The sequence below is a fragment of the Pelagibacterium montanilacus genome (genome assembly GCF_003992665.1).
Classification (GTDB): Bacteria; Pseudomonadota; Alphaproteobacteria; order Rhizobiales; family Devosiaceae; genus Pelagibacterium; species Pelagibacterium montanilacus.
The window spans coordinates 7501-63865 of the sequence record NZ_RZMX01000015.1 but is presented as its reverse complement, the minus strand read 5'-3'; the positions used below and the strand labels follow the sequence as shown (position 1 = coordinate 63865).

At 64.8% G+C, this 56365-nt stretch carries 52 protein-coding genes and 1 tRNA gene (1 of these 53 cut by a window edge); 29 read left to right on the top strand and 24 right to left on the bottom strand.

Features of this window, described 5'->3' with window-relative positions:
- Window positions 1-75 carry the 3' end of a cyclic nucleotide-binding domain-containing protein gene (locus EO136_RS06975; RefSeq protein ID WP_127143748.1) on the top strand. It extends 384 nt beyond the left edge of the window, so 75 of the gene's 459 nt are visible here — the last part of the coding sequence; its start codon lies off the left edge, out of view; it ends in the stop codon at window positions 73-75.
- A 31-nt stretch (window positions 76-106) separates the two neighbouring features.
- On the opposite strand, the gene xth is transcribed toward EO136_RS06975, so the two are convergent.
- From xth to EO136_RS06950, 5 genes are all read right to left on the bottom strand, one after another.
- Window positions 107-907 carry an exodeoxyribonuclease III gene (xth, locus tag EO136_RS06970; protein WP_127143747.1) on the bottom strand — a complete coding sequence of 267 codons (801 nt, stop codon included), beginning with the start codon at window positions 905-907 and terminating at the stop codon, window positions 107-109.
- 121 nt (window positions 908-1028) lie between these two features.
- On the bottom strand, window positions 1029-1649 hold the full coding sequence (locus EO136_RS06965) for a LolA family protein (RefSeq protein WP_127143746.1): 621 nt from the start codon (window positions 1647-1649) through the stop codon (window positions 1029-1031).
- Between the two features lie 155 nt (window positions 1650-1804).
- Window positions 1805-4357 (bottom strand): DNA translocase FtsK, encoded by a 2553-nt coding sequence (locus EO136_RS06960; RefSeq protein ID WP_127143745.1) that lies wholly within the window; start codon window positions 4355-4357, stop codon window positions 1805-1807.
- Between the two features lie 263 nt (window positions 4358-4620).
- Entirely contained in the window at window positions 4621-5997 is a 1377-nt protein-coding gene (locus EO136_RS06955; protein WP_127143744.1) for an ammonium transporter family protein, read from the bottom strand.
- A gap of 27 nt (window positions 5998-6024) precedes the next feature.
- The gene (locus tag EO136_RS06950) at window positions 6025-6363 is read right to left on the bottom strand and encodes a P-II family nitrogen regulator (protein ID WP_127143743.1); all 339 of its coding nucleotides are present in this window, start codon (window positions 6361-6363) and stop codon (window positions 6025-6027) included.
- 301 nt (window positions 6364-6664) lie between these two features.
- On the opposite strand from EO136_RS06950, the gene EO136_RS06945 reads away from it, so the two are divergent.
- Complete coding sequence (locus tag EO136_RS06945) at window positions 6665-7885, top strand: FAD-dependent monooxygenase (protein ID WP_127143742.1); 1221 nt, start codon at window positions 6665-6667, stop codon at window positions 7883-7885.
- Window positions 7886-7952: 67 nt separating this feature from the next.
- On the opposite strand, the gene EO136_RS06940 is transcribed toward EO136_RS06945, so the two are convergent.
- From EO136_RS06940 to EO136_RS06930, 3 genes are all read right to left on the bottom strand, one after another.
- Window positions 7953-8171: a Trm112 family protein gene (locus EO136_RS06940; RefSeq protein ID WP_127143741.1), complete on the bottom strand. Its 219-nt coding sequence runs from the start codon at window positions 8169-8171 to the stop codon at window positions 7953-7955.
- A complete protein-coding gene (locus EO136_RS06935) occupies window positions 8168-8827 on the bottom strand; it encodes an LON peptidase substrate-binding domain-containing protein (RefSeq protein WP_127143740.1) in 660 nt (219 codons plus the stop codon). The genes EO136_RS06940 and EO136_RS06935 overlap by 4 nt, the downstream gene beginning before the upstream one ends.
- A gap of 168 nt (window positions 8828-8995) precedes the next feature.
- Window positions 8996-9952, bottom strand: coding sequence for a thioredoxin family protein (locus tag EO136_RS06930; protein ID WP_127143739.1), 957 nt, complete (start codon window positions 9950-9952; stop codon window positions 8996-8998).
- 224 nt (window positions 9953-10176) lie between these two features.
- Here EO136_RS06930 and EO136_RS06925 point away from each other — a divergent pair.
- Together EO136_RS06925 and EO136_RS06920 are read left to right on the top strand one after the other, a co-directional pair.
- Window positions 10177-10251: transfer RNA gene (locus EO136_RS06925), tRNA-Gly, on the top strand.
- A 164-nt stretch (window positions 10252-10415) separates the two neighbouring features.
- Window positions 10416-11156, top strand: a complete 741-nt coding sequence (locus EO136_RS06920) for a sulfite exporter TauE/SafE family protein (RefSeq protein ID WP_127143738.1) — start codon at window positions 10416-10418, stop codon at window positions 11154-11156.
- A 163-nt stretch (window positions 11157-11319) separates the two neighbouring features.
- Here EO136_RS06920 and acnA read toward each other — a convergent pair whose 3' ends face one another.
- Window positions 11320-14088 (bottom strand): aconitate hydratase AcnA, encoded by a 2769-nt coding sequence (acnA, locus tag EO136_RS06915; RefSeq protein ID WP_127143737.1) that lies wholly within the window; start codon window positions 14086-14088, stop codon window positions 11320-11322.
- A 182-nt stretch (window positions 14089-14270) separates the two neighbouring features.
- Between acnA and ccmA the strand changes: the two genes are divergently transcribed.
- The 6 genes from ccmA (at window position 14271) to EO136_RS06885 (ending at window position 17713) form a co-directional block, all read left to right on the top strand.
- Entirely contained in the window at window positions 14271-14921 is a 651-nt protein-coding gene (ccmA, locus tag EO136_RS06910) for a heme ABC exporter ATP-binding protein CcmA (RefSeq protein ID WP_127143736.1), read from the top strand.
- Window positions 14918-15580 (top strand): heme exporter protein CcmB, encoded by a 663-nt coding sequence (gene ccmB, locus EO136_RS06905; RefSeq protein ID WP_127143735.1) that lies wholly within the window; start codon window positions 14918-14920, stop codon window positions 15578-15580. Before ccmA ends, ccmB begins: the two co-directional genes overlap by 4 nt.
- A gap of 7 nt (window positions 15581-15587) precedes the next feature.
- Window positions 15588-16361 (top strand): heme ABC transporter permease, encoded by a 774-nt coding sequence (locus EO136_RS06900; protein ID WP_127143734.1) that lies wholly within the window; start codon window positions 15588-15590, stop codon window positions 16359-16361.
- On the top strand, window positions 16358-16522 hold the full coding sequence (gene ccmD / locus EO136_RS06895) for a heme exporter protein CcmD (protein ID WP_127143733.1): 165 nt from the start codon (window positions 16358-16360) through the stop codon (window positions 16520-16522). Before EO136_RS06900 ends, ccmD begins: the two co-directional genes overlap by 4 nt.
- Entirely contained in the window at window positions 16519-17070 is a 552-nt protein-coding gene (locus EO136_RS06890) for a DsbE family thiol:disulfide interchange protein (RefSeq protein WP_127143732.1), read from the top strand. Before ccmD ends, EO136_RS06890 begins: the two co-directional genes overlap by 4 nt.
- A 121-nt stretch (window positions 17071-17191) precedes the next feature.
- The gene (locus EO136_RS06885; protein WP_127143731.1) at window positions 17192-17713 is read left to right on the top strand and encodes a GFA family protein; all 522 of its coding nucleotides are present in this window, start codon (window positions 17192-17194) and stop codon (window positions 17711-17713) included.
- On the opposite strand, the gene EO136_RS06880 is transcribed toward EO136_RS06885, so the two are convergent.
- Genes EO136_RS06880 through dapF form a run of 4 tightly spaced genes read right to left on the bottom strand, consistent with a single transcriptional unit; the run spans window position 17698 to window position 21892 of the window.
- On the bottom strand, window positions 17698-18396 hold the full coding sequence (locus tag EO136_RS06880) for a septation protein A (RefSeq protein WP_127143730.1): 699 nt from the start codon (window positions 18394-18396) through the stop codon (window positions 17698-17700). The genes EO136_RS06885 and EO136_RS06880 overlap by 16 nt on opposite strands.
- 6 nt (window positions 18397-18402) lie before the next feature.
- The gene (gene ftsY / locus EO136_RS06875) at window positions 18403-19770 is read right to left on the bottom strand and encodes a signal recognition particle-docking protein FtsY (RefSeq protein WP_127143729.1); all 1368 of its coding nucleotides are present in this window, start codon (window positions 19768-19770) and stop codon (window positions 18403-18405) included.
- Window positions 19767-21032: a tRNA (N(6)-L-threonylcarbamoyladenosine(37)-C(2))-methylthiotransferase MtaB gene (gene mtaB / locus EO136_RS06870; RefSeq protein ID WP_127143728.1), complete on the bottom strand. Its 1266-nt coding sequence runs from the start codon at window positions 21030-21032 to the stop codon at window positions 19767-19769. The genes ftsY and mtaB overlap by 4 nt, the downstream gene beginning before the upstream one ends.
- Complete coding sequence (dapF, locus tag EO136_RS06865) at window positions 21029-21892, bottom strand: diaminopimelate epimerase (protein WP_206513284.1); 864 nt, start codon at window positions 21890-21892, stop codon at window positions 21029-21031. Before dapF ends, mtaB begins: the two co-directional genes overlap by 4 nt.
- A 278-nt stretch (window positions 21893-22170) precedes the next feature.
- Between dapF and ffh the strand changes: the two genes are divergently transcribed.
- The 8 genes from ffh (at window position 22171) to EO136_RS06825 (ending at window position 29158) form a co-directional block, all read left to right on the top strand.
- Window positions 22171-23763 (top strand): signal recognition particle protein, encoded by a 1593-nt coding sequence (ffh, locus tag EO136_RS06860; RefSeq protein WP_127143727.1) that lies wholly within the window; start codon window positions 22171-22173, stop codon window positions 23761-23763.
- A 37-nt stretch (window positions 23764-23800) separates the two neighbouring features.
- The gene (rpsP, locus tag EO136_RS06855) at window positions 23801-24202 is read left to right on the top strand and encodes a 30S ribosomal protein S16 (protein WP_127143726.1); all 402 of its coding nucleotides are present in this window, start codon (window positions 23801-23803) and stop codon (window positions 24200-24202) included.
- Window positions 24203-24208: 6 nt separating this feature from the next.
- A complete protein-coding gene (gene rimM, locus EO136_RS06850; protein ID WP_127143725.1) occupies window positions 24209-24763 on the top strand; it encodes a ribosome maturation factor RimM in 555 nt (184 codons plus the stop codon).
- Window positions 24764-24766: 3 nt separating this feature from the next.
- Window positions 24767-25477 carry a tRNA (guanosine(37)-N1)-methyltransferase TrmD gene (gene trmD, locus EO136_RS06845; RefSeq protein WP_127143724.1) on the top strand — a complete coding sequence of 237 codons (711 nt, stop codon included), beginning with the start codon at window positions 24767-24769 and terminating at the stop codon, window positions 25475-25477.
- 128 nt (window positions 25478-25605) lie between these two features.
- Window positions 25606-26163 (top strand): 50S ribosomal protein L19, encoded by a 558-nt coding sequence (gene rplS / locus EO136_RS06840; RefSeq protein WP_127143723.1) that lies wholly within the window; start codon window positions 25606-25608, stop codon window positions 26161-26163.
- 129 nt (window positions 26164-26292) lie between these two features.
- Complete coding sequence (locus EO136_RS06835; protein ID WP_127143722.1) at window positions 26293-27735, top strand: protein adenylyltransferase SelO family protein; 1443 nt, start codon at window positions 26293-26295, stop codon at window positions 27733-27735.
- Between the two features lie 44 nt (window positions 27736-27779).
- Window positions 27780-28514, top strand: a complete 735-nt coding sequence (locus EO136_RS06830) for a DUF1223 domain-containing protein (RefSeq protein ID WP_164730474.1) — start codon at window positions 27780-27782, stop codon at window positions 28512-28514.
- 266 nt (window positions 28515-28780) lie between these two features.
- Complete coding sequence (locus EO136_RS06825) at window positions 28781-29158, top strand: DUF2794 domain-containing protein (protein WP_246018283.1); 378 nt, start codon at window positions 28781-28783, stop codon at window positions 29156-29158.
- A gap of 162 nt (window positions 29159-29320) precedes the next feature.
- Here the strand turns inward: EO136_RS06825 and EO136_RS06820 are convergent, their stop codons facing one another.
- On the bottom strand, window positions 29321-30046 hold the full coding sequence (locus EO136_RS06820; protein WP_127143719.1) for a Bax inhibitor-1/YccA family protein: 726 nt from the start codon (window positions 30044-30046) through the stop codon (window positions 29321-29323).
- A gap of 220 nt (window positions 30047-30266) precedes the next feature.
- Here EO136_RS06820 and thpR point away from each other — a divergent pair, with 220 nt between their 5' ends.
- From thpR to rlmN, 4 genes are all read left to right on the top strand, one after another.
- Window positions 30267-30809 carry an RNA 2',3'-cyclic phosphodiesterase gene (gene thpR / locus EO136_RS06815; protein ID WP_127143718.1) on the top strand — a complete coding sequence of 181 codons (543 nt, stop codon included), beginning with the start codon at window positions 30267-30269 and terminating at the stop codon, window positions 30807-30809.
- 205 nt (window positions 30810-31014) lie between these two features.
- Entirely contained in the window at window positions 31015-31548 is a 534-nt protein-coding gene (locus EO136_RS06810) for an invasion associated locus B family protein (RefSeq protein WP_127143717.1), read from the top strand.
- Between the two features lie 83 nt (window positions 31549-31631).
- Window positions 31632-32153 (top strand): invasion associated locus B family protein, encoded by a 522-nt coding sequence (locus tag EO136_RS06805; RefSeq protein ID WP_127143716.1) that lies wholly within the window; start codon window positions 31632-31634, stop codon window positions 32151-32153.
- A 159-nt stretch (window positions 32154-32312) separates the two neighbouring features.
- Window positions 32313-33512 carry a dual-specificity RNA methyltransferase RlmN gene (rlmN, locus tag EO136_RS06800; protein WP_127143715.1) on the top strand — a complete coding sequence of 400 codons (1200 nt, stop codon included), beginning with the start codon at window positions 32313-32315 and terminating at the stop codon, window positions 33510-33512.
- A 33-nt stretch (window positions 33513-33545) separates the two neighbouring features.
- Here rlmN and EO136_RS06795 read toward each other — a convergent pair whose 3' ends face one another.
- The 3 genes from EO136_RS06795 to EO136_RS06785 all read right to left on the bottom strand — a co-directional run bounded on the left by EO136_RS06795 (window position 33546) and on the right by EO136_RS06785 (window position 35319).
- Entirely contained in the window at window positions 33546-33734 is a 189-nt protein-coding gene (locus tag EO136_RS06795) for a YqaE/Pmp3 family membrane protein (RefSeq protein WP_127143714.1), read from the bottom strand.
- A 75-nt stretch (window positions 33735-33809) separates the two neighbouring features.
- Window positions 33810-34661: a 23S rRNA (adenine(2030)-N(6))-methyltransferase RlmJ gene (locus EO136_RS06790; RefSeq protein WP_127143713.1), complete on the bottom strand. Its 852-nt coding sequence runs from the start codon at window positions 34659-34661 to the stop codon at window positions 33810-33812.
- Window positions 34662-34668: 7 nt separating this feature from the next.
- Entirely contained in the window at window positions 34669-35319 is a 651-nt protein-coding gene (locus tag EO136_RS06785) for a LysE family translocator (protein WP_127143712.1), read from the bottom strand.
- 173 nt (window positions 35320-35492) lie between these two features.
- Between EO136_RS06785 and EO136_RS06780 the strand changes: the two genes are divergently transcribed.
- The 6 genes from EO136_RS06780 (at window position 35493) to EO136_RS06755 (ending at window position 43703) form a co-directional block, all read left to right on the top strand.
- On the top strand, window positions 35493-36716 hold the full coding sequence (locus EO136_RS06780) for an argininosuccinate synthase (protein WP_127143711.1): 1224 nt from the start codon (window positions 35493-35495) through the stop codon (window positions 36714-36716).
- A gap of 89 nt (window positions 36717-36805) precedes the next feature.
- On the top strand, window positions 36806-38932 hold the full coding sequence (locus EO136_RS06775) for a putative bifunctional diguanylate cyclase/phosphodiesterase (protein WP_246018284.1): 2127 nt from the start codon (window positions 36806-36808) through the stop codon (window positions 38930-38932).
- Window positions 38933-39112: 180 nt separating this feature from the next.
- Entirely contained in the window at window positions 39113-40939 is a 1827-nt protein-coding gene (gene typA, locus EO136_RS06770) for a translational GTPase TypA (RefSeq protein WP_127143709.1), read from the top strand.
- An 82-nt stretch (window positions 40940-41021) separates the two neighbouring features.
- Window positions 41022-41327: an ATP-dependent Clp protease adaptor ClpS gene (locus tag EO136_RS06765; protein WP_127143708.1), complete on the top strand. Its 306-nt coding sequence runs from the start codon at window positions 41022-41024 to the stop codon at window positions 41325-41327.
- Window positions 41328-41427: 100 nt separating this feature from the next.
- Entirely contained in the window at window positions 41428-42882 is a 1455-nt protein-coding gene (locus EO136_RS06760; RefSeq protein ID WP_127143707.1) for a hypothetical protein, read from the top strand.
- Entirely contained in the window at window positions 42879-43703 is an 825-nt protein-coding gene (locus EO136_RS06755; RefSeq protein WP_127143706.1) for a COG3904 family protein, read from the top strand. The genes EO136_RS06760 and EO136_RS06755 overlap by 4 nt, the downstream gene beginning before the upstream one ends.
- On the opposite strand, the gene EO136_RS06750 is transcribed toward EO136_RS06755, so the two are convergent.
- Window positions 43704-44861, bottom strand: coding sequence for a GGDEF domain-containing protein (locus tag EO136_RS06750; protein ID WP_127143705.1), 1158 nt, complete (start codon window positions 44859-44861; stop codon window positions 43704-43706). It abuts the gene before it with no gap.
- 237 nt (window positions 44862-45098) lie between these two features.
- Here EO136_RS06750 and EO136_RS06745 point away from each other — a divergent pair, with 237 nt between their 5' ends.
- Window positions 45099-45446 carry a hypothetical protein gene (locus EO136_RS06745; RefSeq protein WP_127143704.1) on the top strand — a complete coding sequence of 116 codons (348 nt, stop codon included), beginning with the start codon at window positions 45099-45101 and terminating at the stop codon, window positions 45444-45446.
- Between the two features lie 27 nt (window positions 45447-45473).
- On the opposite strand, the gene EO136_RS06740 is transcribed toward EO136_RS06745, so the two are convergent.
- The 6 genes from EO136_RS06740 to EO136_RS06715 all read right to left on the bottom strand — a co-directional run bounded on the left by EO136_RS06740 (window position 45474) and on the right by EO136_RS06715 (window position 56023).
- A complete protein-coding gene (locus EO136_RS06740; protein ID WP_127143703.1) occupies window positions 45474-45866 on the bottom strand; it encodes a metallopeptidase family protein in 393 nt (130 codons plus the stop codon).
- 41 nt (window positions 45867-45907) lie between these two features.
- A complete protein-coding gene (gene leuC, locus EO136_RS06735; protein ID WP_127143702.1) occupies window positions 45908-47311 on the bottom strand; it encodes a 3-isopropylmalate dehydratase large subunit in 1404 nt (467 codons plus the stop codon).
- A 106-nt stretch (window positions 47312-47417) separates the two neighbouring features.
- Window positions 47418-47948: an inorganic diphosphatase gene (gene ppa / locus EO136_RS06730; RefSeq protein WP_127143701.1), complete on the bottom strand. Its 531-nt coding sequence runs from the start codon at window positions 47946-47948 to the stop codon at window positions 47418-47420.
- Between the two features lie 117 nt (window positions 47949-48065).
- Window positions 48066-52817 carry an NAD-glutamate dehydrogenase gene (locus EO136_RS06725; RefSeq protein ID WP_127143700.1) on the bottom strand — a complete coding sequence of 1584 codons (4752 nt, stop codon included), beginning with the start codon at window positions 52815-52817 and terminating at the stop codon, window positions 48066-48068.
- A 211-nt stretch (window positions 52818-53028) separates the two neighbouring features.
- A complete protein-coding gene (locus tag EO136_RS06720) occupies window positions 53029-55176 on the bottom strand; it encodes a sodium-translocating pyrophosphatase (protein WP_127143699.1) in 2148 nt (715 codons plus the stop codon).
- 547 nt (window positions 55177-55723) lie between these two features.
- Window positions 55724-56023: a YggT family protein gene (locus EO136_RS06715; protein ID WP_127143698.1), complete on the bottom strand. Its 300-nt coding sequence runs from the start codon at window positions 56021-56023 to the stop codon at window positions 55724-55726.
- Between the last annotated feature and the right edge of the window lie 342 nt (window positions 56024-56365).

Here is a 56365-nt window from a genome sequence, read left to right as displayed (position 1 = left end):
CTGCTCAAAGGGCGGCTGGCGCGCTATATCGAGCCCATCACGCGCCTTTCGCACAAATTTTCCGACAAAAGCTGAGGCGTTCGCCGCGTCGCATCCTGCGGTGCGCTTACGCGAAGGCGATCAACACCGGCACGTGGTCGGAGGGTTTCTCGGACCAGCCACGGGCCGGGCGCAGGATGTGGGCGGCGCGGGCGCTGGACGCGACGTCCTGCGTCGACCAGACATGGTCGAGCCGCCGGCCGCGATCGGAAACATCCCAGTCCTTGGCGCGATAGCTCCACCAGGAATAGATCTTTTCCTCGTGCGGGATGTGCTGGCGCACGAGGTCAACCCAGTTCCGGCGGGCGAGAAGGGCATCAAGCGCCTCGGTCTCGACGGGGGTGTGGGAGACCACCTTGAGGAGCTGCTTGTGGCTCCAGACGTCGTTCTCATGGGGGGCGACGTTGAAATCCCCGCAGATGATCTGGCGGTCGTCAAACGCGACATCGTCGAACCAGTCGGTCATCTCGGCGAGAAAATCGAGCTTGTGGCGGAACTTGGGGTTCCGGGCCGGGTCGGGCTCATCGCCACCGGCGGGAATGTAGAAATTGTGCACCGTCACCGGGCCCAGCCCGAAATCGAGACGCGCCGAAACGTGCCGGCTGTCCGGGATGTTGCAGAACGCGCGCCGGTGGGTTTCCGCGATGGGGGTTTTCGAGAGGATCGCCACCCCGTGATAGCCCTTCTGGCCGTGCACCGCCTGATGGGCGTAACCGGCCTCGGCCAGCGCCTTTGCGGGAAACTGGTCGTTGGTGCACTTGATCTCCTGCAGACACAACACGTCAGGGTCGTGCTGGGCGAGGAAATCGAGGACCAGCGGCAGGCGAAGGCGGACCGAGTTGATGTTCCAGGTGGCAAGTGTCGGCATGGGGCGGTTTCGATCCGGCAAAAGGGGGGCAGGGCATGACGCGTGCCGATGTTATCGCCGCTCGATCACGGGGCGTAAACCCCCGCGGCCCGGCCGCCCCTGGATGGCCCGGTGCCGGCCCTTACTGCTGGACGGTGCGGTAGGTGGGGTCGATGGTGAAATAATGATTGGGGATCTCGACGTTCTTTTCCATGTCGTAAATGGAAAAGGTCGTTTCCACCCCAGAGGGCTCGATCAGGCTCCACTGGGCCAGATCGAGCGTCTGGCGGTCAAAGATCAGCGAGACCTGGACCGTGCCGATGGGGCTGTCGTCGCTCAGCATGACCGATACGTGGCTCTCGCTCAAGACCACATCGGAGAGATCGGTGTTGATCAGGGACACTTCGTCGCCCAGGAACTGGCGCAGGGGCACGTGCTCCTGGGCATAGGCGTATTGAGTGCGCTCGGCGCGGTCGATGACGTAAAAGCCACGGCCCTGGGAGATGATCTCCTCACGACTGGGCGGACCATAGCGGAAGCGCACGCGATTGGGCCGCGAGACCCAGAACGTGCCCTCGATGCGCTGGCCCTGGCCGTCGATCTGGAGGAACCGGCCGGCCATGGTGCGGATGGCGGTGTTGTGGGCCGAAATCTCCTGGAGCAGGAATTCTTCGTCGGGGGTGAGCGTGCGGGCCTGGGCATGCGCGGCCAGGGGGCTGAGCGCGACGCCGGCAGCGGCGATAAGGAACGAGCGGCGGTGCATGACGGGCAACCTCTTGGAGTTGATCCTGGGCTTTGGACTCGGAGTTAAGGGCCAAATGCGGCAGGACGAGGTTTGTTGCCTTGTCGCGTCACGTCAAGTGATCGTGAGCGGGCTGGACCCGATCGTGTCGATCGGGCTCTTGGCTGGCGGGGCGCTCAGTAACCGTCGGCGTTGTCGCCCACGAGCACCTCGCGCTTGCCCGCATGGTTGGCCGGGGAGATGATCCCCTCCTGCTCCATGCGCTCGATCAGGGTCGCGGCCTTGTTGTAACCCACCGACAGCCGGCGCTGGATATAGGAGGTGGAGGCCTTCTTGTCGGTCAGAACGATGTTGACGGCCTTGTCGTAGAGTTCGTCGCCCGACCCGCCATAGGCGCCGTCGTCGGAAAAGCCGCCGCCCTGATCCTCTTCTTCGGACGTGATCGATTCGAGATATTCGGGCGAGCCCTGGCTCTTGAGATGGGCGACGATATCCTCGACCTCGCCGTCGGCGACAAAGGCGCCGTGCAGGCGTTTGATGCGGCCGCCGCCGGCCATGTAGAGCATGTCGCCATTGCCCAGCAGCTGCTCGGCGCCCTGTTCGCCCAGAATGGTGCGGCTGTCGATCTTGGAGGTGACCTGGAAGGACACGCGGGTGGGGAAGTTGGCCTTGATGGTGCCCGTGATCACGTCCACCGAGGGGCGCTGGGTGGCCATGATGATGTGGATGCCGGCGGCGCGGGCCATCTGGGCCAGCCGCTGGATGGTGCCCTCGATGTCCTTGCCCGCCACCATCATCAGATCGGCCATTTCGTCGACGATGACCACGATATAGGGGAGCGGTTCGAGATCGAACTCCTCGGATTCAAAGATCGCCTCGCCGGTCTCCCGGTCGAACCCTGTCTGGACGGTGCGGGTGATGACCTCGCCCTTGCCGGCGGCTTCGGCGACGCGCTGGTTGAAGCCGTCGATGTTGCGCACGCCGATCTTGCTCATCTTCTTGTAGCGGTCTTCCATTTCCCGCACGGCCCATTTGAGCGCCACCACGGCCTTGGCCGGGTCGGTGACCACGGGAGTGAGCAGGTGCGGAATGCCGTCATAGACCGAGAGTTCGAGCATCTTGGGGTCGATCATGATCAGCCGGCACTGCTCGGGGCTCATCTTGTAGAGCAGCGAGAGGATCATGGTGTTGATGCCGACGGACTTGCCCGAACCGGTGGTGCCGGCGATCAGAAGGTGCGGCATGCGGGCCAGATCGACGATGATGGGTTCCCCGCCGATGGTCTTGCCCAGGCAAATGGGCAGCTTGGCCTTGGCCTTGTCGTAGTCCGAACAATCGAGAAGCTCGCGCAGGAACACGGTCTCCCGGGTCTTGTTGGGCAATTCGATGCCGATGGCGTTGCGCCCCGGGACCACCGCGACGCGGGCGGCGATCGCGCTCATGGAGCGGGCGATGTCGTCGGCCAGCGAGATGACGCGCGAGGACTTGATGCCGGGGGCCGGCTCGAGCTCGTAGAGCGTGACCACCGGGCCCGGACGCACATTGATGATGTCGCCCTTGACCCCGAAATCCTCGAGCACGCCTTCGAGCCGCTTGGCATTGGCTTCGAGCGCGTCCGGGTGATGTTCGGGGCTGACCTGATTGCCCGAGGGCGCGGCCAGGAGATCGAGCGGGGGCAACTCGAAATCCCCCGCGGGCAGGAACGAGGTCTGGGCCTCGCGCTGGGGGCGGCTCGAGGGTGCGGGACGCGGGGAAGGAGCGACGACGCGCGGGCTGGTGCGCTGGCGGGCCACAGGCTCGTCGCGGGGCGCGATGTCGGCTCCATCGTCCTCGTCATAGTCGAAATAGTCATCCTCGGCCTCGCGGTCCGGCTCGACCGGTCCGTCGAGCCAGGGCTCGGTGGGGCCCGAGGCCGCATAGGGCGAGGCGCGGTCGAGCTGGGGCTCGCTGCGCGGCGGGGTCCATTCCTGCTGTTTCCTGCGCGCGGCGCGAAGGCCGGCCAGCCGGCGCCCGGCGGCGAGAACCGAATAGCCCAGATGGGCAAAATATCCGGCGATCACGGTCGCCATGCCGTCACGGTCGTCGGTGTCGGTGTCTTCGCTCTCGTCACGCTCGGGGGCAGGCGCCTTTCGCGCCTTGGAGGGGGTCTTGCGGGCGGTCGGGGCAGGGCGCTCGGGACGGGCGCTGACGACCAGGCAGAGCGCGGTCGGCAGGGCCAGCGCCGCGCCATAGGCGAGCGCGGTCCATCCCTGGGCCGGACTGCCCATGAGCGTGGTGTAGAGCCCCTGGAAGCCCGCGCCGACAAAGCCGCCAAGGCCAAGGGGGAGCGGCCAGCTTTCGGGCACGGGGAGAAGGGCGAAGATCCCGCAGGCAAAAAGCGCGGAGACCAGCCAGCAGACAAGGCGCAGAACAGGCCGGGACGGCACGCGGCGGCGAATCATCGCATAGGCCCAGACCAGCGGGGGCGCGGACATAACCAGCGCGCCCAGCCCCATGACCTGAAAGGCGATATCGGCCATCACGGCGCCGGGAAAGCCCAACCAGTTCTCCACCGGCTTGTCGGTGGCATAGGACAGGCTCGGATCGTCCACCGACCATGAGGCGAGCGAAGCGAGCATGATCGCAAACAGCGCGAGCACGACGAGCCCCACGGCCCTGAGGGGAATGGTGATGGCGAGGACCGGGCCGCCGGTTCGTGTCTGGTCGAAATGCGCGGGATTAAGGGACATGGCGCAGGAAGTGCCTCGTTACGCAGTACCGTTCGGGCAGGAGGCTACACGGGCATGGTTAACCTGCCTTTAAGGCGGGAGGCACAGAACGAAAAAGGGGCCCCAAGGGGCCCCGCGCAGCGCCGGAGAGGGTATGCAGCCCACACCATTTGCGAGTGGGAAAGCCTTCTTGATGTGGGGTCAGGAAGGGATGCGGGCTGCATGCCGCCAGCGGCGGAAACGCCGGGGGAAGTCGCCCTCCCCCGGCAGGATCGTTTGTCCGATCAGAACTCGGGATAGGCTTCCACGCCGATCTCGGCCTTGTCGAGCCCGAGGGCTTCGTCATCCTCGGATGGCCGCAGGCCCATGGTGGCCTTCAGGATCGCCCAGACGATGAAGCTGGCCACGAAGACGAACACGCCAACGACCACGATCGAGAGCAGTTGTGCGCCCAGATTCGCGTCCGGATTGGTGAAGATCACCGCGATGGTGCCCCAGATACCGGCGAACAGGTGGACCGGAATGGCGCCGACGACATCGTCGATCTTGAGCTTGTCGAGGAGCGGTACGGTGACCACAACGATCACGCCACCCACGGCGCCGATGATGGCCGCGGTGCCCAGGCCCGGGGTAAGCGGCTCGGCGGTGACGGCCACGAGACCAGCCAGCGCGCCGTTGAGCACGAAGGTCAGGTCGGTCTTTTTGTAGATCATCGTCGTCAGGATCATCGCAGCCAGTGCGCCGCCGGCGGCGCCGGCATTGGTGTTGGCCATGATCCGGCCCACATCGGCTACGTCACCCACCGAGCCCATGGCGAGCTGGGATGCGCCGTTAAAGCCGAACCAGCCCATCCAGAGGATGAACGTGCCCAGTGTGGCGAGGGCCATGTTCGAGCCGGGCATGGGGTTGACCGTGCCATCGGGGTTGAACTTGCCGGCGCGGGCGCCAAGAAGGATCGCGCCAGCCAGAGCCGCCCAGCCACCGACCGAGTGCACGACCGTCGAGCCAGCGAAGTCGAGAAAGCCCATGGCGTCCAGGAAGCCGCCGCCCCACTTCCAGGAGGCCTGGATGGGATAGATGAAGGCGGTCAGAACGAACACGAAGATCATGAACGGCACAAGCTTGATGCGCTCGGCCAGGGTGCCCGAGACGATCGAAGCGGTCGTGGCGCAGAACATGACCTGGAAGAAGAAGTCCGAGCTGGTCGCAGCGTAGCCGAAATCGTCGGCGCCGTCGGCGGTAATGCCCACTGCTTCGAGTATGGCGATGCCGAAGGCTCCGACATAGCCGCCGGTCTCGTCAGACCCGATCGTCCAATTGCCCAGCGGATACATGAGGTTGTAGCCGATCAGGTAATAGGCGATCGCCGCCAGCGAGAACAGTCCGACGTTCTTGACCAGCTGCATCGAGACGTTCTTCTTGCGCACGAGGCCGGCCTCGAGCATCGAGAAGCCTGCCGCCATCCACATCACGAGGATGCCGCCCAGGATCATGATGAAGCTGTTGAGAATGAAGACGACGTCCGCAGACACGCCCTCGGAAAGGGTTTCGGTCACCGCTTCCTCGACGATCTCGGCATCCTGGCCGAGTGCTGGAAGGGCGATGAGCAGAGAGGCGAGGGCCGCCGTGCCCAGAATCTTTGATGGTTTGAACGCGGTCATTTTTGTTTCTCCTAAATGGGCTCGCGCCTAGAGCGCGTCGGCACCGGTTTCACCGGTCCTGATGCGAATGGCCTGTTCGAGATCCAGGATGAAAATCTTGCCGTCGCCGATCCGTCCCGTTTGGGCCGCATCCTTGATGGAGGTCGCCACGGCATCCACCTGTGCGGCGTCCACGGCGATCTCGACCTTGAGCTTGGGCAGGAAATGGACGGCGTATTCGGTCCCGCGATAAATCTCGGAATGGCCCTTCTGGCGCCCGTACCCTTTGACCTCGGTCACCGTCATTCCGTGGACGTCCAGCGAGTTAAGCGCCTGGCGAACCTCTTCCAGTCGTGACGGTTTTATAATTGCAATCAGCAGTTTCATGGGGTGCTCCTTTCCGAATCCGCACCTGACATGGACATATGGACTCAAGAGCCGTGCCAGTCTCGGAAAATAACGTGGAACTCATTGATAAATATAAGAAACATCATCGGGCCTACCCAGCGTCGCAGTTCCGCCCCAATCCGATCTGCCTATAAAATGTGCACAATGATGCGGCATGGAGAGCAATGATGAACAATATTGCATCGCTCTGCCCTGAGGGTCGGTGTGGCGAAATGAACCTTGATGGCGGGGGGCTGCAGGGCGCATTGTGCGGGCGAAATACACTTGGAGCTATGCCATCATGAGCGCCAACACCGAACGGTTCGACCTCATCATCGTGGGCGGCGGCCCGGTGGGCCTTTCTCTGGCTGCCAGCATCGAAGCATCGGTCAGGGGCGCGCGCATCGCCGTTCTCGATCGCAGGGCCATCGCCCCGGCTGGCGATCCGCGGGCTTCGGCGATCGCCGCGGGCGTGCGGCGGCTCTTCGAGGCGATCGGGGTCTGGAATGGGATGGCCACGGGCGCGAGCCCGGTCAATGCCATGACGATTACCGATTCCGGTGGCTCGGACATCAGCCGGCCTGCGCTTCTGTCGTTTTCGGGGGATGTGGCGCCGGGAGAGCCCTTTGCCCATATGGTGCCCAATACCGACATCTCGCACGCCCTGATCGCGGCTCTCGGGCCGGGGACGACGGCGCTCGGGCCTGTCGAGGTGGTGGACATCGTGCCGGGCCCCAACAGTGTGCGGGTCGCGCTTGCGGAGGGGCGCGTCCTGGACGCGCCGCTGGTGGTGGGCGCGGATGGCAAGGGGTCGACGGTACGCTCGCTGGCCGGGATCAAGACCTTTACGCGCGCCTATGGGCAGAACGGGCTGGTCACCACCATCACCCATGAGCGGGCGCACGAGGCGACGGCCTACCAGCATTTCCGGCCCGGCGGCCCGTTTGCGTCCCTGCCGCTTCCCGGGCGCCGTTCGTCTCTGGTCTGGACAGAGACCGCCAAGCGGGCACAAGAGCTGGCCGGATGGTCCTCCGACGCGCTGGCGCGCGAGATCGAGACGGTGACGGGCGGGGTGCTCGGGGCGATCGAGGCGGTGGACCCGATCCAGTCCTATCCCCTCTCGCTCCTGGTCGCGCGGCGCTTCGTGGGCCAGAGGCTGGCGCTCGTGGGGGATGCGGCCCATGTGATTCACCCGCTGGCCGGCCAGGGGCTCAATCTGGGGATGAAGGATGTGGCGGCCCTCGCCGAACTGGTGGTCGCGGCCATGCGGCGCGGCCAGGATATCGGGGCGCCGGCGCTGCTGGCGCGCTATGAGCGCATGCGCGGGTTCGATACCGGGCTGATGGCGCTGGCCACGGACGGGCTCAATGGCCTGTTTTCCAACGATATGGGCGTGTTGCGCGCGGTGCGGGATCTGGGCCTGTCGGCGGTGGACCGGGTGGGGCCGCTCAAGACCGGGTTCATCCGGCATGCTGCGGGGCTCGAGTCCCGGCTTGGGCTGGTGCGCGGCAGAGCGCTCTAGAGTAATCCTGATCTGATTCAATCAGACCAGGACATACTCTGAAGGCCAGAGAACGCCGGGAGGGCCGTCAGCGCAGGGTCGCGATTTCCTCTTCAGTCACCTTGCGGGCGGCATCGAGAACAAGGAGCGGCACGCCATTGCGAATCGGGAAGGCGTAGCGCGCCACCACGGACACCAACTCGCTCCGATCTTCGGTCAGCGAAAGACGGGTCTTGGTGATCGGGCAGACGAGCATTTCAAGGGTCCGGGGGTCGACCTCACCGGTGGCCCGTCCCCCCGCCCTCATTGCAGCACCACCCCGGCGCTGGCCCGTGCCATTTCCATCTCGGCGAGCGCAATCAGGGTCTCGGCGCGCTCATAGAGGGTGGCTGCCTCAAGGAGCGCCTGCTTTTCCCGCGCATCATGCGGGCTGAGCATGGCGGCGAGATTGACCAGCTCGCCGGTGTCGGTGTCCTCTACCTCGTCCCAGTCCACCTCGATCTGGGCAAACTCGGCATAGTCGCGCAGGGTCTTGAGCAGCCGGGGCCGGTCGATGCGTTCGACCCCGAACTCGGAATCGAAATCGCAGCCATAGCCGACCGTGGAGATCTCGGCCTGCCGGTAGGGGGTGTCCGCCTCGATTTCGCGGATGGGAGAAAACCGGCAGATGCCTTCGAGGACGATGAAATAGCGCTCCTCGGCCTGTTCCTCGAAATGGGTGAGCCGGCCGATGCACCCCACACGCTCGAGAGCGACGGGGCCGAGCGGGGCTTCCTGGTCGGTCTGGCGGGGCTGGATCAGCCCGATCATCCGGTTGCCGGCGAGCGCGTCGTCGACCATGGCGATGAAGCGCGGCTCGAAGATGTTGAGTGGCCGGTGGGCGTGCGGCAGCAACAACCCCCGCGAAAGCGGGAAGAGCGGCAGCACGTCCGGCAACTGGTCTATGCTGGCGGGACGGAGCATGATCGTCCGCTGGCCTTTCTCGCCGGAGATCCGGCGGCTGAAGTCGCCTTGTGATCCGATGGCGACTCGAATGGACAGGCATTAAGCCTCTGAAGCCCATCCCTTCTGACCGAATCAGGGTGGGAGCTCCAAGTCTCTGAGTTGTCGCGTTTCCGAACCGAAAACGCTCTAGCGGAACAGCAGCGAAGAGAGCGCGCGCCGTCCCTTGACGGTATCGGGGTCCTTGGGGCCCCAGGCCTCGAACAGTTCGAGCAGCTTCTTTCTGGCGCCGTCGTCCTGCCATTCCCGATCCCGGCGCATGATGTCGATCAGGCACTGGACGGCGGTCTGGCGGTCGCCCCTGGCGTTGGCGACGACCGCCAGGTCGAACCGGGCTTCGTGGTCGTCGGGATTGGCCGCAATACGCGTGGCCAGCGCAGCGGGATCGCCCAGCGTGGAGGCTTCACGCGAGAGCGCAATGATCTTGCGCAGCGCGGCGATTTCAGAAGCGACGGAATTGTCCTCCGGAAAGCTGCCCAGAATGTCTTCGGCGGCCTCGAACTCGTCGTGCTCGATCTGGATGCGGGCGATCCCCAAAAGCGCAAGAGCATTCTCGGGCTGGCGCTGGAGGACGTGGGAATAGAGCTGGTAGGCGCGCTCATACTGCTTGTCGACCAGCGCGGCATCGGCGGCCTCGAGCGCTGCGGTGATTTCCGCCTCGCTCTTGTCGGGCCCGCCGATTCCGGCGCGCTGGGCGGCTTCCACGAGCTTTTTGGCGAATTTTTCGATCTCGGACTGGGGCAGGGCGCCCATGAACCCGTCCACGGGCCGGCCGCCGAGGAAGGCGAAGACGGCCGGGATGGACTGTACGCCCATCTGACCGGCCAGCGCCTGGTTCTCGTCGACATTGATCTTGACGAGGCGAATGGCGCCCTGGTGGGCACGGGTCACCGCTTCAAGGGCCGGGGTGAGCTGTTTGCAGGGGCCGCACCAGGGGGCCCAGAAGTCCACGAGCACCACGCCCTTCTGGGACGCGGCGATCACATCCTGCTGGAACTGTGCGGTCGAGGAGTCCACGATCAGGGAGTCGGCCGAGGGTCCGGGTGTCGCGCCCGCGGCCAGTTGGGGAGTTGAAACCAGATCCATTGTCAGTCGAGGTCCGTTCGAGTTTGGCTGTTCAAGCATACCGCACCGTTCGCGAGTGCCTTACACCAATGTCCGCCTTCACGCAAAATGCCCGATGACGGGCGCGCTGGGGAATCTTTGCGGCTTGTGCGTGCCAGACGCGAAAATGGGGTTGCAATTGTGTTTTCCCTTCGGCATATAGGCTCGCGTTGCGCCCACGCCAAGAGGGTGCACGGAAACGGAATGCGGGCGTAGCTCAGGGGTAGAGCATAACCTTGCCAAGGTTAGGGTCGTGAGTTCGAATCTCATCGCCCGCTCCAGTTTCCATCGCCACGGGGCGAATTGATCTTTCAGGACATGTGCCGGCCAGGATAGCGGGACCCGCAGGGGGACGTGGGATCAGCTGGGCTGCGGCGATTGTGGTTCGGGCCTGCGTGTTGTAGGGACAAAGCCCCACCTTTTCCGCCGGACGGGCCGCTCCCAGATGGATCTTACGACAATTCTCGTCATATTCCTCGCCATCGGTGCAGGCTCGCTGGTCAAGGGCGCCACCGGCATGGGCATGCCGTTGATCGCCATTCCGATCATGGCCTCGTTCGTGAACCTGCAGCAGTCGATCTCGATCCTGCTGGTCCCGATCATCGTCTCCAATATCTGGCAGGCCTATGCCTGCAGGGACCAGAGGCGCGATCCGGCGATGAAATTCCTGGTTCCCATGCTGGTTTGTTGTGCCCTGGGCGTGATGGCGGGCACATGGTTCCTTACCACGGCGCCCGAGCGCGTGCTGTCGCTGTGCCTGGGGGTGTTGCTTCTGGCCTATCTGGGGCTGCGGCTGGCCAAGCCCAGCTTTCGGATCGGGCCCCGGAGCGCCCGCAAATGGGCCGCGCCGGCCGGGCTGGGCTCGGGGCTGCTCCATGGGGCCACGGGAATTTCCGCGCCCATCGGGGTGACCTTCATCCATGCCATGCGCTTTCCCCGCGAGGCGCACCTGTTTGCCGTGTCCTCGATGTTCCTGGTGCAGGCGCTGGTCCAGGCGCCCTCGCTCTGGGTTGCGGGGGTGCTCAGGCCCGAATGGCTGATCCAGGGCCTGTTCGCGCTGGTGCCGCTTGCGCTGCTGATGCCTGTGGGCGAGTGGTTGTCCTCGAAGCTTTCGGCCGGCACTTTCGACAGACTGATTTTAGTCTTTCTCGGGGTGATCGGGCTCAAGATGGCCCTCGGTCTTTAGAACGTTTCCAGGAAAAGTGGAAACACTTTTCCGGTTCGGAAACGTGACAAAACAGGAACTTAGCGGTCCTGTTCTGAATTCATCAGAACTAAAGTCCTGAAACGAGAAAGGGCGGTCCTTGAGGACCGCCCTTTTGCTTTATGGTGGTTTGCGTCAAGCCTTGTCAGGCTGCAACGAGGTTGCGCAGCACGTAGTGCAGGATGCCGCCGTGACGGTAATATTCGAGCTCGTCGAGGGTATCGATACGCAGGAGTACCGGCACCACCTCCTTGCGCCCGTCGGCAAAGGTGATGTCGAGCTCGAGGGTCTGGCGCGGCTCGATATGGGCAAGGCCCTTGATCGAAACGGTCTCGTCCCCGGTAATTCCCAGCGACTTCCACGATGCCCCGTCTTTAAAGACCAGCGGCAGGACGCCCATGCCCACGAGGTTGGAGCGGTGGATACGCTCGAAGCTCTCGGCGATGACGGCGCGCACGCCCAGAAGACGGGTGCCCTTGGCCGCCCAGTCGCGCGATGAGCCGGTGCCGTATTCCTTGCCGGCAAAGATCACCAGCGGGGTGTCCTTGGCTTTGTAGTCCATGGCCGCATCGTAGATCGGCACCACTTCGCCCGTGGGAGATTTGGTAAAGCCGCCCTCGGTGCCCGGGACCATCTGGTTGCGGATGCGGATGTTGGCGAAGGTGCCGCGCATCATCACTTCGTGGTTGCCGCGCCGGGCGCCAAAGGAGTTGAAATCCACCGGCTTGACCTGGCGATCGACCAGATACTTGCCCGCCGGGGTGCCGGCCTTGAACGAGCCGGCCGGGGAGATGTGGTCGGTCGTGATCGAATCGAGGAACAGCGAAAGCACGCGTGCATCCTCGATATCGGTGATGGCGTCGGGCTCCATGCTCATGTCTTCGAAATAGGGCGGGTTCTGCACATAGGTCGACGATGAGCTCCAGGAATAGGTCTCGCCGCCCTCGACCTTGATCTCCTGCCAGCGGCGGTCGCCCTTGAAGACGTCGCCATAGCGTGAGCGGAACATCTCGACGTCGATCGCGCTGCGCACAGTGTCGGCGATCTCGGTCGACGTCGGCCAGATATCCTTGAGATAGACGGGATTGCCGTCCCGGTCGTTGCCGAGCGGTTCTGTGGTGATGTCTACGGTCATCTTGCCGAGCAGCGAATAGGCGACCACCAGCGGGGGAGACGCGAGATAGTTGGCGCGCACGTCCGGATTGACCCGACCCTCGAAATTGCGGTTGCCCGAGAGCACCGAGACCGCGACCAGGTCGTTTTCGTTGATGGTCTTGGAGATGTCCTCGTCGAGCGGACCGGAATTGCCGATGCAGGTGGTGCAGCCATAGCCCACGGTATTGAAGCCGATGGCATCGAGATCTTCCTGCAGGCCCGAGCGGGTGAGGTATTCGGTGACGACCTGGGAGCCGGGCGCCAGCGACGTCTTGACCCATGGCTTGGGATGCAGGCCCTTTTCGCGGGCCTTGCGGGCAACCAGACCGGCCGCGACCAGAACGGAAGGGTTGGAGGTGTTGGTGCACGAGGTGATCGCGGCGATGACCACGTCGCCATCGGAGAGATGGAAGTCACGACCGGGCACCGCATAGCTGGTGTTGGCCGCGTCGTTGTCCTCGGGGGTATCGTGGGCACCCGTGGCGCCTTCGGCCACATAGCGGGCTTCCTGCTTGTCCGCGGCGTCCACGGCGGGAGCGCGCCCTCCCGAGATTTCCTCGAGCGCCTTGACGAAGGCGGTGGAGGCATCGGTCAGCGCCACGCGGTCCTGGGGCCGCTTGGGGCCCGCGAGCGAGGGCACGACGCTTGCAAGGTCGAGCTCGAGGGTGTCGGAGAACACCGGATCGGGATCGGCGTCGGTGCGGAACATGCCCTGGGCCTTGGCATAGGCTTCCACCAGCGCGACGCGGTTGGGGTCACGGCCCGTATCGGTGAGATACGAGATGGTCTCGCTGTCGATCGGGAAAAAGCCGCAGGTGGCGCCGTATTCGGGCGCCATGTTGGCGATGGTCGCCTTGTCCTCGAGCGAAAGGTTGGACAGGCCCGCGCCGTAGAACTCGACGAACTTGCCCACCACGCCCTTCTTGCGCAGCATTTCGGTGACGTGCAGCACCAGATCGGTGGCGGTGGTACCTTCGGGAAGCTTGCCGGTGAACTTGAAGCCGATCACTTCGGGGATGAGCATGGAGATGGGCTGGCCCAGCATCGCGGCTTCGGCCTCGATGCCGCCAACCCCCCAGCCGAGCACTGCAAGGCCGTTGACCATGGTGGTGTGGCTGTCGGTGCCCACCAGCGTATCGGGATAGGCCACTTCCTCGCCGCCCTCGGACTTTGTCCAGACGGTCTGTGCGAGATATTCGAGATTGACCTGGTGGCAGATACCGGTCCCGGGAGGCACGACACGGAAGTTCGAGAAGGCGGACTGGCCCCAGCGCAAAAATTCATAGCGCTCGCCATTGCGTTCGTATTCGCGCTCCACGTTCTGCTCGAACGCATTCGCGGTGCCGAAATAATCGACCATGACCGAGTGGTCGATCACGAGGTCGACGGGAACCAGCGGGTTGATCTTCTGGGGATCGGCGCCCAGCGTCTGGGTGGCGTCGCGCATGGCGGCCAGATCGACCACGGCGGGCACGCCGGTGAAGTCCTGCATCAGGACGCGTGCCGGACGGTAGGAAATCTCGTGGCCAGCCGCGCCCTTGTTGTCGAGCCAGCTCCTGACCGCCTCGATGTCGGGGCGGTGGACGGTGCGTCCGTCCTCGAACCGCAGCAGGTTCTCGAGCACCACCTTGAGGGAGTGAGGGAGCCGGGAAATGCCTTCAAGGCCGTTCTGCTCGGCGTCCTTGAGGGCATAGATCGTGTAGGCCTTGTTTCCGACGGTGAGGGTCTTTTTCGAATCAAAGCTGTTGGACTGGGTCACGCGGTCCGCCTTTCCTTATTGCAAGCAGGCTTGGGGCCGTTCCGCCGGGCCAAACGGCGCCTCCCGCGCCATCAAAAAGCGCGATCCTCCACCGCCGGCGGGCCGGTACCTGAAACTGGCTTCTCTATAATGAATCCAGTTTGCACTTGCCAGTGCGGACTTGGGACGACTATTGCAGCGCGATGGACCCATCGACCGGTTACCGGCCCGTTTCGCTCTCTGCTCCCCGCGTCAGTTGCGTGCGGGGTGGGCGGGTCGTCTTCGAGGATGTGGACCTCTCGGTCCCGCCGGGTTCGGCCCTCGTGCTGCGGGGCCCCAACGGGGCCGGCAAGAGCTCGGCGCTCCTGACGCTCGCCGGGCTGGTCGGGGAAAAAGACAAGAAGATAGAATGGGTTGGCGCTGATCCCGAGACCGAGCCGAGGACGCTCATCCATCTGGTCGGCCATCGTTCGGCGGTCCAGGATACCCTCACGGTCAGGGAAAATCTCGTCTTCTGGACGCGGGTTCTCGAGGGCCGGCAGGAGCGCGTCGCCGATGCGCTCGCGGCGAGCGGGCTGGCGCGTCTGGCCGATGCGCCCTGCGCTATTCTCTCGGCTGGGCAAACCCGGCGTCTCGCTTTGGCACGGCTGGTGGCCGTGCCCCGGCCGGTGTGGCTCCTGGACGAACCCACATCCGCGCTCGACGATGCGGGCGCGCGCTGGGTGCGCGAACTGGTGCTTGGCCATCTCGCCCGGGGTGGGCTTGCGGTCGCGGCGACCCATATTCCCCTGGGCATAGAGGAGGATGACGCGCGGGTGCGGGTGCTCGACCTTGGCGGGGAGACATTGCTGTGAGCGCGATCGGGGCGATCATCGGGCGTGAATTGCGCCTCTCCCTGCGCCAGGGCGGAGATCTACTGACGCTGCTCGTTCTCTTTATCGGCATCGGTGTGCTCGTGCCGCTCGCGGTTGGCCCCGATCGGGCGCTGCTCGCGCGGATCGCGCCCGGCATCATCTGGATCGCGGCGCTGCTCGCCCAGCTTCTGATCCATGACAGACTGTTTCGGGCCGATCACGAGGATGGCTCGCTTCTGGCTTTTCGTCACGCGGGGCTGCCGCTCGAGGCGATCGTCGGGGCCAAGCTCGTGGCGCACTGGATCACCGGCGGGTTGCCCGTCATCATTGCCGCGCCGCTGATGGGCGTGATGCTGGGGCTCGAGCCCATGACCGCTCTGGCGGCGGTGGGGGTTCTGGTGATCGGCACGCCCGCGCTCACGGCGCTCGTGGCAATCAGCGCGGCGATCACGGTGGGTTTACGCCGGGGCGGACTTGTCGCACCGGTGCTGATCTTGCCCCTGACCCTGCCTGTGCTTATTTTCGGCACGGGCGCGTTGAGCGCCTCGGCGATGGCGGCGCAGGGTCAGGCGGTGTTGCTTTTGGGCGCGCTGAGCCTCGTATCGGTGGCCATGGCGCCGTTCGCGGCCGCGGCGGCGCTGAAGATCTCTGGAGAATAGGGCACTGATGAGCGCTACCGAAAACCGTTCTGGTCCGCCGGGCCTGTGGACGCGAATTGCCCATCCCGGGCTGTTCCTGGGCTGGAGCCGGCATCTGGTGGTGCCGCTCGCGCTGCTGTGCATCGCATTGTTTGCGGTCGGGCTCTATTTTGCGTTTCCCGGCTCGCCTGCCGACTACCAGATGGGGGACACGGTGCGCATGATGTATGTGCATGTACCCAGCGCCTGGCTGAGCCAGTTCTGCTATGGGGTCATGTGCGTGTCGGCCATCGGCACGCTGGTCTGGCGCCACCCCATGGCCGATGTGAGCCAGAAGGCGGCCGCGCCGCTGGGGGCCGCGTTCACGGCCCTGGCGCTCTTTACGGGGTCGATGTGGGGCCGGCCCACCTGGGGGACGTTCTGGGAATGGGACGGGCGCATGACTTCGACGCTGATCCTGCTCTTTATCTATCTCGGGATCGTCGCGCTCTGGCGCGCCTTTGACGACCAGCTCAAGGCGGCACGGGTGATCGCGGTCTTCACCCTCGTGGGGGCGATCAACATCCCGATCATCAAGTTCTCGGTGGACTGGTGGCAGACGCTCCATCAGCCGGCCTCGGTGTTCCGGCTGGACGGTCCGACCATCGATACGGCCATGCTGGTACCGCTGCTCGTGATGACCGGCGCCTTTTCGGTGCTGTTCCTCACGCTTCATCTGGTGGGCATGCGCACCGAAATCGGCAAGCGGCGCGTGCGGAGCCTGCAGACCGCGCTGGCGCGGGCCGAAGGTGGCGCGCGATGATCGCGCTGGGCGCCCATTTCGGGTTCATCGCGGCGGCGTATGTCGGAACCGCAGTCGTCATCGGCGGACTGGTGACCTGGATCGCGGCCGATGCGCGGCGCACCCGGACGCGGATCGCTGCGCTCGAAGCGGCGCGCGAGCGGGCCGGGGACCGGCGGTGACGGGCCGGGCGCGCATCGTTCTCGCGCTGGTGCCGCTCGTGGTGCTGGCCGGGCTCGTCGCGGTCTTTGCGGCGCTGATGGGCCGTGACACGTCCTATGTGCCCTCGGCGCTGCTCGACAGGCCGGCCCCCGCGTTCGCGCTCGCCGCGCTCGAGGGGCACGATCAGCCCGGGTTCGGCACGGCGGACCTGGCGGGCAACGGGGTGTCGGTGGTCAACGTCTTTGCGAGCTGGTGCGTGCCGTGCCGGGCCGAGCATCCCTTTCTCATGGATCTGGCCGAGCGGGATGTGGCGCGCGTCTACGGGATCAATTATGACGATCCGCCCGAAAATGCCCGGGCCTTTCTTGCCGAGCTGGGCAATCCCTACGCCCGGGTGGGGGCCGATCGGGACCGCCGGGCGGGGATCGAATGGGGGGTTTACGGGGTGCCCGAGACCTTCGTGGTCGACGCCGAGGGCATCATCACCTTCAAGCATGTGGGTCCGCTGACTGCCGAGAGCTACGCCGAGCGGCTGCTTCCGGCCATCGAGGAAGCTGCAGGACGCTGACGGGATCGGGGCTGAAATAGCCTTGGCCTGAGGCTTTTCCTGGCCCACAATCGGTCAGGGCACGAAATGCCCCACCGAATCATTGCCGGGGACGACCATGACGCGCGGTCCGGAGACATCAATGGCACGCTGCGCATGTGGGCAGGTGGAACTGGCGCTGAAGGCTCGGCCGTTCCTATCGGCGGTCTGCTATTGCGACGATTGTCAGGCCGCGGGCAGAACGATCGGCCGGCTGGAAGGCACGCACACGCCGCTCGAAGCCGATCGGGGCACGGCCTATGTACTGGTGCGCAAGGACCGTGTCTCGGTGCAGAGGGGCGCGGATCGGCTGGCCGAGTTCAGGCTCGCTCCCTCTTCGCCCACCCGAAGGGTGATCGCGACATGCTGCAACACGCCCATGTTCCTCGATGTGGCCCCGGCTCATTGGGTCACGGTCTATCGCGACCGGCTGGCGCCCGAGGATCGTCCGGCGATCGAAATGCGGGTGATGACGCGGCACCGGGCGTCGGCATTGCCCTATCCAGATGCGGCCTCGCGCCACGCGGGGCACACCGGGCGGTTTTTTCTCAAGGTTCTGGGCGCGTGGATCTCGATGGGCTTTCGGCGGCCGCGCCTTGCGCCTTATCCTCACATCTCGCTCTGAGCGCCCTTGGCCGCGGCCTTGACCGGATCGGCGGCCTCCTCGGCCTCGTGCCCGTCCGGGGCGTATTTGGTCAGGAGCGGCACCTGAGCAATGGCGAAGGCCATGGTGATGGGCATGATGCCCCAGACCTTGAAGGCCACCCAGAAATCGTCGGAGAAATTGCGCCAGACGACCTCGTTGACGATGGCGAGAAAGAAGAAGAACAGGCCCCAGCGCAGGGTGAGCAGGTACCAGCCGCGCTCCTTGAGCCGGTAGACCTCACCGAACACATAGCGCAGCAGCGACTGGCCAAAGCCCAGCCCGCCTAGAAGGACCGAGCCGAACAGCACATTGGTGATGGTGGGCTTGAGCTTGATGAACAACGCGTCCTGGAAATAGATCGTCATGCCGCCAAAGACCAGCACCACGACGCCGGTGACCAGCGGCATCACGGGGATGCGCTTCATGATGATCCTGGAAAGCACCAGCGAGATCGCCATGGCGACCATGAACACCGCGGTGGCAAAGATGATGGGCTGGCTGAACCAGGCCTGGAGCGCGGGGAACGCTTCTAGAATGCGCTCGCCCTGGGCGTTGACGATGAAGAAGACGACCAGCGGGCCCAGCTCGAGGGCCAGCTTGATGATCTGGGGCTTGAGTTCGTCCCAGCCCGCCTCTTGCGATTTCGCCTGGCTGTCGGCCATGTGGTCTTACTCCCTGCCTGCGATGGCGCGTGCGAACTCGTCGGCGGAAAAGGGCTCTAGATCCCCAATCGCCTCGCCCACGCCGATGAAATGGATCGGCAAGCCGAATTTCTGCGCGATGGCCACGAGGATGCCGCCGCGCGCGGTGCCGTCGAGCTTTGTCATCACCAGACCGGTCACGCCCGCCTTATTGCCGAAGATTTCGACCTGATTAAGGGCGTTCTGGCCCGTTGTGGCATCAAGGGTCAAAAGCGTGGCGTGGGGAGCCTCGGGATCGCGCTTCTTGATGACGCGGATGATCTTTTCGAGCTCGTCCATCAATTCGGTGCGGTTCTGGAGCCGGCCGGCGGTATCGATGATCACGACATCGGTGCCGTCCTCCTGGCCCTTTTTCACCGCATCAAAGGCAAGGCCCGAGGCATCCGCGCCGGTTGGGCGGGTCAGGACCTCGACATCCGAGCGCGTGCCCCAGACCTGCAGCTGCTCGACGGCGGCGGCCCGGAAGGTGTCTCCGGCCGCCAGCAGCACCGATTTTCCCTCCGAGCGGTATTTGGCGGTGAGCTTGCCGATCGTCGTGGTCTTGCCCGATCCGTTCACCCCCACCATCAGGATGACGAAGGGTTTTTTGCCCGTATCGATCTCGAGCGGCCGGGCCACCGGCGCGAGAACGGCGGCGACTTCCTCGGCGAGGGTGGCGCGGACCTCCTCGGGGGCTACGTCCCTGTCGAATTTTTCGGCCCGGAGCCTGTCGGTGATCGCCGTGGCGGTTTCGATGCCCAGATCGGCGGCGATCAGGGTGTCTTCGAGCTCCTCGAGCGTGGCTTCGTCCAGCCGCCTTTTGGTGAAGATCGCCTGGATCGAGGTGCCCAGTGTGTCGGACGAGCGCTTGAGGCCCGATTTCAGCCGCGCGAACCAGCCTTGCGGTTCGTCGGGCTGAGCGGGCTGCGGCTCAAGCTGTCCGGGCGCGGCATCGGGCTCCGGGGTGGAGGCCGCAGGAGCTTCGGGGTCCGGCTCTGCGCTCAGCGCGCGCTTTTCCCTGACCTCCCGGGGCTGGTCGAGAGGGTCGAGGATATCGTCGGGCACCGGCGGCTCGTGCTCGGGTGGATTGGGGTGCCCGGCCTTGAGCCATTCGGCCTGCATTTCCGGTGGTGCGGCGTCCGGGGTATTGTCGCTGGTGCCGGCCGGAGCTTCCTCGCTTGCGGGGGCTTGCGGGGCCGCCTCGGCCCGGCGCTCCTCGCGCAGGGCCTTAAGGCTTTCCTCCTCGCCGCGCGGGTCCTCGGTCGCGCGCTCGAGCGCCTGTTCGGCATCGGAACTCGGTGCCGGCTTTTCGCCGAACAGCCGCCCCCAGAAGCCGGGCTTTCTGGTGTCGCTCATGCCGCCTGTCTCCTGGATTGGGCCACCAGACCCTCGGGGGCAACCGAGGCCATCTCGACGGCGATGATCTCGCCGGGCGTGCCGGCCTCGAGCCTGACGGGCACGAATTGTTCGGTCCGGCCCATGGTTTCGCGTTCCACGAGCACGTTTTCCATGCGCCCGACCCGGGAAGCGCACAGGCGGGCGAACTGTTCCTCGCCCAGAGCGCGCAATTGCTCGGCGCGCTTTTTCGCGGTCGCTCTGGCCACCTGCGGCATCCGGGCCGCAGGAGTTCCCTCGCGGGGCGAGAAGGGGAAGACGTGCAGATAGGTGAGGTCTGCCCTTTTGACGAAATCGAGCGTGTTGGCGAACATGGCGTCGGTTTCGGTGGGAAAGCCCGCGATGATGTCGGCGCCAAACACCATTTCGGGGCGCAGGGCGCGCAGCTTGTCGACGATGGCGAAGGCGTCGTCCCGGCTGTGGCGGCGCTTCATGCGCTTCAAGATCATGTCGTCGCCCGATTGCAGCGAGAGGTGCAGGTGCGGCATCAGCCGGGTGTCGGACGCCACCGCATCGTAAAGCGCCTGGTCGGCCTCGATGGAATCGATCGAGGAAATCCTCAGGCGGGGCAGCTCGGGCACGTGGCGCAGGATCGACTGGGTGAGCTTGCCCAGGGTGGGGGTGCCGGGAAGGTCGCCGCCGTAGGAGGTGATATCGACGCCGGTCAGGACGATCTCGCGATAGCCATTGTCACAGAGCCGTTTGATCTGGTCGACCACGACCCCCATGGGCACCGAGCGTGAGGGGCCCCGGCCGAAGGGGATGATGCAGAACGTGCAGCGGTGGTCGCATCCGTTCTGGACCTGAACGAAGGCGCGGGCGCGCCCGTCCAGCCCGTCGATCAGGTGGCCCGCGGTCTCGGTCACGCTCATGATGTCGTTGACCTGGACCTTGTCGTTCAGCGGCACCCCGAAGGCGATGGGGCGATAGCTTTCGGCCTTGAGCTTGTCGTTGTTGCCGATCACCAGATCGACCTCGGCCATGTCGCCGAAATCGCGCGCCTGGGTCTGGGCGGCGCAGCCGGTCACGACGATCCGCGCACCGGGATTGTCCCGCCGCGCCTTGCGGATCGACTGCTTGGCCTGACGCACCGCTTCGGCGGTCACCGCGCAGGTGTTGATGATGATCGCGTCGGTGAGCCCGGACTTTTCCGCCTCGGCCTTGATGACTTCGGATTCATAGGCGTTGAGCCGGCAGCCGAAGGTGATGGTCTCGATGCTCATGCGGCGCTCTCTGTGAAAAGCGCGGCCGGAATCTCACCCTCCCCGTCGAGCGCGAAGGGCCCGGTCATCACAATGTGATCGTCGGCGCGCCATTGGATGTGCAGCTCCCCGCCCGGGAGCTCGATGGTCACCGCCCGGTCGGTGAGCCCCTTGCGGGCGGCGGCGACCGCGGTGGCGCACGCGGCGGTGCCGCACGCCAGGGTCAGGCCCGCCCCGCGCTCCCAGACCTTGATCCGGATCCGGTCGGGCGCGAGCACCTGGGCGATGGTGATGTTGGCGCGTTCGGGGAAGATCGGGTGGTTCTCAAGGAGCGGGCCGAACCTGGCCAGATCGTGGGCCTCGAGATCGGCGACCCAGAAGATGGCGTGGGGATTGCCGACATTGACGACGGATGGGGAATGGAGAACGGGCGCGTCGATCGGCCCGATCTGGAGCTCGATCGCGGTGGTGTCGGCGAAGGGTTCGGCGAGCGGGATGGCGTTCCAGTCAAACCGGGGCCGGCCCATGTCCACACTGGCGGTGTCGCCATCGATCCGGGCGTTGAGGATATCGGCATTGGTGCGCAGGGTGATCGCATCGCGGCCCGTCTCGCCGGCCAGAAGCCCGGCAATGCAGCGGGTGGCGTTGCCGCAGGCGTCAACTTCCCCGCCCTCGGCATTGTAGATGCGCATGAAGGCATCCACGCCCTGGACCGTGTCGGGCTCGATGACGATCAGCTGGTCGCAGCCGATGCCGGTCGTGCGATCAGAGATCGCCCGCACCTGGTCGGCATCCAGCGAAACAGGACGCGCGCGCGCGTCAAGCACGACGAAATCGTTGCCCAGTCCGTTCATCTTGAGATAGCGCAGCGGCGCGGTCATCGTTTCGCTCGGTGCCAGAGGGTCGCGTAATGGGGACCTATATGGAGGAAAAGCGGCGCGATTTCCAGTTTCCCCCTCGATTTGTTGACTCACCGGCAACCCGACCGTATAAGCCGCGCAAACTCTAGTCATGTTCCGTGACCCGAGCCACTGGCTCGCCCGAGAGGCGAGCGGTCACCACCCGCCAGCGCGTTGCGCCCGCGGGTGCGATTTGGTTTTGTGGCACAAGACGCCATATTGGCAGCGGACCTTCGAGTAGAGCAACGGGATTGGTGAGCATGTTCGAGAGCCTGAGCGACCGCCTAGGCAGCATATTTTCCGGGCTTACGGGCCGGGGCGCGCTGAGCGAAGCCGATGTTTCGGCGGCGCTGCGGGAAGTGCGCCGGGCCCTGATCGAGGCGGACGTCTCGCTCGAAGTGGTGCGCGCCTTTGTCGAGCAGGTGCGGGCGCGCGCCGTGGGCGTGGAGGTCACCCGGTCGGTCAAGCCCGGCCAGCAGGTGGTCAAGATCGTCCATGACGAGCTGGTCGCGGTGCTGGGCCAGGAGGGCAGCCCGATCTCGCTCAATGCCCCGGCTCCCGTTGCCATCCTGATGGTCGGCCTGCAGGGCTCGGGCAAGACCACCACCACGGGCAAGATCGCCAAGCGACTTAGCGAAAAGCAGAACAAGCGCGTCCTGCTCGCCTCGCTCGATACGCGCCGGCCCGCGGCCATGGAGCAGCTGGCGACGCTCGGGGCCCAGATCGGGGTGGATACGCTCCCGATCGTTTCCGGCCAGTCGGCGGTCGAGATCGCCCGCCGGGCGCTCGATAGCGCCCGCAAGGGCGGCTATGACGTGGTAATGCTCGATACTGCCGGGCGCACCCATATCGACGAAGAGCTGATGGAAGAGACGGCCCAGATCAAGGCCGTTTCCAATCCCCATGAAGTGCTTCTGGTCGCCGACAGCCTTACAGGCCAGGACGCGGTCAACCTCGCGCGCTCGTTCGATCAGCGTGTGGACATCACCGGTATTGTTCTGACACGCGTTGACGGCGACGGGCGCGGGGGCGCAGCGCTTTCCATGCGCGCGGCCACGGGCAAGCCCATCAAGCTGATCGGCGTGGGCGAAAAGATGGACGCGCTCGAGGATTTCCATCCCAAGCGCATCGCCGACCGCATTCTGGGCATGGGCGACATCGTCTCGCTGGTGGAAAAGGCCGCGGCCAACGTCACCGCCGAAGACGCCCAGAAGATGGCCAAGAAGATGAAGAAGGGTCAGTTCGACCTGGACGATCTGATGGGCCAGCTACTCCAGATGAAGAAGATGGGCGGCATGGCCTCGCTCATGGGCATGATGCCGGGTATGGGCGCGATGAAAAAGCAGCTCTCTCCCGACAAGCTCGACGACAAGGTCTTCGATCGGCAGGTCGCGATCATCCAGTCCATGACCAAGACCGAACGCGCGCGGCCCGAGCTTCTCAACGCCTCGCGGCGCAAGCGCATCGCCAAGGGTGCGGGCGTCGAGGTTTCCGAGATCAACAAGCTCATCAAGATGCACCGGCAAATGGCCGACATGATGAAGAAGGTCTCGCGCGGCGGCGCCGGTGGCCTGGCCTCGATGTTCGGGGGCATGGGCAAGAAGATGCTTGGGGGCGGCGGCATGCCCGCGGACATGGACCCCGCCCAGCTCGAGGAGATGGCGCGCGCCGCCGGGGTGGATCCGGCTACGCTGACCGGCGGGGCCGGGGGTGCCAAGGCGCTGCCCGAAAAGCTCCCGGACGATTTTTCCAAGCTCTCCAAGTCCAGTGGTCCGGGTCTTCCCGGGCTCGGCGGCAATTCGCGGTTTCCGGGTCTGCCCGGCCTTTCGGGCCTTCCCGGCAAGAAGAAGTAACCCTCAATTCCGACTCCAAAGACGAAAGACCAAAGACATGGCTATCAAAATCCGCCTGGCGCGTGCCGGCTCCAAGAAGCGCCCCTACTACCACATCGTCGTGGCCGATGCCCGCGCGCCGCGCGACGGCCGTGTGATCGAGCGTATCGGCTCGTACAACCCCATGCTGACCAAGGACGACGAAAAGCGCATCGTTCTGGACACCGAGCGGGCCCAGCACTGGGTGTCGATCGGAGCGCAGCCGACCGAGCGCGTCGAGCGGTTCCTCGATGCCGCCGGTCTGGTCAAGCGCACCGAGCGCAACAACCCCAACAAGGCCAAGCCGGGCGCCAAGGCTCTCGAGCGCCTCGAGGAAAAGAAGGCCGCAGAGGAAGCCGCCAAGGCCGCTGCTGAGGCTCCGGCCGAAGAGGCACCGGCCGAAGAAGCCGGCGCCGAGTAAGCTTCGGTGTCCGGGGCCAAAAAGCCTGACAACCGCATTCTCGTGGGTCGCCTCGGTGCGGCCCACGGCATTTCCGGCGAAATCCGTCTCTCCTCGTTCACCGAGGAGCCGATGGCCATCGCCTCCTATGGTCCGCTCCTGACCGACCAGGCAGGCCTTGTGGTCACCATCGAAAAGGCGCGACCGGCCAAGACCGTGCTCATCGCCCGCCTTGCGGGCGTAAAAGACCGCACTGGGGCCGAAAAGCTCAACGGGGTCTCGCTCTATATCGACCGCGCGCAGCTGGCCGAGACCGAAGACGACGAATTCTATCACGCGGATCTGATCGGGCTGAAGGCCCTCGACCGTGACGGTGCGGTTCTCGGGGTGGTGACCGGTGTGGTCAATTTCGGGGCCGATGATCTGCTTGACCTGCGGCTCGAGGCGGGCGGTTCGGCCTATCTGCCGTTCACACGGGCGATTGTGCCCGAGGTCTCGCTTGCCCAAGGCCATCTCGTGGTGGTGCCGCCCGAAGGCTGGCTTGACGATACGCCGCGCGACCCCCAGGACAAGGACACCTGAGCTATGGCTTCTGGCGGCACAACCGGCTGGCAGGCTTCGGTCATCACCCTTTTTCCCGAGCTGTTCCCCGGACCGCTGGGCGCTTCGGTGATCGGGCGGGGAATAGAGCGGGGCGCGTTCTCGCTCGAGACCCATTCCCTGCGCGATTTTGCCACCGACAGGCACCGGACGGTGGACGATACGCCGGCGGGCGGCGGGGCGGGCATGGTTCTGCGGCCCGACATCCTCGCCAGGGCCATCGACCATGCCGCTCCGGAAGGCGACACGCGCCCAAGGATAGTGATGAGCCCGCGCGGGGTGCCGCTCACCCAGGAGCGGGTGCGCGCGCTCGCAGCCGGACCCGGTGCAGTGATCGTCTGCGGGCGGTTCGAGGGGATCGACCAGCGGGTGATCGACGCCAGGGCGCTCGAGGAGATCTCGATCGGGGATTACGTGCTGGCCGGTGGCGAAGTGGCGGCCATGGTGCTGATCGAGGCGGTGGCGCGGCTGTTGCCCGGTGTTCTGGGCGCCGGGGCGAGTGCGGGCGAGGAAAGTTTCGAGGACGGGTTGCTCGAATACCCCCAGTATACCCGGCCCCAGAGTTTCGAGGGGCGTGAGATTCCGGGCGTTCTGGTCTCGGGCGATCACGGCAGGGTCGCCCAGTGGCGGCTCGAACAGGCCAGGGAGCTGACCCGGACGCGCCGGCCCGACCTCTGGGCGCGCTACAGGCCCTAGCCGCTGGGCTCTGGACTCGCGGGCCTATTCCATATATAGCCCGCGCCGACGTGCAGGAATGCTCCGTCCAACCAAGACCGGGTGCCCAAAGGGCGCTCCAGTGAAAAGATCAGAACGGATCCAACGACATGAACATTATCCAGCAGCTCGAGAAAGAGCAGAGCGAAGCCCTTCTGGCCAAGCGTTCGGTCCCGGAATTTTCCCCGGGCGACACCGTCAAGGTGTGGGTGCGCATCCGTGAAGGTGAAAAAGAGCGTTTGCAGGCCTATGAGGGCGTCGTGATCGCCCGCTCGGGTTCGGGCATCGCCGAGAGCTTCACCGTGCGCAAGATTTCCTATGGCGAGGGCGTGGAGCGTGTGTTCCCGGTGCTCTCCCCGATGATCGACCGGATCGAAGTGCTCAAGCGCGGCAAGGTGCGGCGCGCCAAGCTCTACTATCTGCGTGACCGTCGCGGCAAATCCGCCCGTATCTTTGAATCGACCAACGCGCGCACCAAGAAGATCGAGGCCGAAGAGCGTCAGGCCGCTTCGGAAGCCAAGGCCGCACGCGAGGCCGAGAAGGTCGCCGCTGCCGAGGCTCTCGCCCGCGAGACGGCCGAAAAGGAAGCAGCCGAAAAGGCCGCTCAGGATGCCGCTGCCGCCGAGGCCGCAGCCGCAGAGAACAGCGAAGAGTCCAAATCCGAGTAATCGGCCTCTTTTTCGCGACACTTTCGAGCCCGGTCGCTTCTTGTGGCCGGGCTTTTCGTATCCGGGCCTGTTATGGGGTCCTGTGAGGGCGCGATTGAACCGCGGTGCGCCTCGGGGCGTTGAGGGGCCATGACCAAACTGAGACCATCACGCGTCCATGAGGCGCTGGGCCCGGATTTCTTCGATCCGGTTGCCCCTGCGGACTTTCCTGAAACCATCGTGCGGTATCGCAACCAGCGCTGGGCAGGCAAGGTGGGACTTGGCGACCTCGATACGGATGCCTGGGTCTCCCATTTCGGGCGCTTCGCGCCGATCGAGGGGAGCTTTGGCCAGCCCCTGGCCCTGCGCTATCATGGCCACCAGTTCCAGAGCTACAATCCGGCCCTGGGGGACGGGCGCGGCTTTCTCTTTGCCCAGCTTCTCGATGCGCAGGGGCGGCTGCTCGATCTGGGCACCAAGGGATCGGGCACCACGCCCTGGTCCCGGGGCGGAGATGGGCGGCTCACCCTCAAGGGCGGCGTGCGCGAAGTCCTGGCCACCACCATGCTCGAAGCGCTGGGGGTCGATACCTCCAAGAGCTTCTCACTCATCGAGACGGGCGAACATTTGCTGCGCGGGGACGAGCCGTCGCCGACGCGGTCGAGTGTCCTCGTGCGGCTTTCGCACTCCCATATCCGGGTGGGCACGTTCCAGCGCCTCTCCTATCTCAATGACAGTGCGGGGCTCGAGCGGCTGGTTGCGCACTGCATCGCCCATTATTATCCCGCGCTCGCAGGGCAAGGCGCGCCGGCGCTTCTCGGGGCGGCGAGCGAGGCGGTGGCGCGGACCGGGGCGCGCATGGTCGCGGCCGGTTTCATCCATGGCGTGCTCAATACCGATAACGTCAACATCACGGGCGAGTGCTTCGATTACGGGCCCTGGCGGTTTCTCGACACCTATGATCCCGATTTCACCGCGGCGTATTTCGACGAGACCGGGCTTTATGCCTTCGGCCGGCAGCCAGACGCGCTGGCCTGGACCATGACCCGGCTTGCCGAAGCGCTGCTGCCCATCTCCACCCCCGAGGCGCTCGAGCCCGAGCTCAACCGGTTCTGGCCTGCCTTCCAGCGCGAGCTTGCCGATGCCGTGATCGATCGGCTCGGGCTCGTGCCGTCTCCGGATGCGGACGAAAACCACGCGCTGGTGGTTGCGTTCTTCCGCGCTCTGGACGACGCAAAGCCTCCCTATGAGCAGGTTTATTTCGATCTGAGGGGCGGGCCGGGCGATCGCGCCCGGCTCGAGGCGAGCCCGTTGGCGGCGGTCCATGCCGGCGAGGCGTTCGCGCCGCTCCTCGAACAGATGGCCGGTTTTTCCGCGCGTCCGGATGCACGCGCCCATTCCTATTTCGCCCGCACGCGGCCCAGGACCATGCTGATCGGGGAGGTCGAAGCGCTGTGGGGCGCCATTGCCGACCGGGACGACTGGGCGCCCCTCAAGGGCGCGCTCGGGGAAATCGAGGAGATGAGAGAGGCCTATACGCCCCGGCCAGGTGGCCTGGAAGGGGCTGGAGAGGAAAATTTCACCGTCATGTGACTGGCGGGCGCGGCGGGATAGGCCTACAAATCTGGCCCATGGGAATGATCCGTCACATCGGCCTCGTCGTCTGCTCGGCGCTTGCGCTTGGCACCGCTCCGCTCGTTGCCGAGGAGACTGCACAGCCGCGTGCGGTGGTCGAGCTCTTTACCAGCCAGGGATGCTCGTCCTGTCCGCCGGCCGACGCGCTTCTCGCCCAGCTGGGCGCGCGCGACGATATCATCGCGCTCGCCTATCACGTGGACTATTGGGATTATGTAGGCTGGGAAGACACCTTCGCGCTGCCCGCCCATGGGGAACTGCAGAAATCCTATGCCTCGCTTTGGGGCAAAAACCGCGTCTACACCCCGCAATTCGTGGTCAATGGCGCGGTCGGCGTGCCCGGCTCGCAGATCGCGGGCATCGGGGACGTGCTGGCCCAGCAATCCCTGCCGGTGGGCGTCGTGCTCGCCCGCGGAGACCAGCAGGACCTTGCGGTCGAGATTCCGGGCAACGGGCAGTTCTCGGACGCGGTGATCTGGCTGGTGTCGTTCCGCGAGCGCGGGGACGTGACCATCGAGCGCGGCGAGAATTCGGGCAAGTCGCTCAGCTACACCCACATCGTCACCGGCCGCCAGGCCGTAGGCATGTGGAGCGCCAGGGAGGGGGCAAGCCTGAGGCTTCCAATGCCGGAAATTACTTCGCCCTCAAGCGACGGGCTGGCGATTCTGGTGCAGGAAAAGGTGGGGGAATTGCCCGGTCCGATCGTCGGTGCCGCGGTGATCGACGCCACACCCTGATCATCTGATCGTTCGGACAAAAGAACGACCGGCCAACCGGAACCAAGGTTTGGGGGCTCGGTGATTCCGGCCGGCCGGCCACTGGAGGCAATGATCGTTTCTAGCGGCCCAATATGGCTTGGTGGAGGAGAGATTGTGTCGCCAATAGGTTCATTTTCCGACCGGGCCGGGGATGGCCGCCCAATTGTGCGGGCCGGGTTGCGCGACCGGAAAATCGGAGCGATCATGACCGTGATGTGACACGGATCAGAAAGCGGAGCATCGGATTGACGGACGGCGCGGGCGAGCAGCGAAATCTTCAAACACCACCTGCAGCAGGAGACGGATTTCGCGGCGGTCGGGCGCCGGCCAAAGTCAGTTTTCATCGCTCGGAACTGGCGGTCATCCTCAATGTCTACGGCAAGAAAGTCTCGGCCGGGGAATGGCGCGACTATGCGATCGACATGCTGCGCGACCGTGCGCTGTTCTCGATCTACCAGCGGGCCTCCGAACGTCCGCTCTATGTGATCGAGAAGGATCCCCGCCTGGCCCGCAAGCAGGGGCAGTACCTTGTCTATGGGATGGACGGACGGGTGCTCAAGCGCGGGCATGATCTGCATGCCGTGCTGCGGATCCTTGACCCCCACCTCGTCATCGTCCGGTAGAGTTCCTGTTCTGATTGAATCAGAACAGGAGCTTTAAGTCTTTGATTTGTAGCGGCAGCGCTCAAGCCTCTGGAGCGCTGCAGGGCGTCCTGGACGCAGAATGAAAAAAGGGCCCGCGGAGGATATCCGCGGGCCCTTGATGGTTTGGGGTCGGGTCGCGCGCTATTCGCGGTTGCCGAAGAGACGCAGCAGCATCAGGAACAGGTTGATGAAATCCAGATACAGCGTCACGGCGCCCATGATGGCGAGCTTGCCGAGGCCTTCGTGGCCTATGTGCTCGGCATAGGCTTCCTTGATCTTCTGGGTATCATAGGCGGTGAGGCCCACAAAGATCAGCACGCCGACCGCCGAGATGGCGAAGTCGAGAACCGGGCTGGCCAGGAAGATGTTCACGATCATCGCGATGATCAGGCCCATCAGGCCCATGAACAGGAATCCGCCAAGGCTCGTGAGGTCACGCTTGGTCGTGTAGCCGTAAAGGCTCATGGAGCCGAACATCGCAGCGGTGATAAAGAAGACCTTCGCGATCGACGCCCCGGTGTAGACCAGGAAGATCGACGAGAGCGAAAGACCCATGACCGTCGCAAACGCCCAGAAGACGATCTGGGCTGTGCCAAAGCTCATCTTGTTGATGCCGAAGCTCAGCGCCAGGACGAAGGCGAAGGGCGACAGCGCGATGATCCACATCAGCGGGCTGCCGTAGACCGCCTGCGCGATCGCGGGATCGGACAGCGTCCATTGCGAGAAGAAATAGGCGACAACGCCCGTGAGGGCGAGGCCCAGTCCCATATAGTTGTAAACGCGCAGCATGTGCGCGCGCAGGCCTTCATCGATCTCCGCGGCGGTGCCGGCGCGGGACGCGTAGGCCCTACGGTCGAGTTCTGCCATAATGTCTCCATCCTCGATACGTGTTGCATGGGCACGCCCTTTTTCCGGGCACGCGCCAATTGCTTGATAATATGGCGATGGCCCTGCCGATTTACAAGAAAAACCGGTGTGAACAGGGTGCGGGTGGAGGATCGGGCGCCAGGAGGTGTTTCCCTTGGTCGCCATCTCGCGCTAGAGTCTGGCCTCGTGCCGGCCATTTCAATTTCCCGGGAGCCAGATCATGCCCAGGCTGTTCACCGGCATCGAAATTCCCCCATCGATCGGCTTTGCCCTGTCGCTCAAGCGCGGCGGGCTGCACGGGGCGCGCTGGATTGACCCGCAAAACTACCATATCACCCTGCGCTATATCGGGGAGGTAGACCACCGAAGCGCCCAAGAGGCGCTCGACGCGCTGGACCGCGCGGGCTATCGCGAGCCGTTCACGATCACGCTCGACCGGCTGGCGGTTTTCGGCGGCAACAAGCCGCGGGCGCTCTATGCAGGGGTTGTGCCCCATCCCGAGCTGCTCGACCTGCAGGCCGAGCATGAGCGGCTCTTGCACCGCGTGGCGCTGCTTTCGCCACAAGGACGCAAATTCTTGCCCCACGTGACCCTCGCACGTCTGCGTGATACCGCTGCCCGGGAGGTGGCCGCCCATATCGCCGCTTCGGGACGGTTTGAGCCGCTTTCGTTTTCCGTCCGGCGGTTCGTGGTCTATTCGTCCCGCGAATCGGGGGGCGGGGGCCCCTACATCGTCGAGCAGGACTATCCGCTGGCCGCCTGAGCGTTCAGCCGCAATTCAGCAGCGATCGCGCACAATTGCCTTCGATACCGGGGCTTCACGCATGGGAAGTCAAAATGCGAACAAATTTGCACATGATTTTGCCGCACGCGTCAGGGGAAATTTCCCGGCGTTTGCAGCTTGGTAACCATAATGGGCGAACCTGCCGGTTCAGTCGAGCAACGCCCCGATGAGGAAAGGTTTGGCAATGACGTCTTCGATGGCCGTCTTGGGATGCCGCGCTGCGGCGAGCGCATTGATGGCAGTTGGGCTCGCGCTGGGTCTGGCATCTCCTGCGCTCTCTGCCACCCAGCTCGATACCTTCGACTTCTGGACCGCCTGGTCCGACGAAGTGTCCGGAGAAAGAATCTGCTATGTCGCCTCCCAGCCGCAGACCACCGAGCCGGGCAGTCTCAACCACGGGTCGACCAATCGCGTGATCGTGACGATAAGGCCGTCCAATCGCAACGAAGTGGCCGTGACTTCCGGCTTCCCGCTCCACGAGACCAATGCCAACGGGGCCATGACCGTGGACGGCCAGCGCTATCCGCTGGTGACCGATGGACAGGCTGGTTGGCTGGCGAGCGCTGAAGACGAGCCCGGGTTCGTCGGCTCCATGCGGGCTGGCTCGACGCTGGTGGTCCAGCTCACCTCGCGGGCCGGCAACGAGACGCGTCACACCTATTCGCTGCGCGGGGTTACCGCCGCGCTCGACCGTGCGGCGCAGGACTGCCCGGCGTGAGCCGCGACGGTACCGATATCCGGTCTCCAGCCAAGGGGAGATCGGGACCGCCGCCTGGAAACACACAGCAGAAGGGTCTCATCGTGGCCATATCCCGCGCCCAACTGAAAACCTTGCCGGCCCTGCTCGTGGCCGGCTGCGCGCTCATGGCCATTCCGGCTGCCGCGCAGTCGGTTCGTATTCTGGGCGACCACAGCGCGTGGTCGGCCTATGCGGCGGGCGAGGGAACCGGTCAGGTTTGCTTTTCCCTGAGCCGGCCCACCGCCACCGAACCGGTTCCCGAAGGGTTCACCGAAGCCTATTTCTACATCACCCACCGGCCCGCCGAGAGCGTGCGCGAGGAAATCAACCTCGTGGCCGGCTACCAGTTCGCCGCCGACAGCACGGCGACGCTGGCGGTGGGCGATCAGAGTTTTGCGCTCTATACCCGTGGCGATGCCGCCTGGATGGCCGATACGGGGCTTTCGGACCAAGCCGCTGCCGCAATCCGCGCCGGGGCGACCATGACCATCACCGGGACCAGCGATCGGGGCGTCTCGGTGCGCCAGACGTTCTCGCTTGCGGGCGCCACCGCCGCCTCCGGGGACATAAACGAGGCCTGCTAGGTCCAGACCGTGCGGCCCGGTTTCGCCCGGTTTTGCCAAATCCGGCGCTCTATGATAGTGACCTCGCGATCGCGTCCGGGTTGATCGCGCGCCTTTGTGCCTGTCGCAGAGTTCCGGACTTAGATCGCCTGTTCCGCCATCGAGAATGGATTGTGCGCCATGAGCATCGCGCTCGATATCGATCATGCCAACACCGTGCGGCCCCCGCTTTCGGGCGCACGCGATCTCGTTGGGCTTTCGCGGCCAGAGCTTGCCGCCCAGCTGGGCGAGATGGGCCTTTCCGAGCGCGATGCGCGGATGCGCTCCAAGCAGCTCTGGAACTGGATCTACGTCAACGGCGCGACCGATTTCGATGCGATGAGTAATATCGCAAAGGGGCTGCGCGCCGAGCTGGCTCAGGCCTTTACCATCGGGCGGCCTGAAATCGTCTCCGAACAGGTCTCGGTGGACGGCACGCGCAAATGGCTGTTTCGCTTCCGCGATCCCCAGCATCCCAATATGCCCCCGGTCGAGGTGGAGACCGTATATATCCCGGAATCGGACCGGGGCACGCTGTGCGTCTCCTCCCAGGTCGGGTGCACGCTCACCTGCTCGTTCTGCCACACGGGTACTCAGAAACTGGTGCGCAATCTCTCGGCGGGGGAAATCCTCGCCCAGGTGATGATGGCGCGCGAGCGGCTGGGGGATTTTCCCGGTGGCTCACGCCCCATCGACGGGCTGGTGCCGTCCGGAGAGACGCGCGCGATCACCAATATCGTGATGATGGGGATGGGCGAGCCGCTCTACAATTACGAGAACGTCAAGAAGGCCCTGCTGATCGCCTCTGATGGGGAAGGGCTGAGCCTTTCCAAGCGCCGGATCACGCTTTCGACCTCCGGGGTCGTGCCCCAGATCGAGCCTACGGGACGTGAGGTCGGGGTGATGCTGGCGATCTCGCTGCATGCGGTGCGTGACGATCTGCGCGACGTCCTGGTGCCGATCAACAAGAAATGGCCGCTCGAGCAGCTGCTCGAAGCTTGCCGCAGTTATCCGGGCGTTTCCAACGCCAAGCGGATCACGTTCGAATATGTGATGCTCAAGGACATCAACGATTCGGACGCCGATGCGCGCGAGCTGGTGCGGCTGCTGGCCAAGATCCCGGCCAAGATCAATCTGATCCCGTTCAATCCCTGGCCGGGGTCGAACTATCAGTGCTCGGACTGGGACCGGATCGAGGCGTTTGCCGATATCGTCAACCGAGCGGGCTATGCCTCTCCGGTGCGCACGCCGCGCGGGCGCGACATCTTTGCGGCCTGCGGTCAGCTCAAGTCGGAAACCGAGCGGCTCACGAAGAAGGACCGCGACGCCTTCATGCTTTAGGGAGACGCCGACGGTGCCGCTCGGGCCGCGATGTCACATGACGCCATCGCGGTTGCGGTGGCTGGCGATGATCCAGATGGCGTGGATCAGCCCGGGGATATAGCCCAGTATCGTCAGCAGGATGTTGAGCCAGAAGTGCAAACCGAACCCCACCCTCAGGAAGACCCCGAGCGGGGGAATGAGGATCGAAAACAGGATCCTGATGAAGTCGCCGAAGGTCATGAGTCTGGGCCCGTTGTTGTGTGTCTTTCGAACATATGGGCGTAAACCCGGCAGCGGGCAAGATGTTCCGGCGCTCTACCCCTCCCCGGCGATCTCCTCGATGCGATAGCGCCCGCGGCCCGCTTCGGCCAGAAGCCCTGATAGCGCGGGCAGGATTTTTTCCATCTCCGCGCGCAGAACGAAGGGCGGATTGACCACGATCATCCCCGAACCGTGAAGGCGCGGCGGGCTCGAGGCGGGGCGAATGGTCAATTCCAGCCGCAGTATCTTGGGAATGCCTGTCGCTGCCAGCGCTCTGATGTAGCGGGAGACCTCCGTGGTGTCTTTTACTGGATACCAGAAGGCATAGATGCCCGTGGGCCATCGCTTGTGGGCCCTTTCCAGCGCGCCGACCATTCGTTCGAACTCGCCTTTTTGCTCGAACGGCGGATCGACCAGCACCAGCCCGCGCCGCTCCTTGGGTGGCAGGTGGGTGCCGAGCGCGGCCCAGCCGTCGAGCTGGGTGACCCGGGTCTGGATATCGCCCGCGAAATTGCACCTGAGCGCCTCGGCATCTTCGGGATGCAGCTCGAGCGCCATCAGGCGGTCCTGCTTGCGCAACATGTGCCGGACGACGAAGGGCGAGCCGGGATAATAGCGCAGCTCGTTATCGGTGTTCTGTGCCCGCACCGCATCGAGATAAGGGGCGATCAGCGCACCGGCCGGCGCGGCGAGTTCGGCCCTGGTGAGCCGTGCGATGCCTTCGCGCCACTCGCCCGTGCGGTCGGCCTCGCTGCCCCAGAGATCGTAGAGCCCGACCCCCGCATGGGTGTCGATGACCCGGAACGCAGCATCCTTGACCATGAGATAGACGAGGATGCGGGTGAGCGTGACGTGCTTGACCACGTCGGCGAAATTGCCCGCATGGAAGGCGTGGCGATAGTTCATCGTGGTCCTATCTTCTGGCTTCGGCCGTAAGGATGGTGACCGCAAAGGCGGCAAAGACTGCCGCAAAGCTCCAGTTGAGAGCCTTCTGGACCACCGGGGAGCCGGCGAGGGTCGCGGTGAGCCAGCGGGCGGAAAAGACGATGGCAAAGACCACCGGCAGCGAAACCACCACGAATTCGAGGCCGAGAAAAATCAGCTTGCCGCTGGCATTTGGATCCGCGGGGGAGACGAACTGGGGCAGAAAGGTCACGAAAAACAGCGCCACCTTGGGATTGGTGAGGTTGATTCCGAGCCCCTTGAGATAGCTGCCCAACAGCGAGGGGGGCTTGCCGCGATGGCTGCGCGTGACGGTCAACCCGCCGCCAGAGCGCAGGGCATCGATTGCCAGCCACAACAGATAGAGCGCCCCGGCCATCTTGAGGGCCATGAAAGCGGCCGGTGCGGTGAGGATCAGCACGGAAATCCCGAAGGCGACCAGAAGCGTGTGGACCGTTATGCCCGTGATCGCGCCTGCGACGGTGGCGAGCCCGTGGCGCGTCCCGAAGCTGATGGTGCGCGAGATGAAAAGGGCCATGTCCGGGCCCGGCGTGATCGCGAGCACGAGGGCGGCCACCGCAAAGGTGGCCATGATGGCGGGATCGGGGAAATAGGTGGGCATGGCGGGGGTCATAGGGCTTGGAGCGTCGGCGCGCGAGCATGCACCGGGCGGGTTCATGCTGTCCATAGGGCGGCGCAGGGCGTACGGACATGCGGCCAATGTTGCCAGTCAGCGGGCGATCTGATTAGTGTGCGCCAACATTTATTCCAGCGCGACGAGCAAGATTGGCGCCCATGAGCAAAGACATCAAAAAAGTCGTCCTCGCCTATTCCGGTGGGCTCGACACCTCGATTATCCTGAAATGGCTCAAGAACGAATATGGCTGCGAGGTGGTGACCTTCACTGCCGATCTGGGTCAGGGCGAGGAGCTCGAGCCCGCCCGCCAGCGCGCCGAGATGATGGGCATCAAGGAAATCTACATCGAGGACCTGCGCGAGGAGTTCGTGTCCCAGTATGTCTTTCCCATGTTCCGCGCCAACGCGGTCTATGAAGGGGTGTATCTTCTGGGCACTTCGATCGCCCGCCCGCTGATTTCCAAACGCCTCGTCGAGATCGCCCACGAAACCGGGGCCGACGCTGTCGCCCATGGCGCCACCGGCAAGGGCAACGACCAGGTGCGATTCGAGCTTTCCGCCTATGCGCTCGACCCCTCGATCCGGGTGATCGCGCCCTGGCGCGAATGGGACCTGCAGAGCCGCACGCGCCTGATCGAATATGCCGAGGCCAACCAGATCCCGGTGCCCAAGGACAAGCGCGGCGAGGCCCCCTTCTCGGTGGACGCGAACCTTCTTCACACCTCCTCTGAAGGCAAGGTGCTCGAGGATCCGGCCAATGAGGCGCCCGAATACGTCTATCAGCGTACGGTCGATCCCGTGGACGCGCCCAATACGCCCGAGACCATCACCGTTGGGTTCGAGAAGGGCGATGCGGTTTCGGTCAATGGCGAGACCCTCTCTCCCGCTGCGCTGCTCACCCGGCTCAACGAATTGGGCGGCAAGCACGGGATCGGCCGGCTCGACCTGGTTGAAAACCGATTTGTGGGCATGAAGAGCCGCGGGATCTACGAGACCCCGGGCGGCACCATCCTTCTGGCAGCCCATCGCGGGATCGAATCGATCACCCTCGATCGCGGCGCCGCGCACCTCAAGGACGAGATCATGCCGCGCTATGCCGAGCTGATCTATAACGGGTTCTGGTTCAGCCCCGAACGCGAGATGCTCCAGGCGCTGATCGACACAAGCCAGGACTATGTCGCCGGCGAGGTCACCCTCAAGCTCTACAAGGGCTCGGCCCATGTCGTTGGCCGCACTTCGCCCTATTCGCTCTATTCGGAGGATCTGGTGACCTTCGAGGAGGGCACGGGCACCTATGACCACCACGACGCCGAGGGCTTCATCCGCCTGAACGGGCTGCGGCTGAGGACCTATGGCGCACGCCGGATGCGCACCGGAGGGTGAGCAGGGTCCCGGTTGGAGAGCTTAAAGTCTCATTAAAGCGGGGAGCGTAGGGTTCTGGGCGCCGACAGCGTCTCAGGAGTGTCTTCGTGATGGTGCATGAACCGGAAGCCGGCCGGTCTGGTGAGGCGCTCCTTCTCGAAGCGGCGCTTCAGACCATTCCGTTCGGCTTTTGCGTCTGGAGCCCGGATTTCTCGCTGCTGCTCTGGAACCAGCGCTATCTCGACATCTACGGCTTTCCACGCGCCACGATCGTACGCGGGATGAATTTGCGCGATGTCGTGGCGCTGAGCTGCAGGATGGGCAACCATCCCGATCTCGACCCGGACGTGTTCTTTGCCTCCTATCGCCAGCAACTGCTTTCCAATCGCGCCGGGCTGCGGGCGATCAGCCATGAACTGGCGGCCGGCGGGCGCACGCTCGAGACCGCCCATGTCTATGCCCAGGGGCTGGGCTGGGTGGTCACCCATGAGGATGTGACCGAGGAAATCGCCCGCTCGGACATGCTCGCCGAGCGCAAGCGCGAGCTCGAACTGCAATATGCGCTCGTGGATGCCACCATCAACAATATCAGCCACGGGGTATCGATGTTCGATGCCCAGTTCCGGCTGGTGACCTGCAACCGGGCGTTCCGGGAAATGTACGGGCTCTCCGAGGAGATGGGGGCCCGGGGGACCGCTTACGCCACGATCATCGACCACCGGATCGCGACGGGACGCCACGCGCCGGTGGACCGGGACGATTTTCTGGCCGAGCGTCGCGCGATCATGGCCGGGGGCCGGTTCGTGCGCGAGGTCATCAAGACCGCGAGCGGCACCTATCTCTCCCTGCGCCACCAGCCCTTGCGGGGCGGCGGCGTGGTGACGACCCATGAGGACATCACCGAGCAGCTGGCCGCCGAGGCGCGCATGCGCCATATGGCGACCCACGACGCACTGACCGACCTGCCCAACAGGGCGCTGTTCCGCGAGGAGATCGAAAAGGCTCTGGCCGGCCCGGCAGCGGGGCGCAGTTTCTGCCTGCTTTCGATCAACCTCGATAATTTCAAGGCCATCAACGACGCCGACGGCCATTCGCTGGGCGACCGCGTCCTGGTGGAAGCGGGCCAGCGGCTCAGCCAGTTGATCGGGGCCGAGGGCATGGTGGCGCGGCTCGGAGGTGACGAATTCGCGGTGCTTCTGACCGAGGGCAATCCCCGGCGCGCCGCCGATGTCGCGCGCCGGGCCGTCAAGGTGCTTTCAAAGCCCTATATGTTCGGAGCAAGGAGCGCGGTGCTCTCGGCCTCGGTCGGGATCGCGGTCGCCCCGGGGGATGGCCAGAGTGCGGACGCGTTGATGAACAATGCCGATCTCGCCCTGTTGCGGGCCAAGAGCGAGGGCCGCGCGACCTATAATTTCTTCGAGGCGGGTATGGATGCGAGCCTGCAGCGCCGGCGTCTGCTCGAGACCGGGCTGCGCGACGCGGTGGAGCGGGGCGAGCTCTCGCTGGTCTTCCAGCCGCTCATCGCCCTTGCCACCGACACCATCGTGGGCGCCGAGGCGCTGTTGCGCTGGTCCCATCCCACGCTCGGCGCGATCGCGCCCTCGGAATTCATTACAGTGGCCGAGGACACAGGCGCCATCCACGACATCGGGGCCTGGGTGCTTCTCGAAGCCACAAGAACGGCGGCCGAGTGGCCCGCGCCCCTGCAGGTGGCGGTCAATCTCTCCCCGCTCCAGTTCAAACGGCCCGGGCTCGTCGAGGCGGTGCGCTCGGCGCTCTCGTCCTCCGGGCTCGCGCCTGAACGGCTCGAACTCGAGATCACCGAGTCTCTCCTGCTGGACAACAGCATCGCCAATATCGAGACGCTGTTCGCGCTGCGCGCGCTCGGCACGCGCGTTGCCATGGACGACTTCGGCACGGGGTATTCCTCGCTCTCCTATCTGCGGGCGTTTCCCTTCGACAAGATCAAGATCGACCGCGCCTTTATGGGCGATATCGCCTCGCGGCCGGAAAGCCGCGCGATCGTCAAGGCCATGATCGGCCTGGGCACCAGCCTTGGGATGACCACGGTGGCCGAGGGGGTGGAGACCGCCGAGCAGCTCGCGGTGGTGCGTGCCGAGGGGTGCACCCAGGTGCAGGGCTTTTTCCATTCCCCGCCGGTCGGCGCGAGCGAAATCTCCGCGATGATCCGGGCAGGCCGCCGGGTCCAAGCCGCCAATTTGACGCGCGCGGGCTGACGCGCACGGGGCGCATCAATTCCTCGACTGCTTAGGAGGTCATCAACGGGTCGGGGCGCGCGCAAAGGCATCGGCGTGCGGGCGCGCAACCCTGCCCTGCAGTGTTTTTCCTTGTTTACCGGGCCGGGCTGGGGTATGGGCAGCCAACATTTGAAAACTCCCGAAATGGCTGGCCCCCTCATGACCTTGCGCAATATTGCGATCATTGCACACGTCGACCATGGCAAAACGACCCTGATCGACGTGCTCCTGCGCCAATCCGGCACCTTCCGCGACAACCAGAAGGTCGACGAACGGGCCATGGACTCCAACGACCTGGAAAAGGAACGGGGCATCACCATTCTGGCCAAGGTGACGTCGCTCAACTGGCAGGACGCGCGCATCAATATCGTCGATACCCCGGGCCACGCCGATTTCGGCGGCGAGGTGGAGCGTATCCTTTCGATGGTCGACGGCGCGGTGATCCTTGTGGACGCGGCCGAGGGGCCGATGCCCCAGACCAAGTTCGTTCTCTCCAAAGCCCTCAAGATCGGGCTTCGACCCATCGTTGCGATCAACAAGATCGACAAGCCAGAAGAGCGCCACAACGAGGTGCTCGACGAGATCTTCGATCTGTTCGTGTCGCTGGATGCGACCCCAGAGCAGCTCGATTTCCCGGTTCTCTATGGTTCTGCCAAGCAGGGCTGGATGGCCGAGGAGCCCGAGGGGCCCAAGGAGACCATGGGGCCGCTGCTCGACAAGGTGCTCGAGCACTTTTCCGAGCCCAAGGTCGAAGAAGGCCCGTTCCAGATGCTGGTCACCACCATCGAGCGCAATCCGTTCCTGGGCCGTATCCTGACCGGGCGCGTGCATTCGGGCACGGTCAGGCCCGGCGATACCGTCCATGCGCTTTCGCGTGACGGCAAGACGGTGGAAAAGGGCCGTATCTCCAAGGTTCTGGGGTTCCGCGGCCTGGAGCGCGAGCCGATCGAGGAAGGCAAGGCGGGCGATATCGTCGCGCTGGCCGGGCTCGAGACGGCAACCGTCGCCAACACCATCGCCGTGCCCCAGGTGACCGAGGCTCTGGAAGCCAAGCCGATCGATCCGCCGACCCTCTCGGTGACGTTCCGGATCAATGACGGCCCGCTGGCTGGGCGGGAAGGCGACAAGGTCCAGTCCCGCGTCATCCGCGACAGGCTGATGCGCGAGGCGGAAGGCAATGTGGCGATCCGGGTCACGCCGGGAGATGACAATGACAGCTTCGACGTCGCGGGCCGCGGCGAACTGCAGCTCGGCGTCCTGATCGAGACCATGCGCCGCGAAGGGTTCGAATTGTGCCTGGGGCGCCCCAAGGTGCTGTTCCGCGAGGAAAATGGCCAGCGGTTCGAGCCGGTGGAAGAAGTGATCATCGACGTGGATGACGAGTTCTCCTCGGTGGTCGTGCAAAAGCTCACCGAGCGGCGCGGCGAGCTGGTCGAGATGCGGCCTTCGGGCGCCGGGCGGACGCGGGTGCGGCTCTATGTGCCCACGCGCGGGCTGATCGGGTATCAGGGCGAATTGCTGTCCGATACGCGCGGCACGGCGATCTTCAACCGCGTGTTCCACGAATACGCGCCCTTCAAGGGCCCGCTGCCCATGCGCCGGACAGGGGTTCTGATCTCGAACGCGACAGGCCAGGCGGTGGCTTACGCGCTCTTTAATCTCGAGGATCGCGGCCCGATGCTGATCGATGCGGGCGTGGACGTCTATGAAGGCATGATCGTTGGCGAGCACAACCGGGAGAACGATCTCGAGGTGAACGTGCTCAAGGGCAAGCAATTGACCAATATCCGCACCACGTCCAAGGACGAGGCGGTGCGGCTGACCCCACCCAAGCGGCTCAGCCTCGAACAGGCGCTCAGCTATATTGCCGATGACGAGTATGTGGAGGTGACCCCCGCTTCGGTGCGTTTGCGCAAGATCCATCTCGATCCCCATGATCGCAAGCGCGCCATGCGTGCGGCCCAGGCCGAGGCGGCAGCCGGCTGATTTGCGAGCCGGCCGCCGGGGCGCTATATTGACGACCACGTTGGAAAGAAGCCACCGTCACGAACGCTTACACAGGCAGATGATGACCGGCACGAAAACCGACAAGCGGACCAAGACTGTCCCCAAAACCCAGCGGCCCTCCCTTCACAAGGTGCTGCTGGTCAATGACGACTACACGCCGCGCGACTTCGTGGTCGACGTTCTCAAGGCCGTTTTCCGGCTTTCGGTGGACGAGGCCCATGCGCGGATGATGGTCGCTCATCAAAAAGGCGTGTGCACGATCGCCGTCTACACCCGGGAAGTGGCCGAGACCAAGGCCACCGAGGCGGTGGCACTCAGCCAGCAGGCGGGTTTCCCGCTGATGTTCACGACCGAACCCGAAGAGTGATCGCGCGGGCCCGTTGGGCCCAGGTTCACACGAGAGCCTCGATTTCGCCGGCTTGTAACTGTTAAGCTCGCGTTAAACCGCAGTTTGCGAGGGCTCGCCCATGTCCAGCCAGAATTCGGCCGCACGTATCGGCCAGACGATCAAGGGTCTCGAGACGACGACGCGTTTCGCCCTGGCGGTGCTGGCGCTGGCCAGTGGCGTCTATACCTATCTCGGGGTGCGCGGGCTCCTGGATGGAGACGCCAATTTCGTCTTCTTCGCCGCCATCATCTATTCTTCCGCGGTCTCGGTGGGCATCTACGTATTCTGGAGCTACATGATGCGGCTCCTGCCGCTCATGCGCGAGATGAGCCAGCGGCTGGTGATGGGCGCGGTCATGGCGCTCGGCGCGCTGATGATCGTGGCCATGAGTTCATGGCTTAATGCTGCGGCGCTCGCCGGATCGGCGGCGCTTGAGCAGCACATGGCCGTCACGCTCGAAGACTTTGCCGGCGATCTCGACGCCGCTCACGCCAATGCGCTTTCTGCCCAGTCCCTGTTGCCTGACGTCCAGCGCGCATCCGAGCGCTTTGCGACGCTCGGTGCACAGGAGCGCGAGGGCGGCGCGCTGACCGGTTCGGCCGGCGCTGGCTCGGTGGTGCAATTGCTAAGTCAGATGTCGAGCCAGCTCGATTCGCTCGCCGGATCGATCGCCGTCTCGCGCGAGCAGACGGCAGCCCTGTTCGAGACCGGGTCGACCCATCTGGCGACCATGCGCGAGCTGGTTTCGGGGCCCGGACAGGTTCAGCCGCGCGCCGACAGCTTTGCCGCAGAGATCGTGCAGCTCACCGCGGTCATTGCGGCGCTTGAGGAAACCTCGGTCGCTCCTTCGGTGCAGCGAGCGGCAGAGGATCTTTCGCTGGGCTTCATCGCCCCTGTCGCCGACGGCCAGAGCCAGAATCTCGTCGTCCGGCAGGATGCGGCCATGGCCAATATCCGCGCCGCTGTCGAAGCCCAGTCGGCCCAGCTTGCCGGCGCGGCGACCCAGATTCTCGAGCAGCCGCGGGTGCAGCCGCGCCGCTTCGTGCCCCTGTCGAGCGCGGAAGCCGTTCTGCGCTATGCGGGGGATTTCCTTCCCTCCTGGGCGGGGGCGATTTCCATCGATCTGATTCCCGTGGTTCTGGTGCTGCTGCTCGCGGTTGCGCACAGCGCCATGCGGCGGGACGCCTCCGCGCTCGACGACGCGGAAACGCTCACGGCTGCGGACATGATGCGCGCCGTGGCGCTCCACAATCAGATGATGGCGGGACGTCCCATCCATGATGCGGTCCATGTCCCTGCTCGGGAGCGGGACGATGCTCCGCACGATGAGGCGTCCAGGGAGGATGAGGCTGACACTGATCCGGCGCGGAATGAGGCTTCGCGCGAGGACCGGCCGGCCGAGGCCGAACCGGTCGAGGCGGTGGACGGGCCCCAAGCGCAGCCGTCGGCTGGCCGGGCAACGCGCAACGATACGGTCACGGCACTTCCGCGCCGCGAGCCGCGCAAGCGGTCCGAAGGGCCGGGCGGCCAATGAAGACCGCCGCTGAGGCGCAATCGCGCAGACGCCTCTCGGTTCTGGCGCGGCTGGCGGGGATAGACGATGGCGCGATCCTGAAGGGCGCGTTCTATACCATGCTGGCCGGCACGGGGATCGTGCTGGCCATGGACTACATGGCGCTCGGCGAGGCAGGCGGCGAGACAATGCCGGGGTCTTCGGGGATCACCGAGCCGGTGTTGCCGGCGGTCGACCGGCCCGAACTCGATCCTGACGCCCCCCAGTTCCGGCCCAGCGAGCAGGTCCGCACCTCCCATGAGGTGTTGACCGCCCCGCTCGAGATCGCTCTCGGGCCCGATGGGGTTCTTTCGCTCACGGGCACGATCACAATTGGCTCGGCGCAAAGTTTTGCCGAGGAGGTCGGGCAGCGCGGCGATTATGTGGAAACCATATCGCTCGATTCGCCCGGTGGGTCGGTGGAGGATGCCCTCGCGATTGCGGCGCTGATCGTGGATCATGGCTTTGACACGCGGGTCGCGGATGGTGCGCTTTGCGCGTCATCCTGCCCGCTGGTGCTTGCCGCCGGAGCGGGGCGGCAGGCTGGCCCGGGCGCTTCGGTGGGTGTCCACCAGATCTACGCGGCCATGGGCGACGTCAGTGCAGGCGGTGCGGCCCAGGCGATGTCAGATGCCCAGGTGGTGACGGCCCGCATCACCCGGTATCTGATCGACCGCGAGATCGACCCGGCCCTTTGGACCCATGCGCTCGAAACACCGCCCGACAGGCTTTATTATCTCACCCTTGAGGAAATGCGCGGCTACCGGCTGATCGACGCCGAGGACGCCGAAGCGGCGGCGTGATCACACCAGGGTGTCCGGCCGGCTGACGATGAAGGCGGCGCTGGGGGCCAAGCGGACGCAATTGCCGCCCGCCCTTTCCGCCTCGGCCAAGGCCCAATGCGCCCGCTGGGTCATTTCCGCCAGCGATTCCAGGTGCTCGCGTCCGGCTATCCCGAAACAGGTCCTGGCCCGGCCCTCGCTGGCCAAGGCCTCACGCACCGATTCGGCGATGGTGCGGGCACCGAAGAGATCGAGCTTACCCACGAGAAGGGAAAACCTATCCTGGCCCGTCCGGCCGATCAGCACCTGGGCCGGATCGCCGAAGGCGGTGCCAAGGGTGCGGGCGATGCCGGTGAGATCGGTCGGGGTGAACGGCGCGGTGCCCGAGCGCTCGAGCGCGCAGAGTATCAGGGCAGCGTCCAGACTCTCTTCTTCAAAGGCCAGAAGGCGCGATTCGGCCTGTCCGGTGAAGGCGCCAAGGTTCAGCGTGCCCGAGGAGGGATCGCGTTCAGAGCGCGCTAGGGCGATGCGCAGGCTGTCGCTGCCCACCAGAAAAAGCAGCAGCAGGCCAAGGGCGAGCGAAAGGACGGCCCCGGTGCTCTGGGACAGCATGGCATAGAGCGTGGCCGCGTAGTTCTGGGCCTCCACCCCGACCCCGCCGAGCACGTGCGCCAAGATGGGCCGGGCGAGGAAATTGATGGCCGAAAGCAGGAGGATGACGATGATGGCGTGTTCGACGAGGCCTGTCTTTGGCGCGCGGAGCAAAGGCAGGGCGGCGAGACCGCAGCCGATCACATAGGGAAGCTGATAGAGCGCGTGGCGCAGGAAGCTGCCGCGATCGACCTCATGGAGGAAATAGTAGTTGGCAAGGCAGACCGAAAAGAACGCCACGAGGGCGGCGGGGTCGATTCCGGTCCTGAGCCGGATGCCCAGGGCGTGGGTGCCCACAAGAAGGGCGCCGAGATAGCCCAGGGCGCCGCCGACCCAGATACATTTCGCCATAAAGCCCGCCGCGATCGCCAGTTCCGCAATGGGGTTCATGACCCCCAGCGCGAAGGCGAGGGCCAGCCACCAGGCCGTCGTGTTGGACGTCTCGAGGCGCGCAATGGCGAGGAACCCGATCACGAAGAACAGGCCTACCGCCAGATTGATCGCCAAGACGAAAAGCCCGCCGCTCATGATCCGCTCCGTGCCCTGGTTCGCCTCTGGAGCACACCTTGGTCTGATCGAATCAGAACAGAGCTCCAAGTCTTTGATTTCTCGCGTTTCCGAGCCGACAGAGTGTTTCTGTTTCTCTTGGAGACGCTCTAACACAATTGTGTGCATGAATGGCGTACATGTATTTCATGAAGGGATCGTTTGAACCTCTCTTGCGCCGCGGCGTTGTCTTCGCCTCATGGCAAAGGAAGCAGGATAATGAGAGTTCTCGAACACGAAGATGATATCCGCCAATGGGTCGAAGCCAGAGGAGGGTATCCGGTTCTGATGGAGACGCGGGAGCCAGGCGGCGAAACCCGTGCTATCGTTCAGCTCACCTTCGACCAGCATGCGCTCAATGCCGGTGGCAATGAGGGGCCAGATCGCGCCACGGGGGGCTTAGAACTCGCCGACTGGCAAAACTGGATGACGGCGTTCAAGGATCAGGGCCTCGTGGTGGTGGTTGGCGAAGATCTTTCGAGCGGTCGCCAGATCGACTACCGGATCATGTCCCGCGAGCAGGCCGGGGCGCTTCAGAGCATATCCTGTGCCGATTCAATCAGATGAGGATATGCTCTAGGGACGCGTCGGTGGTCAGCGGGTACCCTGCGTTTCGATCCGATCCATATCCTCATCGGAAAAGCCGAAATGGTGACCGATCTCGTGGATGAGCACATGGGTCACGATCTCGCCGAGGGTGTCGGTATGTTCGGCCCAGTAGTCGAGGATGGGGCGCCGGTAGAGCCAGACCCGGTTGGGCATCTGGCCGGTCATGGGTACGGCACCGTCATCTGTCATCCCGATGCCTTCGAACAGGCCAAGAAGCCCGAAGGGATCGTCGATCCCGAGATCGCGCAGCGGCTCGTCCTCGGGAAATTCCGCTACCAGGCAGATGACGTCCGCGGCCAGCGAGCGGAACGGTTCGGGCAACTCCTGGAGGGCGCGAGCGGCAAGGCCCTCGAACGCGTCGAGAGAGGGGGCCATCATGGGCCCCCAGTCCAATGGGTCGTCAGGCCGATCCGATTGGCTCACTGCCAGTTGCGGATATCGACGAAATGGCCAGCAATGGCAGCCGCTGCCGCCATGATGGGCGAGACCAGGTGGGTGCGGCCCTTGAAGCCTTGGCGGCCCTCGAAATTGCGGTTCGAGGTCGATGCGCAGCGCTCGCCGGGGGCGAGCTTGTCGGGATTCATGGCCAGGCACATCGAGCAGCCCGGCTCACGCCATTCAAAGCCCGCCTCGATGAAGATCTTGTCCAGACCTTCGGCCTCGGCCTGCGCCTTGACCAAGCCCGAACCAGGCACGACCATGGCGTTGACGCCTTCGTGGACGGTGCGGCCCTGGACGATCTTTGCGGCAGCGCGCAAATCCTCGATCCGGCCATTGGTGCACGAGCCCAGGAACACGCGATCGAGCTTGATGTCGGTAATCCTGGTGCCCGGGGTAAGGCCCATATATTCGAGGGCGCGCTTTTTGGAGGCGCGACGGTTGGCGTCGGCGATATCCTCGGGATCGGGGACCACGCCATTGACCGATATGACATCCTCGGGCGAGGAGCCCCAGGAGACGATCGGGGGCAGATTGGCGGCCTCGAGCACGACTTCCTTGTCGAAATGGGCGCCCTCGTCGGTGTAGAGGGTCTTCCAGTAGTCGAGGGCCATGTCATAGGCGGCGCCCTTGGGCGCGCGCGGCCGGCCCTTCACATATTCGAATGTCTTTTCGTCGGGGGCGATCAGGCCGGCGCGGGCACCGCCCTCGATGGTCATGTTGCAGACCGTCATGCGGCCTTCCATCGACAGTTCGCGAATGGCCTGGCCGGCAAATTCGATCACATGGCCGGTGCCACCGGCGGTGCCGATCTCGCCGATGATGGCGAGGATGATATCCTTTGCGGTGACCCCGTCCGGCAGCGAGCCGTTGACGGTGACGCGCATGTTCTTGGCCTTGGACTGGATCAGCGTCTGGGTGGCCAGAACGTGTTCGACTTCGGAGGTTCCGATGCCATGTGCCAGGGCGCCGAAGGCGCCATGGGTCGAGGTGTGGCTGTCACCGCACACGATCGTCATGCCCGGCAGGGTGAAGCCCTGCTCGGGGCCCACGATGTGCACGATGCCCTGACGCATGTCGTAGGCGTCATAATACTCGATCCCGAAATCGCGCGTGTTCTCGGCCAGGGCCGCGATCTGCACCACACTCTCGGGATCGGGATTGGGCAGGGACCGATCGGTGGTCGGCACGTTGTGGTCGACCACCGCGAGCGTGCGCTCGGGTGCCCGGACCTTGCGGCCGGCAAGACGCAGTCCCTCGAAAGCCTGGGGGCTCGTCACTTCGTGAACCAGGTGGCGGTCGATATAAATGAGCGACGTGCCGTCCTCATTGTTCGATACCAGATGGTCGTCCCAGATCTTGTCGTAAAGCGTCTTGTTGCTCATGGCCGCTTGGTCCAGTCGTCGGATGATCAGATTATGGCCGCCCGTTCTACGCCCGGGCCGGGGAAACGGTCAAGGTCTGCCCCGGCTCACAGTAGCGTGCACGGGGCTAGCCGGTTTTCACGCGCTCCATGGACTCAAGGATCACCTTGCGGGCTTCCTCGAGATTGCCGATGCGCTCGAGCTTGGCCCATTTGCCCGGCTCGAGATCTTTGTAATGGGTGAAGAAGTGCTTGACCCGCTCGATCTGGATTTCGGGCAGGTCCGTCACGTCCTGGATCGCGTCGTACATGCGGGTGAGCTTTGAGACCGGCACCGCGAGGATCTTTTCGTCCTGGCCACCATCGTCTTCCATGAACAAAACGCCCACCGGTCGCGAGCGCACCACCGCACCGGGAACGAGCGGGCGCGAGTTGAGCACGATCACGTCGAGCGGATCGCCGTCCCCGCACAGGGTGTGGGGCACAAAGCCATAATTTCCCGGGTAGCGCATGGGCGTGTAAAGGAAGCGGTCGACATAGAGCGCCCCGGAATCCTTGTCGATCTCGTATTTGATCGGCTCGCCGCCCAGCGGCACTTCGATGATGACGTTGAGGTCATCGGGCGGATTCTTGCCGACCGGAATGGCATCGATATTCATGGGCTCTCGTCAATCCTTGGGGTTGGGAGGAGAAGGATCGGCGCCGTTGTGCCCACCGGCGGGGCCGATTGCAAGCACAATTGGCCCCGGGGGCCCGCAGGGCCTGCCCGATGCCCCTCAGCTTGTGGCGAGATCGGTCAGAAGCCCGGCGGCCACCGAAAGCCGGGAGATCGAGAGATCGCCTTCAATGAGATCGGCCACGGTTCGCGCGACCCTAGCGATCGAGCCTTCACGGCTGGACCGCCATGCGGCCAGCCGATCAGTGATTGGTCCCTTGTCGGCGGCCAGGACGTCCCGGGTGAGATCGCGCAGGGCGCGCGTCAGATTGGCCATGGCCCGGTCGAGCGCCATGCGGTCGAAGCGGTCTACTGCGGTGATCGCGGCGCCCTGTTCGGTCAGCCGACCGAGACGGAAGGTCTCGATCAGCGAGAAGAAGGCCTTTGCCGTCTCCTCGACCGGGCAGCCGGCCTTGCCGGCCACCAGAACGATGTCCGAGGTGAGGGCGAGCACGGAAAGCCGGGCGATGCGTCTTGCGAGATCGGGGGGCGTGCCCCCGGCCTCGAATTTGCGTTCCTGGGCCGCGATGGCGCCGGAAAGAAAGGGTGAGGCGAGCGTTCCGATGGCCCCGCGCAGCACGCCGGCGCCGTCGCGATAGCGCGCGACGAGGTCCGAGAGACCCCCGCTGAAGGTCTCGTTGCGCAGGAACCAGAGCGCCTGGGTGACCTGCAGGCGCTCGATCTCACCATAAAGGGCGAGCTGGGTATCGCTGGCGATCCTGCCGTCGAGCGCGTCCACCTCGGCATTGAGGTCCTGGATGTCGAAGGTGTCGCGGGCCGCCGCATAGGCGAAGGCCAGGGCGCCGGGATCGGTGGAGGTCATGGCGTTGAGCCGGATCACGAAGGCGGGCCCGCCCCGGTTGATCATGGCATTGGAGAGCACGGTCGCGATCACTTCCCGGCGCAAGCGATGGCTCTCCACGCTTTCGGGGAAGCGCTCGCGCAGGGTCGCGGGGAAATAGCGGTAAAGCTCCCTGGAGAGATAGGGATCGTCGGGCACCTCGGAGTCGAGAAGCGCCGCATAGAGCGTGTTCTTGGCATAGGCGAGCAGAACCGCGAGCTCGGGCCGGGTCAGCGGCTTGCCGCTCGCGGTCCGCTCGGCGAGTGCCTCGGCGTCGGGCAGGAATTCGATGGTGCGATCGAGTTCGCCGTCCTGCTCGAGAGCGGCCATGAGGTCGGCGAGGTCGGGCGTGCCGGACGGTCCCCTGCGCTCGGTGAGCGAGAGCGCGAGCGTCTGGAGGTAGTTGTTGCGCAGGCACAGGGCCGCGACCTGCTCGGTCATTTCTACCAGAAGGGCGTCGCGGTCGGCCATGGGAAGCGCCCCGGTGCGTACGGGCTCGGCCAGGGCGATCTTGATATTGACCTCGAGGTCCGAGGAATTGACCCCGGCCGAGTTGTCGATGGCGTCGGTGTTGATCCGCCCACCGGCCAGCGCGTATTCGATCCGCCCGCGCTGGGTGAGGCCCAGATTGGCGCCTTCGCCCACGACGCGTGCGCCCAGCTCCAGCCCGGTGATGCGAATGGAATCATTGGTCCGGTCACCCGCATCGGCGTCGGATTCAATGCTGGCGCGCACATAGGTGCCGATGCCGCCGAACCAGAACAGGTCGACCCTGGCCTTGAGGATGGCGGTCATGATCTCGGTCGGGGTGGCGCTGGGTCCGGAGAGCCCGAGCAGTTCCTGGGCCTGGGCCGAGAGGGGGATGGACTTGGACTGGCGCGAGAAGACGCCGCCCCCTTCGGAAATCAGCGCCTTGTCGTAGTCAGCCCAGCTCGAGCGGCCCATTTCAAAGAGACGCCGGCGCTCGGCAAAGCTCCTGGCGGTGTCGGGATCGGGATCGATGAAGATGTCGCGGTGATCGAAGGCGGCGAGCAGCCTTATATGGGGCGAGAGCAGCATGGCGTTGCCGAAGACGTCGCCCGACATGTCCCCGATGCCCGCGACGGTGAAATCCTGGGTCTGGATATCAATGTCCATCTCACGGAAGTGACGCTTGACCGCTTCCCAGCCGCCACGGGCGGTGATGCCCATCTTCTTGTGGTCGTAGCCTGCCGATCCGCCCGAGGCGAAGGCATCGCCCAGCCAGTAATCGCGCGCGGTGGAAATGGCGTTGGCGGTGTCCGAAAAGCTAGCGGTGCCCTTGTCTGCGGCGACCACGAGATAGGGGTCATCGCCATCCCGGCGCAAGACGTTTTCGGGCGGGATCACCGTATCCTGGGCGAGGTTGTCGGTGACGTCGAGCAGCGCGGAGACAAAGAGCTTGTAGCAGGCGGTGCCCTCGGCATAGACGGCTTCACGGTCGGCGCCCGCCGGCATCTGGCGGGGCACGAAGCCTCCCTTGGCGCCCACGGGCACGATCACGGAGTTCTTGACCATCTGCGCCTTGACCAGTCCCAGCACCTCGGTGCGGAAATCCTCGGGCCGGTCCGACCAGCGCAGCCCGCCACGGGCAATCGCGCCGCCGCGCATGTGTACGCCTTCCACCCGGGGCGCATAAACGAAAATCTCCCGATAGGGCCGGGGCTCGGGCATGGCCTCGATCCGGGCGGGATCGAACTTGAGCGCAAGGGTGGGGGCGGGCCTGCCATCGGGATCGCGCTGATAGAAATTGGTGCGCACGAGCGCTTCGAGAAGGTCGAGCACGCGGCGCAGGATCTTGTCCTCGTCGATCGAGACGATGGTGTCGAGCCTTGTGGCGATTTCGTCCCGGAGCGCCTCGGCTTCCGCCTCGCGATCACCCTTGTGGTCGGGATCGTTGAGCGTTTCAAAGAGGCGCAGGAAGGCGTGCGCCAGGCTCGGATGGCTGGCCAGCGCCGTCCAGATATAGCGCTGGGAGTACGCGATGCCGAGCTGCTTGAGGTAGTGCCCGAGCGCGCGCAGCACCACCACGCGATGATGCGCGAGGCCCGCGGTCACAACCAGCCCGTTGTATCCGTCGCTCTCGATCTCGCCACGCGCTGCGGCAATGATCGCGGCCTCGATGGTGCCGGCGGAGGCTTCAAGGTCGATGTCGGCGGCAGGGACCAGGGTCATATTGTGGATGAACGCCTCGGCTGCCCCGGTGGGGTGAATGCGATAGGTGCGCTCGTCGATGACCTTGAAGCCGAAATGCTCGAGCATGGGCACTCGGTCCGAGAGCGGGATGGGGCGTTCGCGATGGTAGACATTGAGCGAGAGGGTGCCGGCGGTCTCCCGACCTGGAGCAAGGGTCACCGCCAGCGGGGACTGGTCGGTGAGCCCTTCGAGAACGGCGATGTCGGCCAGGGCGTCGTCATGGGTGTGGGCCAGCTGATAGTCGGCGGAAAAGGCCTGGGCATAGGGCGCGGCCAGAGCCGCATCGGGCGCCGCATCGAGCAGGCGGTCCCCGAAGGTCCGGCTGATCTCGGTCACCTCCGCCTCGAGCACCTCGCGCTCGGGCCGGGGCGTTTCCCCGCCATTGCGCCCGATGATGAAGTGGACCCGGGCCAGCTCACCTTCGGGAAAGCCCGGCGAGAAGGCCGAGACGCGCCCGTCATACCGGGCCGCCATATGCGCCCCGATCCGCGCCCGTACCGATGAATCGAAGCGGTCGCGCGGCAGGTAAACGAGGATGGAGACGAAATTGTCGAACCGGTCGATGCGGGGCAAAACGCGCACGCGCGGCCGGTCGGGCAGGGTGGATATCACCGAGGCGAATTCGAGAAGCTGCGCCTCCGTGATCTGAAACATCTCCTCGCGGGGGTAATTGTCGATGGCGTTCATCAGCGCCTTGCCCGCATGGCTGCGCGGATCAAGCCCCGACCGGCGCATGACCTCGGTTACCTTGCGCCGGATCACCGGGACTTCGGTGTGCGGGGTGGCGATGGACATGGAGGTAAAAAGGCCAAGAATGCGCAATTCGCCGGTGGTGCGCCCGTCCTCGTCAAAGAGTTTGACCCCCACATAGTCCATGTGGACGCGCCGATGGACCAAAGCCCGCCGATTGGCCTTGGTGATCAGCAGGGCATCGTCGGAGGCGATGAAATCGAGGTGCTGGGCCGTGGTGTGGACGAAATCGGGACCCTGGCGCAGATAGTGATAATCGGGGTCGGCGAGGATTCCCAGCCCCGATCCGTCCACGGGCTCGAGACGCCGGGTCTCTCCCTCCCCGGTCAGCCGGTATTCGCGCATGCCCAGGAAGGTGAAGTTGTGATCTGCGAGCCAGGCGAGAAAATGGATCGCTTCGGCGAGAAGCGGCTCGCGCATATGGGGCGGATGCTCGCGATAGGCGAGGACGACCCCACGCAGCCTTTCGAGCATGTCGCGCCAGTCCACCACCGCCTGGCGCACCTGTACCATGGTCTGGGCAAGCTCGGTCTCGATGTCTTCAAGCACGCTCTGGTCGGCCGGGGTTTCGATATGGACGTGCAGAATGCTTTCGTTGCGCGAATCCGGGGCGGGCCGTTCGAGAATGGTCCAGGGCGTGGTCGAGATGTCGACGGGCACCAGAGGGTGGACCATGAACCGGATCGAGGCGCCGGCGGCGCGGATCGCGGCGAGGGCGGAATCCACGATGAACGGCGTGTCGGCCGAATAGATATCGACCACCGTGGTGGCCTCGGGCCCGGACTGCGGGGCCCAGATCCGGATATCGGCCTGCCCGGCCTTGCGCTCCCCGATATGGTTCGCGGTCCGGGTCAGCAGGTCTTCGAGCTCGGGCCGGCTGTAGAGTTCAAGGTCTTCATTGTCGGCCGAATGGATGGCCCGGTTCAAAAAGACCGCCAGCCCCGGCTGTGCGGCTCCCAGCTCGGCGATCCGTTTTTCCCAGATCGCGGTGATGCGCTCGGTCTGCATGATTGGCCCTCTTGTTCCCGACCGGGCTTCTCCGGCGTTTCCGCCAGGACGCCGCAAGCCTCGTCCCCACACGCGATCAAGACTATGCCGATCGCGCGCTCATGTCCAATATGAAAACAAATTCAATGACATGATCGCGCAGCGATGAGCTCTGTATGTCAAAAAGCAAGGGGCCGGCATGACCGGCCCCTCTCAATGGCTGATAGAGAGTTCAACCCACCTGGTGGGCGAGTACGGCAAGAAGCAGCAGCGCCACGATATTGGTGATCTTGATCATGGGATTGACCGCAGGGCCAGCGGTGTCCTTGTAGGGATCGCCGACGGTGTCTCCGGTCACCGAAGCCTTGTGGGCCTCCGATCCCTTATGGTGGACAACGCCGGTGGAATCGGTGAACCCGTCCTCGAAGCTCTTTTTGGCGTTGTCCCAGGCGCCCCCGCCCGCGGTCATCGAGATGGCGACGAAAAGGCCGGTGATGATCACGCCCAGCAGCATGGCCCCGACGGCGGCAAAGGCCGCAGCCTTGCCGGCGATCACCATGATGACGACGAACACCGCGATGGGCGATAGCACCGGCAGCATGGAGGGGACGATCATTTCCTTGATCGCCGCCTTGGTCAGCATGTCCACCGCCCTGCCGTAGTCGGGCTTCTCGGTGCCTTCCATGATGCCGGGCTTTTCCTTGAACTGGCGCCGCACCTCGACCACCACGGCCTGGGCCGCCCGGCCTACGGCGGTCATCGACATCCCGCTAAAGAGGAACGGCAGAAGCCCCCCGAACAGCAGCCCGGCCACCACATAGGGGTTGGAGAGATCAAAGCTCACCGGCCCCATGTCGGCGAAAAAGACATAGGTCTCGGAGTTGGCGATGAAATAGGCCAGATCCTGGGTATAGGCCGCAAAAAGCACCAGCGCGCCAAGTCCCGCCGAACCGATGGCATAGCCCTTGGTCACGGCCTTGGTGGTGTTGCCCACGGCATCGAGCGCGTCGGTGTTGCGGCGGACTTCGTCGGGCAGGCCGGCCATCTCGGCGATGCCGCCGGCGTTGTCGGTCACCGGACCGAAGGCGTCGAGTGCGACAATCATGCCCGCAAGGGCCAGCATGGTGACGACCGCAACCCCGATGCCGAACAGACCGCCCAGCATATGGGTTACGATGATGCCCGCGATGATGACGAGGGCTGGCAGGGCGGTAGCCTCAAGCGAGATGGCCAGCCCCTGGATGACGTTGGTGCCATGGCCCGTTATCGAGGCTTCGGCGATCGAATTGACCGGCCGCCGGTCGGTGCCGGTATAGTATTCGGTGATCCAGATGATCAGCCCGGTGATCACGAGCCCGGCCACGCCGCAGAAATAAAGCGAAAGCGGTGTGAAGCTCGAGGTACCGACCACGATTTCCCGGTCCAGCCCGCCAAAGACGAGCCAGATGACCGGCAGGAGCACGATCAGCGAAAGCACGCCCGTCGCGATAACGCCCTTGTAGAGCGCCCCCATGATGTTCTGGGTAGGTCCGAGCTTGACGAAATAGGTGCCGGCGATCGAGGTGAGCACGCAGGCCCCGCCGATGGCGAGCGGCAGCACCATGCCTGCCACCTGCAGGTCTGCGGGCAGGATGATCGCGGCGAGCACCATGGTGGCCACGATGGTCACCACATAGGTCTCGAACAGATCGGCGGCCATGCCGGCGCAATCGCCGACATTGTCACCCACATTGTCGGCGATGGTCGCGGGGTTTCGCGGATCGTCCTCGGGGATGCCGGCCTCGACCTTGCCGACCATATCCCCGCCGACGTCGGCGCCCTTGGTGAAGATGCCCCCGCCCAGCCGGGCGAAAATCGAGATGAGCGAGGCCCCGAATCCCAGCGCGACCAGGGCATCGATGACCACCCGCGACGTGGGCGCATAACCCCCGGCGGTTGTGAGGTAGATGAAATAGAGCGTGACCCCCAGAAGGCCGAGTCCTGCGACCAGAAGTCCGGTGACCGCGCCCGACTTGAAGGCGAGGTCCAGCCCGCCTGCAAGAGAGGTGGCGGCGGCCTGGGCCACCCGCACATTGGCGCGTACAGACACGTGCATGCCGATAAAGCCCGCCGCGCCCGAGAGCACCGCGCCGACCAGGAACCCGATGGCGGCGTGAATGCCCAAAAGCAGCCAGGCAGCCACAAGGATCACGACGCCGACGATGGCGATCGTGGTGTACTGGCGTTTGAGATAGGCAGTGGCGCCCTCGCGGACCGCCGATGCAATCTCCTGCATGCGTGCGGTGCCCGGATCGGCGGCCATGACAGTGCGTGTGGTGACGATCCCATATACGATCGACAGAACGCCGCAGGCGGCAATCAGCCATAAGGCCAACGTCATAACGTAGTCCCCCTCACATTCCTTCAATGGTGCCGGCCCCTCTTCCGCCCGTCCCTGACCCTCCTCGATCAGGTTCCGGGCGGCCTCCTTGCGAGGCGCCGAAGAGTCAAAGGATAGGCAGATCGTCCGGCCTCACGCAAACGGAAACTCGGGACGCCTGAGCACCGGTCATCGGGCGGTCTCTTCGACCCCCGGGGCAAGGGACGGGGAAGCGCCGGCGGATCGCGAGGGTAGGTGCAGGACAGGTCCAAGACCAGCTTGACGGCCGAGCCGGGCACGCCCAGCGCATCAACCAGAAGGGCGCGGCGCAGACAGCCCGGTTGGCGCGGTTCTTTTCAGGAGGTGCCGGCGTGGCGGTCTTTTAGAGCGCTCGTATCGTCAGCGCGGGCTTCGAGCGGGCCCACGCGGGCGGATCGCGCATTGGCGCCGACTCGGACCGAAATGAGGAGCCCAGTCCGCGTCCGGCTGCATCAGCCCCGCGGCGTCATTCGCGGATACAGGGAGGGTCCCCGAAGGGGCCGGGTAAACGCCAGGGCGCAAGCCTCGACTACGCAAACCTGACCTGGGCCATGAGCGGGTAGAGGATGACCAGGCGAATGAAGTAGATCACCAGAAAGAGCACGATCGGGGAGATGTCCAGGCCCCCGAAACTGGGCAGAACGCGCCGGATGGGGCGCAGGAGCGGGTCGGTGATCTGATGGAGTGCGTTCGCGATCGTGGCCACGAACTGATTGGACATGTTGAGGATGTTGAAGGCCAGAAGCCAGCTCACGATGACCTGGGCGATGATCACCATGATGATCAGGTTCAGCACCAGATCGACAAACTGCAGAAGGCCAAAAAGCATCGAAGCTATCCCCGGAAAAACGTATCAGCGTTCGTTCTAGTCGCTTGGAGGCGGACCAGCAAGCCCGGTCCTCCGACCGAAAAAAAGGCCCGCCTCCGATACGCAGGATGAGCGGGCCTTGCAAAGGTCATCCGGTACGCAACACACAAAGATCCGGATACGCTCCACAGGCAGCAAGCCCCGTGCCAGTTGTCGGTGCAGCCGCCTTCCGAGCCATATCTTGTGGCCGGGGCGCTGGAAGGCCCAATATGGACGGCGCCTAGCCATAAAGGAGAGAGGCCTCGACTATCGCGGCGTCGCAACTTGCAAGACCCGGCTCTTGCAGAATGCAAGCCGTGTGCA

Excerpts from the sequence above, each read along its gene's own strand:
- xth (WP_127143747.1), bottom strand. The coding sequence starts at position 907 with ATGCCGACACTTGCCACCTGGAACATCAACTCGGTCCGCCTTCGCCTG.
- EO136_RS06965 (WP_127143746.1), bottom strand. The coding sequence starts at position 1,649 with ATGCACCGCCGCTCGTTCCTTATCGCCGCTGCCGGCGTCGCGCTCAGC.
- EO136_RS06960 (WP_127143745.1), bottom strand. The coding sequence starts at position 4,357 with ATGTCCCTTAATCCCGCGCATTTCGACCAGACACGAACCGGCGGCCCG.
- EO136_RS06955 (WP_127143744.1), bottom strand. The coding sequence starts at position 5,997 with ATGACCGCGTTCAAACCATCAAAGATTCTGGGCACGGCGGCCCTCGCC.
- EO136_RS06950 (WP_127143743.1), bottom strand. The coding sequence starts at position 6,363 with ATGAAACTGCTGATTGCAATTATAAAACCGTCACGACTGGAAGAGGTT.
- EO136_RS06945 (WP_127143742.1), top strand. The coding sequence starts at position 6,665 with ATGAGCGCCAACACCGAACGGTTCGACCTCATCATCGTGGGCGGCGGC.
- EO136_RS06940 (WP_127143741.1), bottom strand. The coding sequence starts at position 8,171 with ATGAGGGCGGGGGGACGGGCCACCGGTGAGGTCGACCCCCGGACCCTT.
- EO136_RS06935 (WP_127143740.1), bottom strand. The coding sequence starts at position 8,827 with ATGCTCCGTCCCGCCAGCATAGACCAGTTGCCGGACGTGCTGCCGCTC.
- EO136_RS06930 (WP_127143739.1), bottom strand. The coding sequence starts at position 9,952 with ATGGATCTGGTTTCAACTCCCCAACTGGCCGCGGGCGCGACACCCGGA.
- EO136_RS06920 (WP_127143738.1), top strand. The coding sequence starts at position 10,416 with ATGGATCTTACGACAATTCTCGTCATATTCCTCGCCATCGGTGCAGGC.
- ccmA (WP_127143736.1), top strand. The coding sequence starts at position 14,271 with ATGGACCCATCGACCGGTTACCGGCCCGTTTCGCTCTCTGCTCCCCGC.
- EO136_RS06900 (WP_127143734.1), top strand. The coding sequence starts at position 15,588 with ATGAGCGCTACCGAAAACCGTTCTGGTCCGCCGGGCCTGTGGACGCGA.
- ccmD (WP_127143733.1), top strand. The coding sequence starts at position 16,358 with ATGATCGCGCTGGGCGCCCATTTCGGGTTCATCGCGGCGGCGTATGTC.
- EO136_RS06885 (WP_127143731.1), top strand. The coding sequence starts at position 17,192 with ATGGCACGCTGCGCATGTGGGCAGGTGGAACTGGCGCTGAAGGCTCGG.
- EO136_RS06880 (WP_127143730.1), bottom strand. The coding sequence starts at position 18,396 with ATGGCCGACAGCCAGGCGAAATCGCAAGAGGCGGGCTGGGACGAACTC.
- ftsY (WP_127143729.1), bottom strand. The coding sequence starts at position 19,770 with ATGAGCGACACCAGAAAGCCCGGCTTCTGGGGGCGGCTGTTCGGCGAA.
- mtaB (WP_127143728.1), bottom strand. The coding sequence starts at position 21,032 with ATGAGCATCGAGACCATCACCTTCGGCTGCCGGCTCAACGCCTATGAA.
- dapF (WP_206513284.1), bottom strand. The coding sequence starts at position 21,892 with ATGACCGCGCCGCTGCGCTATCTCAAGATGAACGGACTGGGCAACGAT.
- ffh (WP_127143727.1), top strand. The coding sequence starts at position 22,171 with ATGTTCGAGAGCCTGAGCGACCGCCTAGGCAGCATATTTTCCGGGCTT.
- rpsP (WP_127143726.1), top strand. The coding sequence starts at position 23,801 with ATGGCTATCAAAATCCGCCTGGCGCGTGCCGGCTCCAAGAAGCGCCCC.
- trmD (WP_127143724.1), top strand. The coding sequence starts at position 24,767 with ATGGCTTCTGGCGGCACAACCGGCTGGCAGGCTTCGGTCATCACCCTT.
- rplS (WP_127143723.1), top strand. The coding sequence starts at position 25,606 with ATGAACATTATCCAGCAGCTCGAGAAAGAGCAGAGCGAAGCCCTTCTG.
- EO136_RS06835 (WP_127143722.1), top strand. The coding sequence starts at position 26,293 with ATGACCAAACTGAGACCATCACGCGTCCATGAGGCGCTGGGCCCGGAT.
- EO136_RS06830 (WP_164730474.1), top strand. The coding sequence starts at position 27,780 with ATGATCCGTCACATCGGCCTCGTCGTCTGCTCGGCGCTTGCGCTTGGC.
- EO136_RS06820 (WP_127143719.1), bottom strand. The coding sequence starts at position 30,046 with ATGGCAGAACTCGACCGTAGGGCCTACGCGTCCCGCGCCGGCACCGCC.
- thpR (WP_127143718.1), top strand. The coding sequence starts at position 30,267 with ATGCCCAGGCTGTTCACCGGCATCGAAATTCCCCCATCGATCGGCTTT.
- EO136_RS06810 (WP_127143717.1), top strand. The coding sequence starts at position 31,015 with ATGACGTCTTCGATGGCCGTCTTGGGATGCCGCGCTGCGGCGAGCGCA.
- rlmN (WP_127143715.1), top strand. The coding sequence starts at position 32,313 with ATGAGCATCGCGCTCGATATCGATCATGCCAACACCGTGCGGCCCCCG.
- EO136_RS06795 (WP_127143714.1), bottom strand. The coding sequence starts at position 33,734 with ATGACCTTCGGCGACTTCATCAGGATCCTGTTTTCGATCCTCATTCCC.
- EO136_RS06790 (WP_127143713.1), bottom strand. The coding sequence starts at position 34,661 with ATGAACTATCGCCACGCCTTCCATGCGGGCAATTTCGCCGACGTGGTC.
- EO136_RS06785 (WP_127143712.1), bottom strand. The coding sequence starts at position 35,319 with ATGCCCACCTATTTCCCCGATCCCGCCATCATGGCCACCTTTGCGGTG.
- EO136_RS06780 (WP_127143711.1), top strand. The coding sequence starts at position 35,493 with ATGAGCAAAGACATCAAAAAAGTCGTCCTCGCCTATTCCGGTGGGCTC.
- EO136_RS06775 (WP_246018284.1), top strand. The coding sequence starts at position 36,806 with ATGGTGCATGAACCGGAAGCCGGCCGGTCTGGTGAGGCGCTCCTTCTC.
- typA (WP_127143709.1), top strand. The coding sequence starts at position 39,113 with ATGACCTTGCGCAATATTGCGATCATTGCACACGTCGACCATGGCAAA.
- EO136_RS06765 (WP_127143708.1), top strand. The coding sequence starts at position 41,022 with ATGACCGGCACGAAAACCGACAAGCGGACCAAGACTGTCCCCAAAACC.
- EO136_RS06760 (WP_127143707.1), top strand. The coding sequence starts at position 41,428 with ATGTCCAGCCAGAATTCGGCCGCACGTATCGGCCAGACGATCAAGGGT.
- EO136_RS06755 (WP_127143706.1), top strand. The coding sequence starts at position 42,879 with ATGAAGACCGCCGCTGAGGCGCAATCGCGCAGACGCCTCTCGGTTCTG.
- EO136_RS06750 (WP_127143705.1), bottom strand. The coding sequence starts at position 44,861 with ATGAGCGGCGGGCTTTTCGTCTTGGCGATCAATCTGGCGGTAGGCCTG.
- EO136_RS06745 (WP_127143704.1), top strand. The coding sequence starts at position 45,099 with ATGAGAGTTCTCGAACACGAAGATGATATCCGCCAATGGGTCGAAGCC.
- EO136_RS06740 (WP_127143703.1), bottom strand. The coding sequence starts at position 45,866 with ATGATGGCCCCCTCTCTCGACGCGTTCGAGGGCCTTGCCGCTCGCGCC.
- leuC (WP_127143702.1), bottom strand. The coding sequence starts at position 47,311 with ATGAGCAACAAGACGCTTTACGACAAGATCTGGGACGACCATCTGGTA.
- ppa (WP_127143701.1), bottom strand. The coding sequence starts at position 47,948 with ATGAATATCGATGCCATTCCGGTCGGCAAGAATCCGCCCGATGACCTC.
- EO136_RS06725 (WP_127143700.1), bottom strand. The coding sequence starts at position 52,817 with ATGCAGACCGAGCGCATCACCGCGATCTGGGAAAAACGGATCGCCGAG.
- EO136_RS06720 (WP_127143699.1), bottom strand. The coding sequence starts at position 55,176 with ATGACGTTGGCCTTATGGCTGATTGCCGCCTGCGGCGTTCTGTCGATC.
- EO136_RS06715 (WP_127143698.1), bottom strand. The coding sequence starts at position 56,023 with ATGCTTTTTGGCCTTCTGCAGTTTGTCGATCTGGTGCTGAACCTGATC.